This is a genomic window from Halalkalibacter flavus (assembly GCF_036663575.1).
GTDB classification, from domain to species: Bacteria; Bacillota; Bacilli; order Bacillales; family Bacillaceae_D; genus Halalkalibacter; species Halalkalibacter flavus.
Window position 1 is genome coordinate 1 of the sequence record NZ_JAWRVK010000037.1, and the last position, 40784, is coordinate 40784.

46 protein-coding genes, 2 tRNA genes and 3 pseudogenes are annotated in these 40784 nt (G+C 34.6%); 9 read left to right on the forward strand and 42 right to left on the reverse strand.

The genetic code is table 11. From position 1 onward, the window contains the following. Nucleotides 1–279 precede the first annotated feature (279 nt). The 12 genes from SAY88_RS19165 to SAY88_RS19215 all read right to left on the reverse strand — a co-directional run bounded on the left by SAY88_RS19165 (nt 280) and on the right by SAY88_RS19215 (nt 7259). Nucleotides 280–1668 (reverse strand): VanZ family protein, encoded by a 1389-nt coding sequence (locus tag SAY88_RS19165; protein WP_332633762.1) that lies wholly within the window; start codon nt 1666–1668, stop codon nt 280–282. Between the two features lie 267 nt (nt 1669–1935). Then, nucleotides 1936–2262, reverse strand: a complete 327-nt coding sequence (locus SAY88_RS19170) for a hypothetical protein (protein WP_332633763.1) — start codon at nt 2260–2262, stop codon at nt 1936–1938. 119 nt (nt 2263–2381) lie between these two features. Next, a complete protein-coding gene (locus tag SAY88_RS19175; RefSeq protein ID WP_332633764.1) occupies nt 2382–2912 on the reverse strand; it encodes a hypothetical protein in 531 nt (176 codons plus the stop codon). Between the two features lie 240 nt (nt 2913–3152). After that, nucleotides 3153–3392: a DUF3953 domain-containing protein gene (locus SAY88_RS19180; RefSeq protein ID WP_332633765.1), complete on the reverse strand. Its 240-nt coding sequence runs from the start codon at nt 3390–3392 to the stop codon at nt 3153–3155. Nucleotides 3393–3482: 90 nt separating this feature from the next. Further along, nucleotides 3483–3770, reverse strand: a complete 288-nt coding sequence (locus SAY88_RS26285) for a YolC/YozM family protein (protein ID WP_488803302.1) — start codon at nt 3768–3770, stop codon at nt 3483–3485. Between the two features lie 183 nt (nt 3771–3953). Further along, nucleotides 3954–4385: a membrane lipoprotein lipid attachment site-containing protein gene (locus tag SAY88_RS19185; RefSeq protein ID WP_332633766.1), complete on the reverse strand. Its 432-nt coding sequence runs from the start codon at nt 4383–4385 to the stop codon at nt 3954–3956. 116 nt (nt 4386–4501) lie between these two features. Continuing rightward, nucleotides 4502–5086 carry a hypothetical protein gene (locus tag SAY88_RS19190; RefSeq protein ID WP_332633767.1) on the reverse strand — a complete coding sequence of 195 codons (585 nt, stop codon included), beginning with the start codon at nt 5084–5086 and terminating at the stop codon, nt 4502–4504. A gap of 121 nt (nt 5087–5207) precedes the next feature. Beyond that, nucleotides 5208–5328: transfer RNA gene (locus SAY88_RS19195), tRNA-Ala, on the reverse strand. A 58-nt stretch (nt 5329–5386) separates the two neighbouring features. Next, a tRNA-Ile gene (locus SAY88_RS19200) sits at nt 5387–5463 on the reverse strand. A 365-nt stretch (nt 5464–5828) separates the two neighbouring features. Further along, complete coding sequence (locus SAY88_RS19205) at nt 5829–6401, reverse strand: hypothetical protein (RefSeq protein WP_332633768.1); 573 nt, start codon at nt 6399–6401, stop codon at nt 5829–5831. Then, complete coding sequence (locus SAY88_RS19210; protein WP_332633769.1) at nt 6388–6771, reverse strand: hypothetical protein; 384 nt, start codon at nt 6769–6771, stop codon at nt 6388–6390. Before SAY88_RS19210 ends, SAY88_RS19205 begins: the two co-directional genes overlap by 14 nt. A 104-nt stretch (nt 6772–6875) precedes the next feature. Then, nucleotides 6876–7259: a hypothetical protein gene (locus SAY88_RS19215; protein ID WP_332633770.1), complete on the reverse strand. Its 384-nt coding sequence runs from the start codon at nt 7257–7259 to the stop codon at nt 6876–6878. Between the two features lie 211 nt (nt 7260–7470). Here SAY88_RS19215 and SAY88_RS19220 point away from each other — a divergent pair, with 211 nt between their 5' ends. Further along, the gene (locus SAY88_RS19220; RefSeq protein WP_332633771.1) at nt 7471–7701 is read left to right on the forward strand and encodes a helix-turn-helix domain-containing protein; all 231 of its coding nucleotides are present in this window, start codon (nt 7471–7473) and stop codon (nt 7699–7701) included. A gap of 1127 nt (nt 7702–8828) precedes the next feature. Here SAY88_RS19220 and aac(6') read toward each other — a convergent pair. Together aac(6') and SAY88_RS19230 are read right to left on the reverse strand one after the other, a co-directional pair. After that, nucleotides 8829–9263 (reverse strand): aminoglycoside 6'-N-acetyltransferase, encoded by a 435-nt coding sequence (gene aac(6'), locus SAY88_RS19225; protein ID WP_332633772.1) that lies wholly within the window; start codon nt 9261–9263, stop codon nt 8829–8831. A 318-nt stretch (nt 9264–9581) separates the two neighbouring features. Beyond that, complete coding sequence (locus SAY88_RS19230; RefSeq protein WP_332633773.1) at nt 9582–10271, reverse strand: hypothetical protein; 690 nt, start codon at nt 10269–10271, stop codon at nt 9582–9584. 1098 nt (nt 10272–11369) lie between these two features. On the opposite strand from SAY88_RS19230, the gene SAY88_RS19235 reads away from it, so the two are divergent. The 3 genes from SAY88_RS19235 to SAY88_RS19245 all read left to right on the forward strand — a co-directional run bounded on the left by SAY88_RS19235 (nt 11370) and on the right by SAY88_RS19245 (nt 13819). Continuing rightward, entirely contained in the window at nt 11370–12269 is a 900-nt protein-coding gene (locus SAY88_RS19235) for a transporter substrate-binding domain-containing protein (RefSeq protein ID WP_332633774.1), read from the forward strand. A 94-nt stretch (nt 12270–12363) separates the two neighbouring features. Beyond that, nucleotides 12364–13065, forward strand: a complete 702-nt coding sequence (locus tag SAY88_RS19240) for an amino acid ABC transporter permease (RefSeq protein WP_332633775.1) — start codon at nt 12364–12366, stop codon at nt 13063–13065. Between the two features lie 13 nt (nt 13066–13078). Further along, nucleotides 13079–13819 carry an amino acid ABC transporter ATP-binding protein gene (locus tag SAY88_RS19245; RefSeq protein WP_332633776.1) on the forward strand — a complete coding sequence of 247 codons (741 nt, stop codon included), beginning with the start codon at nt 13079–13081 and terminating at the stop codon, nt 13817–13819. 351 nt (nt 13820–14170) lie between these two features. Here the strand turns inward: SAY88_RS19245 and SAY88_RS19250 are convergent, their stop codons facing one another. Then, nucleotides 14171–14671 carry a hypothetical protein gene (locus tag SAY88_RS19250; protein WP_332633777.1) on the reverse strand — a complete coding sequence of 167 codons (501 nt, stop codon included), beginning with the start codon at nt 14669–14671 and terminating at the stop codon, nt 14171–14173. Nucleotides 14672–14820: 149 nt separating this feature from the next. Then, nucleotides 14821–15051 carry a hypothetical protein gene (locus SAY88_RS19255; protein ID WP_332633778.1) on the reverse strand — a complete coding sequence of 77 codons (231 nt, stop codon included), beginning with the start codon at nt 15049–15051 and terminating at the stop codon, nt 14821–14823. Between the two features lie 232 nt (nt 15052–15283). Between SAY88_RS19255 and SAY88_RS19260 the strand changes: the two are divergent. Beyond that, nucleotides 15284–15445, forward strand: a pseudogene (locus tag SAY88_RS19260) (SAV0927 family protein); the annotation flags it as partial. A gap of 32 nt (nt 15446–15477) precedes the next feature. Here the strand turns inward: SAY88_RS19260 and SAY88_RS19265 are convergent. The 6 genes and pseudogenes from SAY88_RS19265 to SAY88_RS19290 all read right to left on the reverse strand — a co-directional run bounded on the left by SAY88_RS19265 (nt 15478) and on the right by SAY88_RS19290 (nt 20528). Further along, nucleotides 15478–16284, reverse strand: a complete 807-nt coding sequence (locus SAY88_RS19265; protein WP_332633804.1) for an ABC transporter permease — start codon at nt 16282–16284, stop codon at nt 15478–15480. A gap of 32 nt (nt 16285–16316) precedes the next feature. Then, the gene (locus tag SAY88_RS19270) at nt 16317–17342 is read right to left on the reverse strand and encodes an ATP-binding cassette domain-containing protein (protein WP_332633779.1); all 1026 of its coding nucleotides are present in this window, start codon (nt 17340–17342) and stop codon (nt 16317–16319) included. A 166-nt stretch (nt 17343–17508) separates the two neighbouring features. Continuing rightward, nucleotides 17509–17736, reverse strand: a pseudogene (locus SAY88_RS19275) (luciferase domain-containing protein); the annotation flags it as partial. A gap of 75 nt (nt 17737–17811) precedes the next feature. Next, entirely contained in the window at nt 17812–18426 is a 615-nt protein-coding gene (locus tag SAY88_RS19280; protein ID WP_332633780.1) for an FMN-dependent NADH-azoreductase, read from the reverse strand. Nucleotides 18427–18476: 50 nt separating this feature from the next. Continuing rightward, complete coding sequence (locus tag SAY88_RS19285) at nt 18477–19853, reverse strand: MFS transporter (protein ID WP_332633781.1); 1377 nt, start codon at nt 19851–19853, stop codon at nt 18477–18479. Nucleotides 19854–19937: 84 nt separating this feature from the next. Continuing rightward, nucleotides 19938–20528 (reverse strand): TetR/AcrR family transcriptional regulator, encoded by a 591-nt coding sequence (locus tag SAY88_RS19290; protein WP_332633782.1) that lies wholly within the window; start codon nt 20526–20528, stop codon nt 19938–19940. A 595-nt stretch (nt 20529–21123) separates the two neighbouring features. Between SAY88_RS19290 and SAY88_RS19295 the strand changes: the two genes are divergently transcribed. Next, nucleotides 21124–22113 carry a hypothetical protein gene (locus tag SAY88_RS19295; RefSeq protein WP_332633783.1) on the forward strand — a complete coding sequence of 330 codons (990 nt, stop codon included), beginning with the start codon at nt 21124–21126 and terminating at the stop codon, nt 22111–22113. A gap of 670 nt (nt 22114–22783) precedes the next feature. On the opposite strand, the gene SAY88_RS19300 is transcribed toward SAY88_RS19295, so the two are convergent. The 10 genes from SAY88_RS19300 to SAY88_RS19345 all read right to left on the reverse strand — a co-directional run bounded on the left by SAY88_RS19300 (nt 22784) and on the right by SAY88_RS19345 (nt 30520). After that, nucleotides 22784–23815 carry a serine hydrolase domain-containing protein gene (locus SAY88_RS19300; protein ID WP_332633784.1) on the reverse strand — a complete coding sequence of 344 codons (1032 nt, stop codon included), beginning with the start codon at nt 23813–23815 and terminating at the stop codon, nt 22784–22786. 166 nt (nt 23816–23981) lie between these two features. Continuing rightward, nucleotides 23982–24656: a cyclase family protein gene (locus SAY88_RS19305; RefSeq protein ID WP_332633785.1), complete on the reverse strand. Its 675-nt coding sequence runs from the start codon at nt 24654–24656 to the stop codon at nt 23982–23984. A 229-nt stretch (nt 24657–24885) separates the two neighbouring features. Continuing rightward, nucleotides 24886–25395, reverse strand: a complete 510-nt coding sequence (locus tag SAY88_RS19310; protein WP_332633786.1) for a DUF6886 family protein — start codon at nt 25393–25395, stop codon at nt 24886–24888. A gap of 200 nt (nt 25396–25595) precedes the next feature. Beyond that, nucleotides 25596–26363 carry a hypothetical protein gene (locus tag SAY88_RS19315; protein ID WP_332633787.1) on the reverse strand — a complete coding sequence of 256 codons (768 nt, stop codon included), beginning with the start codon at nt 26361–26363 and terminating at the stop codon, nt 25596–25598. 296 nt (nt 26364–26659) lie between these two features. Beyond that, on the reverse strand, nt 26660–27460 hold the full coding sequence (locus tag SAY88_RS19320; protein WP_332633788.1) for a nucleotidyltransferase domain-containing protein: 801 nt from the start codon (nt 27458–27460) through the stop codon (nt 26660–26662). 378 nt (nt 27461–27838) lie between these two features. Then, on the reverse strand, nt 27839–28351 hold the full coding sequence (locus tag SAY88_RS19325) for a GNAT family N-acetyltransferase (RefSeq protein ID WP_431308897.1): 513 nt from the start codon (nt 28349–28351) through the stop codon (nt 27839–27841). 339 nt (nt 28352–28690) lie between these two features. After that, complete coding sequence (locus SAY88_RS19330) at nt 28691–28873, reverse strand: hypothetical protein (protein WP_332633789.1); 183 nt, start codon at nt 28871–28873, stop codon at nt 28691–28693. A gap of 21 nt (nt 28874–28894) precedes the next feature. Continuing rightward, nucleotides 28895–29290, reverse strand: coding sequence for an ArsI/CadI family heavy metal resistance metalloenzyme (locus tag SAY88_RS19335; RefSeq protein WP_332633790.1), 396 nt, complete (start codon nt 29288–29290; stop codon nt 28895–28897). A 66-nt stretch (nt 29291–29356) separates the two neighbouring features. Then, nucleotides 29357–29683: an ArsR/SmtB family transcription factor gene (locus tag SAY88_RS19340; RefSeq protein WP_332633791.1), complete on the reverse strand. Its 327-nt coding sequence runs from the start codon at nt 29681–29683 to the stop codon at nt 29357–29359. Between the two features lie 219 nt (nt 29684–29902). Further along, entirely contained in the window at nt 29903–30520 is a 618-nt protein-coding gene (locus tag SAY88_RS19345) for a LysE/ArgO family amino acid transporter (protein ID WP_332633792.1), read from the reverse strand. A 144-nt stretch (nt 30521–30664) separates the two neighbouring features. Here SAY88_RS19345 and pdxR point away from each other — a divergent pair, with 144 nt between their 5' ends. Beyond that, complete coding sequence (gene pdxR / locus SAY88_RS19350) at nt 30665–32113, forward strand: MocR-like pyridoxine biosynthesis transcription factor PdxR (protein WP_332633793.1); 1449 nt, start codon at nt 30665–30667, stop codon at nt 32111–32113. A 495-nt stretch (nt 32114–32608) separates the two neighbouring features. After that, nucleotides 32609–32785, forward strand: a complete 177-nt coding sequence (locus SAY88_RS19355) for a hypothetical protein (protein WP_332633794.1) — start codon at nt 32609–32611, stop codon at nt 32783–32785. Between the two features lie 170 nt (nt 32786–32955). On the opposite strand, the gene SAY88_RS19360 is transcribed toward SAY88_RS19355, so the two are convergent. From SAY88_RS19360 to SAY88_RS19385, 6 genes are all read right to left on the reverse strand, one after another. Further along, nucleotides 32956–33930 (reverse strand): LacI family DNA-binding transcriptional regulator, encoded by a 975-nt coding sequence (locus SAY88_RS19360; RefSeq protein ID WP_332633795.1) that lies wholly within the window; start codon nt 33928–33930, stop codon nt 32956–32958. Next, nucleotides 33927–34559, reverse strand: a complete 633-nt coding sequence (locus SAY88_RS19365) for a YczE/YyaS/YitT family protein (protein ID WP_332633796.1) — start codon at nt 34557–34559, stop codon at nt 33927–33929. Before SAY88_RS19365 ends, SAY88_RS19360 begins: the two co-directional genes overlap by 4 nt. After that, nucleotides 34556–35449 (reverse strand): Cof-type HAD-IIB family hydrolase, encoded by an 894-nt coding sequence (locus SAY88_RS19370; RefSeq protein ID WP_332633797.1) that lies wholly within the window; start codon nt 35447–35449, stop codon nt 34556–34558. Before SAY88_RS19370 ends, SAY88_RS19365 begins: the two co-directional genes overlap by 4 nt. A gap of 392 nt (nt 35450–35841) precedes the next feature. Continuing rightward, the gene (locus SAY88_RS19375) at nt 35842–36375 is read right to left on the reverse strand and encodes an autoinducer (RefSeq protein ID WP_332633798.1); all 534 of its coding nucleotides are present in this window, start codon (nt 36373–36375) and stop codon (nt 35842–35844) included. Nucleotides 36376–36653: 278 nt separating this feature from the next. Then, nucleotides 36654–37331, reverse strand: a complete 678-nt coding sequence (locus SAY88_RS19380) for an HAD family hydrolase (RefSeq protein ID WP_332633799.1) — start codon at nt 37329–37331, stop codon at nt 36654–36656. Nucleotides 37332–37606: 275 nt separating this feature from the next. Continuing rightward, the gene (locus SAY88_RS19385; RefSeq protein ID WP_332633800.1) at nt 37607–38275 is read right to left on the reverse strand and encodes a hypothetical protein; all 669 of its coding nucleotides are present in this window, start codon (nt 38273–38275) and stop codon (nt 37607–37609) included. An 80-nt stretch (nt 38276–38355) separates the two neighbouring features. On the opposite strand from SAY88_RS19385, the gene SAY88_RS19390 reads away from it, so the two are divergent. Next, nucleotides 38356–38541 carry a hypothetical protein gene (locus SAY88_RS19390; RefSeq protein WP_332633801.1) on the forward strand — a complete coding sequence of 62 codons (186 nt, stop codon included), beginning with the start codon at nt 38356–38358 and terminating at the stop codon, nt 38539–38541. A gap of 365 nt (nt 38542–38906) precedes the next feature. On the opposite strand, the gene SAY88_RS19395 is transcribed toward SAY88_RS19390, so the two are convergent. The 4 genes and pseudogenes from SAY88_RS19395 to SAY88_RS19410 form a co-directional block, all read right to left on the reverse strand. Next, entirely contained in the window at nt 38907–39554 is a 648-nt protein-coding gene (locus SAY88_RS19395) for an HAAS domain-containing protein (protein WP_332633802.1), read from the reverse strand. After that, complete coding sequence (locus SAY88_RS19400) at nt 39551–39862, reverse strand: PadR family transcriptional regulator (RefSeq protein ID WP_332633806.1); 312 nt, start codon at nt 39860–39862, stop codon at nt 39551–39553. The genes SAY88_RS19395 and SAY88_RS19400 overlap by 4 nt, the downstream gene beginning before the upstream one ends. A 220-nt stretch (nt 39863–40082) precedes the next feature. After that, nucleotides 40083–40277 carry a hypothetical protein gene (locus SAY88_RS19405; protein ID WP_332633803.1) on the reverse strand — a complete coding sequence of 65 codons (195 nt, stop codon included), beginning with the start codon at nt 40275–40277 and terminating at the stop codon, nt 40083–40085. 271 nt (nt 40278–40548) lie between these two features. Further along, a pseudogene (locus SAY88_RS19410) lies at nt 40549–40784 on the reverse strand (TetR/AcrR family transcriptional regulator); the annotation flags it as partial.

The following is a 40784-nucleotide window of genomic DNA, read 5'->3' on the forward strand; positions in this document are numbered from 1 at the left end:
CTATTCCCTCCTTAAATGATTTTCACATTGTTAAAAATTATATATCAATTCTACCTGCCCCGCTAAAGAGTTCGATGTCATTTCCTTCCACGCTCCAGAATCTGGCCCTTTTCATAAAGAAGACACTTTCCTTATTTCAGAAAAGCGCCCGATTGTGGAAGATTATTGTCAAAGCCTTGTTGAACAAAAGCTTCCTGAAATGAAATTAAAGTGTTGTTGAGTTTTTTAAATTGTATTGCCCTAACTCGTTGGAATTACTATAATCAGCAATAAAGATTTCTAGATTCCCGGAATTAAGATCGTCATCTCCATTCCATCTACTGTACTATGAAAAACATAAACAGGTTGATAATAGCCTTTGGAATCTAAAAGATAGCTCACCTCTACTTTGTGAATATGTAAGGTTTCTATCACTTTGTTTTGAGAGTAATTTCTAAATTTCCCATCTGAAATTTCGTTGTACGCTTCTTGTTCGCTTTTTATTTGAACATCTCTCACCTTGTCATAGGTTATTAGCTGATTGTCAATTACTTTCACTGTATTATCATTGTAATAACTAACCATTAAAACACCATCTATTAGCTGATTTCCTATAACCTTTTTATCTACAATCCACTCATATCTCCCAGTATCAACTTTTTGTAAAAGTGAGTCTTGAGGAATATCTATACCGAATTGTATTACGTTTTCTAGTAAGGTTGCCTCATCTACGTCTTTTGGTTCTATACCTTCATCAAAGCTTGAAAAATCCGTATAACTGTAACTTCCATCTAAGAAACGAAACCACATATTATGAGATCTCTCATCTCCAATCCAATAAATACCTTCATTCTGATAGGAAATAACCTCCATATTCGATGTATCAAGATTCATTTTCCCCAAAAAATCTATGACAAATTCATCAGCAGAAGCCTTTGGATAGCGCGGTCCCATATAGACTGGGACTGTTGTTCTATTATCATCGAGCTGTACATCAATAGTGGTTGTTGCTTTCGTCATATCAGTCCTAAGAGTATATCCGATGGAGAGATTTCCAAACTCCTTCAAATGGTAATAAGTAAACATGCTTCCAAATAGGATAACCACTAGAAATAAAGGTGAAACATACAAAAAAGATTGCTTTAATCCCCTTGCTTTAATTGTGATGAATCCCATGATGATACCATATCCAATAATTGCACCTAGTAGATTGTTAAATAGATCATCAACGACAAAATTACCGTATCCCGTTATTAACTGGATACTTTCAATGGATAGGGTAAATAACAATGCCGCTCCGATTGTCCAAATCGCTCTTTGAAAACGAGAATGCAATAGTGGCAAAAGGATACCGAATGGTACAAACATGAATATATTTAAAATCACAAATTGCCAATGTCTTACACTAAAGCTATTCCAAGCTTCTCGGTATGTACTGAAAAAAGATACATTCACACCCTGAAAATTCGCACCTCTATTCAAAAAGGTCACTCCTATAACCATGATTACATACCCTATAAACAATCCTCCAATAAGCAATTGCTTCTTTGGAAGACTTTTCTTCCCTCCAAAGAGACTTTTATATATAATGAAATACCCTATAAAGAAAATAATCCCTAAAACAATTACTGCTGTTAATGCTAGAAAAAAATATTCTCTTACTATACCAATGATTTCTTGTAATCTCATTTTCTATCTCCCTCATACAAAAGCATGAATTGTATTAACCTTTTCTTATCTAGTACCTTTTACTTCTTTCTAAATCACCTCCTAAATCTGTAGTTAATTGTTAGGTGAAAATAAATTTTTTACTTTTAACGGCGTGAAGCCGCATTCTTCCGTTGAAAAATGCGGAGCTATTTTTAAAAAAGTTCTTTACTTTTCAAACTCATCAGAGGCATTAGTATTTTACCGTTATTCCATAAAAGCGCCCGTTTAGTTACACAAGGAAATCCTTTAATTAAGGTTTTTATTGTAATTCTTAATCAAGACTTTTCTTCTAAAAAACAGGGTTAATGACAGCACCACTAAGCTAGTGATTAATAAGATAATTCCTAATACTAATCCTCCAAAAAACAAGAATTCATTAACTCCCCACACATAGCAAAACCAACCAATTATCGCAATAATCCCTAACAATAAGTTAATGGATGCTGCGGCAATAGACTGTGCTAAGACTAAACCTGTTTTCTTAATCATAAATGAAGCATATTTAAGACTTGCAAAAAAACATATAATTAGAAAAGAAACATAAATCCCAATAGCAATATCAGTTTCTGTCATATAATTCCTCCTTATGGTTTATATACTGCCAAAATACCCCAATGGATTGAAATTGTGAACCTTATTTCAGTAAACTCCCGTTAGCGACATATCGTTCTTTCGTAATCAGGTTTCTGTGATTATCTCCAACTTGCTATTACTTCTCCGTTTTCATCATAAGCAATCACATTATCCATTTCCCCAAAGTATTGATGTATGTCTTGAGTAATAAAAGAAGGGTATTCTGTTATAATGGTATTGTTTTTTGCCGATATCTCTTGTGATTGACCGTTTGTATAGTGAATGACAAAGTTAGTTGCTACATGCTCTTCTGTCACAACAGCTCCATATAAAATGGGTTTTACCCCTTCGAATTGAACAGGTTTTACAAATATGGGATATCCTCTACCCGCAGATGAGCCATGTCCTTCACTTGGTTCATGATTATAGCTGTACCTATTGTTATCAAATTGATACAGCCCTACTACATATTGAAAATCATCTTCATATTTGTCTAAATAAACAACTACCTGATTCTCTTCATCTTGATTAAGAACTTGTATAGGGTAATCCCATTTACTTTGCACTGCTTCTTGAAGCGTGTCATATCCCTTACTACTACAACCGAATAATATAAATACAATGCTCATGAATAGAATTATTGGTCTCATTTAAACCCTTCCAATCTTTTTTTAATTATCCAAGACGCTTCCACTTAGGAACCTTGCTCAAGTAAACTCCCTCTATAAATAAAGTACAATCCTTCACAATCTCTAATTATCTTAACATAAATATCCAATTTAACTGCCAAGTCTTATTCCATTATCTGACCCTTTTCATGAAGAAAGACGCTTTCCTTATTTCAGAAAAGCGCCTGATTGCTGAAGATCGTTATTGAAGAAAAGTTCCCTTTAGCTGAATAAACCATTTATACTGACATACAAAACAAATCCAGAAGAAAGAAAAGAAAAAACCCCTGTTACTTTTCGTTTCTCTTGAATTTCAGTAATTCTTATAACTAAAAGCATTAGCCCTAAGAGTAATAGTGTATAAGGCAATATTATATATTCATCCGTTATTAAACTATACGCTGATAAAGAAATCACAATAATTGCTAAAATTGTTTTTATTATCTTCATCCATAATTTCATCTTCATCCCCTTAAAAATAAAAAGAAACAACCACATCTTTGACTATAATATTATCTTGGACGCAATGCACCGTGCTAAAAGTTTGAGAATTTAGAGTTTCATATCAATGATTAAAGAATAGTGACTTAGTTCACTATTAGCTAATCTTTTATTTAATTCTGCTTCAAAAGCCTCTCTATCAATATCTTCATTTATCATGAAATATACCTCCTTAGTTTCAGGAAGTATCATATATGACTCTATATAAAAGTCCTCCCAAGCCTTCTCTGCAAACTGTAATAGCTTTTTATCTTCAGTTAAATCATTACTGGAACACAAAATTAAAAAAAGAACCAAAAAACTAAGCAGGATTACATTCAATAATCTCCTCAAGAACATCCCTCCTACAACACAGATACACAATCTCTAATTATTTTAACATAAATATCCAATTTAACTACCAAGTCTTATTCCATTATCTGGATCTTTTCATGAAGAAAGACGCTTTCCTTATTTCAGAAAAGCGCCCGATTGTGGAAGTTCGTTATTGAAGAAAAGCTCTCCGTTAATTCAATAAGAAAATTAGTTATTTCCTGATATTGTCCCAAAAGATGTCTCATTACCATTATTTAAAAGTTTAACTTCCTCATAGTATTTATCTAAGTTCACTTTATAGAAAAGCTCGTGTTCTAATGATGAATTTGAATAATCAGATGTTTCCTCACTCTTATATAATAAGTTTAATGTGTCATTTTCGCTTTCAATATCAAAGCTAGTAAAGTAGACAGCTTTTTCATCTTGAATAACATTTGACCCATTAAAGTATACAAATACAGCGTTATTCTTCTTATCAAGGTAAAGATGGACTCCATTTTCTTCTTTAACACCTTGAAAAAATAATTGAATATCTTTGCTGATACTCTCTTGACTTACTTCTGCAAAGGACAAAGAAGAGTTTGCATTACATCCAGATAATGTAACAATACTCAACAGTATTAACAATATTTTTTTCAATATTATCCCCCTTTATATTACTGCCTCGTTAGTGCAACAAGAAAAAGAGTTGCCGTAGCAACCTTTGTTAAACAAAAGCTCCCTTTAGTTTAAGTGTAATATTTCACAAAATGATTTTATGAACTCTTTTTATACTTGTTCATAGTGGTTTGTTCACTTAATAATTTTTTGGATTTCTTATGATAAAAATAAACAATTAGAAAATATAAAATGGCAATGAAAATAGTGCTAATACGGAATTCCCACAATTTGTACGTTGAATATTCTTCAATATAGAAGCTCGCCTCAATAATTGAGGTAAACAATAAACCTCCAAAAATGAAAAGACCTAGTACGTACAACACCATTTCCATATTAGATTTTTTCGGTCCATTGTCGGTTGCTACTTTGTGATACATATAATCTTGGTTCGTGGCAGCGACTAGATTTTTTACGTTTTCGGTCTCGTAATCAACTACGTTGTAAGAAGAAGAATATTTATTTGCAATATAGACAACCCCAAAAAGTAACCAAAGAAAAATAAGACCACTGACTATTGCTAATGGAACGTCATCTCCAATTCCCTCAACTGTTTTCAAATCCAAAAAAAATGTTCCACCTATTAAACCGCCAAATCCGTTGAAGTAAAATAATGCAGCTATAAAGCCGTAGAAAGATGTTAAATAAGTTAAAAGTAATACACCTTTTTTATAAGAACCCATATACCCTCCTTAAAATAACTTAATTATCTTAATTTTAACACGAATTGTAAAATATTAGGATTATTTAACCCGATATCATTCTAAATTGTCAGTTAGTTCTAATTAGCCTTACTCCAGAATCTGGCCCTTTAACGGAACAACCCTATGTCACTCAACAGTTTTATACTCCACCTTTCTATTCCTTGATCGAACCGCTGACCTCCTGCGTGCAAGGCAGGCGCTCTCCCAGCTGATCTAAGGCCCCGAGCGTTTTTAAACAAACGATCAATTAAAACAATCGTTTGATTAGTTGTTATATTATGGTGGTCCTGAGTGGACTCGAACCACCGACCTCACGCTTATCAGGCGTGCGCTCTAACCAGCTGAGCTACAGGCCCCCACCATGTATGTGAGAAATAGATCTCATATTAGATAGAGAGTTTTGAGAGAACTCAAAACTGAACAAATAGCACAAGCGACAAACAACCAAAGTTGTTTGTCGACTAGAGTTAAACTCCATAGAAAGAAGGTGATCCAGCCGCACCTTCCGATACTTACGATATAGGCTTGATAGAGTTTATGCCCCCTCAAGCCCGTAATAAAGTTTATCAAACGTATAGTGATCACGTCGTAAAAGAAACGAAAGATTTCATTTCATTTGATCCATATATGAAGTGTAAAGTTAAATACAGGAACCTAACTAAAAACAATATGTTAACGATTCCTTTTGTGGAATGAGTTAGTTAACCTACTCCTTTTTATTTTATTTTTCATCATCGAGAAATTCTTTCACAATTTTTTGCGCTTCACCCTTGCTATACTTAACAATAAAATCAATCAGAAGTATTTCTAATACCCTCTCTAGCGTAAAGTGGTGATTAGGGAATACCTGCGCTATATCTGAAAGCATCACTTCTCCTCTTAGTGCATCCTTCCTTTTCATTTTAGAATAGAAGACCTCGACTTCTTCTTCTACTGGAGATTTTCTTACTGGATAAAGAGGCACTTCTTCTATGTTCTTTTCATCATATTTTTTCAATCTTACATTAGGCGTTCCTTGGTCGTATTCAAGAAGAAGTTGATAGGTTGCTTTTATGTCTTGTTTTCTCCTCACGTAATCAAGGAAGTCTTCCCATAACATCTCAACAAGGTTCCCTAATTTAAACCGATTTTCTGTTAGTTCATACACATCTTCACACAACACCTGAGCTCTAAAATAAATATCTCTTGGTACCATTAACCGTAACTCTGTGTTCGTGGGGATAAAAAACCGAGTCATAAAACTTGATGGCTTTAACTCTTGGCCAATAAGGTTTTTCTCACTATATGCCCTCAAAAATAATTTCCCCTCTCTCCAGTCGTAATGATTGCATGAAAATCCGATGTGTCACCTTCCGAATACTACGACACCCCCACAATGCTGCATAATAAGCAATTTGTTCTTCTAGAAAAGCATTGACCTTTACATGAACTGTATCTTTGTGGTTAACATACTCCACTTCCTCAAATTCTGTATTTCTTGATAAAGACGACTTCAAAAGTTGAGTACAATAATCCGTTTCTGATTCTTTTCTCTCGACCGCTGCTCTGATAATAAATAATTTTTCTTCTTTGGTAACAGGGATTTTTATATCCCGTTTTTTATCAGAACGAGGTCTCCTAAAGACGTCTTTCTTCTGTTTGTTTAACATAGGATTTAACCGCACCTTACTCCCCACCTTCATTTTTTTATAAAATCCCTCCCTTAGCCTTGGGTAACTCGGTATCCAGGTAACGTGGTAAGAATTTTCCCAGATAGAGAAGAGGGACGTCACCTATTACTTCCTCCAAACGTAATGGACACCCCACCACCGGGACTAAACACTTTTGGACTTGCTATTGGCTGTTCCTCCACTCTTCTTTCTTCGAATCTAACCGGTTTCGTTTGAACGGCCTTAGTCACTTGTTGAACCTCCATAGGTTCAACTACTTTTTGGTTTAACCAAAGTTCTTCATCCTCTTCGTTCCATAACGGAGACGGCAAAGACATCCCCCTTCTTATATAAGGTTCTATTATTCTAGAAAACTGTTCTGTGTGCCCAGCAATAAATAGTGCTGCTCTTATAATTTGACTGCGATCTAGATGGGTAGCATGAAAAACATTCTCCACATACTCTTTGTACACATCCTCATATCTCACCGTCGGTCTATACATATAAACCCCTCCTGACGTCTTGTTGACGTGTATTGACTCCCATTGATACAACTAGCATCACCATTCCACTTTATTGGCGGGACGCTCTCTTACGTCTTTGGTAAAGGATATTAAGCACTGCTTGTCCACTATTCCTACGAATTGGAGAAAGTTTTAAATATTGGAATATTGGACATAATGGCTACTAATAAACAAAGGGAAGGAGATTTATATGAGTTGGTTTGGTTTAGGAAAAAAACGTTCAAAGTTCGGTAAATACCTTGATAAAAATTCTATTACACAGCAGGAAATAGCAAAGGAAAGTGGAGTTAGCAAAAGTACTATTAGTCGTCTATGTGATCCAGAAGAGTTTGAACCGAGCATAAAAAATGCAAAGAAAATTATTAAAGCGTTAAGAAGACATGATTCTAACATTGATTACACAGACTTTTGGGATATGTAAAAAGCCCACCTTTTTGATGAGGTGGGCTTTTACTACCAAGTTAAGTAGAGATTATCAGATTTTTTTGTTTCATTTTTTGTTTCATTTTTTGTTTAGTAGTTCCTATCTGAAGCAATTAGATGACCAACTCTATACAAAAGAAAAGTTAATTGCTTCAGAGAACGTTTCTCAAATAATTGTAGCGTTGTATGGGTGTACCAGCGAAGCCTACCGCAATGAGTAATGAGGGCTTTCTCCATTTGATGAAAGAATATACGTTCGTATATAATGTATTTAAAAAGGTGATTTTTTGAATCATATAGAACGTAAAGTTAAACAAATTATACAAAACATACAAATGACAAAAGGTAGGAATCCCACTATAGAAGAATTAGTACAATGGACAGGAAGAGATAAGAATGATTTACTTGCGATTCTGAGTAGACTTAACAAAATTTAAGTAGAGTATGCGGTATTCAACGTCCGTTAATTTGCGTTTTAGACGGTTTTCAAAGCTTTTAACAACTTCTGCAAAGTTCGTTTTCACGGAGCAACACTCCTTTCACCTTTTAGAATATCCATTTTTTCACAATTCCCAATAAGATATAATGTATTATCTGACATGAATTTTCATTCCATTTTCCTTTAAATCATTCAATTACACGCAACCTCAATGAGTAAATCAAATAACCATGTAAAGAAGCCCTCACATCTGTGAAGGCTTCTTTTGCATGTAGTTTATAAATTAGGACTACCTAGGGGAAAGAAAGGTAGTCATTTTATCAAAGTACAGCATGAAAAGAAAGGAGGTGAGTATGCTATATGTTTCATAACTATATATACTATATATTTTTTAAAAGTGTGTTAGTAAATTAACCTACAAAATAGCTATTTAATATAAATATCCAATTTTTATTCGTAAGTTAATTTCATTAAATGGCCCTTATATGTAATATGCGCACTTTTCCTTATTACGAAAAAGCGCCCGATTGCGGAAGATCGATATATGTTATGTTGGTGGTATTGATCTTCAACTCTTGCCCCCTTTTCTTGAATAAACAATAAATAGCGAGATTGTTACACTATTCTGGATATAAGTAAAATAAAGTGTTTAATTTGATTGATGAATCCTCAATTTACGTCCGATCTTATAACATCTTTTTAAAACAAATAATACGATTTGCTTCACTAAATCCCAATTTAAGATGCATTGCTAAGCTTTCTTCATTTTCTAATTCACAGTCACTAGCAAACTCGTGACAACCTTTTTTCTTAGCCCAATTCTCACAAGCATTAACTAAATTTTTAGCAAAGCCTTGTTTACGAAAAGCCTCTTTTACGTAAAGTCCCTCTAAATATCCTACCGGACTTGAACTTGTCCCTTCAACATAATCATATCGCAGTTGGCATTGTGCAAAACCAATTGTTTCGCTGTCATGATAAGCTAAAATAACTATTGCGTCAGGCTGAGCAATAAAATACGTCATTTCTTGTTTAACTTCCTCTAAAGTGTGACCTGGCCAAAGTAGTAAAGCTAGGTGAGCAGCTTCTTTTGCTTCCGGTAATGTCGCCTCTTTTAGCATATAAAACCTCCAAATTAATTCTGCCCTTTACTTAAATATTCGATTGGCGAATATTCCTTTATTCCATTTTAAACGTTATGAACAAACAATACTGAATGTTAGTCCTGTTTTTTGAAACAACTTTATTGTCACTTAACTGGGGAACTACATAAAACATTTGAGTTTTATCCAACCCCTTATTCAATATAATAGCCCTTTTCATGAAGAAAGACGCTTTCATTATTTCAGAAAAGCGCCCTTTAGCTTAAGTATATTTATTCACAATCTTTAGTAATAAAGTAAGTTATCCATTTCCTAGTCCAAATTTGTAACTGTTGACTAACTTTCGGAGCCGAAAGTAGTAGACTGTATTTGTTGTTCAATATTATGGTTACTTTGCCTCCACAAGCCTACCGCTATCCATATACAACCTATGGCGATCAGAATTCCGTGGGCTATTCGTAGCGGCTGCCCACCGAAAAATTGCGGAATATATAATCCCATTCCGATAGCGAAAGGAATACCACTCCATTTCGGATACCTGCCAGACCTCCAAATTGCGATAGCCAGTATAATCGCTGCAATGGAAAGTAGTAGGAGTCCTACAAGGAACATTACGAGACCTGCGCCAGAACGGACGACAGTTGATAAACTAACAAGGGTGGCGGTCTGCTGCCTTATAGCTTCTTGCCCTATAGCATGTAGACCGAACGTTTCCCCTCCGTAAAACGGTAAGGTTAGACCTATTCCTATCAAACACAGCACAACCGCCCAATACATAAGAGAGTTTACGGCTTTCTCTTGTAAAGAGTTGTGAAGCCCAAGTAAACCTAGTGGTAGTAGTGTAAAAGCAACAATGGCTAGTATATGTGCCACTAGCCAATCGATGGAGGCGAAAGCTGCGGTACCTTGCAAGGATGTTTCATCTGAAAAGGGTCGTATCGTTGGATAAAGTACAAACAAGATTCCAGAGATCACAAAAGATGATGCACTAAGGCGCATTCGTAGCATATGTATTGGTCCTCGCATAGGATCTTCCTCCTTGATTTTGAAATTAGAATATTTCCTAGTTTTATATTAATTTTAAAATTTAAATAATTGAGTGGTTTTATGTAAAAGTTTAATTAAGTTTTTCCTTTGATAGATTAATTCGGAATCGGTAATTTCTATTGTCATATTATTTCACTATTCTTCGTTAGTTTAAGTGTAATCCTTCACAATTTCGATTACATTATTTATAAATATGTGTTTACTCTCCTCAACAATATGGCCCTTTTCATGAAAAAAGACACTTTCCTTATTTCAGAAAAGCGCCCGATTGCTGAAGATCGTTATAAAAGGAAAGTACCTGTTAGAATTACAAATGATAAAAAAATAAGAATTAAAATACTACGTACTCCCCCTTTATCCTTCATGATACGTGCATGCTCTTGTTTAAATGATTCTTTATTTTTTGCTTGGAGTCCAATGAATTCTTCCAGTCCCATCTCCAAAATTTTCCCGCATTTGTATAAAAAGGCTGTCAAAACGTCATTATGACCTTTTAACAGCCTCCTATTTTATAAAGCTCAGTTTCTTAATTAGATAGACAAGACTTTAATATGGATTGCTATATTCCCATATCATCAGTAGTAGTTATACTAGGCAAGAATATAGATGTCATTTTAAAAATTATTTTTTATAACGAGCTTTCCTCCACATTAAGTATATACTGGGGAGTTGTTTTGTAATAATGGTAAAAATGAAGTTCATTTTTATCAACCCACTTTAATTTCCCTAAATATTGGTTATACATATGTTCAAGTGGTAGTTCTCTAGCAATTTTTTTACTTTTTAATATTTCTCCATTTAACCGGTCTCTAATATTTAGATAGATATCTGACCCTTAATCCTTCAGAGTTGTATTGATATTTTGCTAGCGAGCGTTCATTTCTAGTATGCTTTTTGCATTTATATTTCTTTAAATGAGATGTTGCGACTATTTTTATTGGTTTACACTTTTATTAATCGAAATATCAGAAAAAAAAGAAAATAACAAATAAGATTGACATATTTCTAATCAATTATATAATTCATTATATAATTCCGATTGTACAACTCGGGAATTAAAAGAGGGAGATGAAGTAAATGAAAAATATCGGGTCAATTCTTGTTGCTTTAGTGTTAATGTTTATACTAGCAGCATGTGGATCAGCTGAAGATGCACCAGCTGAAAATACAGATACAGAAGCTGAAACTGGAGAAACTGCTAAAGAAGAAGGAGAAACAGCAGATACAGCTTGGGCTGATGTTGAAGCAGCAGGGAAACTGGTTGTTGGTACATCAGGAACTTATTCACCTATTACATATTACGATGAGAATAATGAGTTAACAGGCTTTGATGTAGAACTCATTCGTGAAATCGGAGAACGTTTAGGACTTGAAGTAGAATTTAGTACGATGGACTTTGATGGAATTTTACCTGCTTTACGCAATGGTCAAATTGACATTGCAGCAAACGATTTTGCTATTACAGAAGAACGCAAAGAAACATTTGACTTTGTTATTCCACATAAGTATTCATATGGATCTATCATTATACGTGCAGAAGACGTTGATAAATTTGAATCTGCTTATGATTTAGAAGGCGTAAAAGTAGCACTAGGCTCATTAACCAGTAACTATGCAATTTTTGCAGATAATATTGGAGCTGACGGAGTAGCTTATGACGGAGGAGTGGAAGCGATCCTGCGTGACATCATTAACGGAAATAGTGATGGGTATTTAAATGATCGTCTCGTTCTTCACCGTACATTAGAAGGATTTGCTGATGATCGTTTAGCGGTTGCAGAACAGGTAAAATATCATACAACCGAAAGTGCAATCATTATGTTAAAAGGAAACACTTCATTAAAAGAGCGGTTAGATGAAGTGATGCAAGAATTGTTAGAAGACGGAACAGTCGCTCGCCTTTCTGAACAATTTCTAGGTGAAGACGTTTCCCAGCCAGTGAACAGTTCAGAAGTCGTTGGGTTAGACGGGAAATAAGCTGAGGTGCCAGGCACCTTTCCATTTGAGGGTGGCTTAAGTCTGTTGAGTCAGCCTCTTTCTTTTTCAATTTCTTTTTAAAGAAGGTGTCAGCATGTTTGAATGGTTTACTGAAATTAAGTGGGAACATTTATATAATCCACAACTTGCAATCGATTCATTACCTTTTTTACTTGAGGGCTTAAAAATCACAATGATTATTGCCCTATTTAGTATGTTTTTTGCCTTGGTTCTTGGTACATTACTAGGAATTACAAGGATGTCAAAATTCTGGTTTTTACGCTGGCCAGCTCGGCTCTATATTTCATTTATGCGAGGAACACCTTTACTCGTTTTTATTTTTATTCTTTATTATGGTGTCCCGGTATTAGGTGTTCAATTTAGTAGTGCAATTGTTGCTGGTATTGTTGGGATTAGCTTGAATTTTGCAGCTTATATTGCTGAAGTCGTCCGTTCAGCAATTATGTCAGTACCTCGCGGACAATGGGAAGCGGCAGCTTCGTTACAAATGGGTTATGTACAAACGCTTCGCCGCATCATAATCCCACAAGCCACACGTATTGCGCTCCCACCAACATTTAATATTTTCATGGATGTTGTTAAAGGGACGTCGCTTGCATCAATCATTACAGTACAGGAATTATTATATAGTTCGCGACTCGTTGCTGGTCGAACATTTGATAGTATGACAATGTATATAACAGCAGCCCTTATCTATTGGGTTGTTTGTATCGTTATTGGTCATTTCCAAGAGAGATTAGAAAAACGGTATAATCGATATTTGAGCCGACGATAAATGAGGTGAATCAATGATTAATGTTAAAAACCTTATGAAGAAATTTGACAATGTTACGGTACTAGAGTCGATTGATTTTTCAGTAAAAAAAGGGGAAGTAGTGTGTTTGATTGGACCATCAGGATCAGGAAAGACAACATTGCTTCGTTGTTTAAATTTACTCGAAACCCCTAATGGTGGATCTATTATGATCGGCAATAAAAAGTTACAGTTTGTTGGAAAGCCGCCAAGTAAAAAAGATACGATTAAACTGCGAAGCTATTCTGGGATGGTATTTCAAGGGTTTCACCTTTTTCCACACAAGACAGTTATGGAAAACATTATTGAGGCGCCATTAATGGTTAAAAAAAGAAATAAAACGGAGGTCATTAAAGAAGGAGAGGTATTACTACAAAAAGTGGGGATGTTTGAACATCGTAATAAGTACCCAGACTCACTTTCAGGTGGACAACAACAACGAGCAGCTATTGCTCGTGCTCTTATGATGAAACCAGAAGTGATGCTGTTTGATGAGCCGACGTCTGCACTCGATCCCCAGCTTGTTGGCGAAGTGCTTCGAGTCATTGAAGATCTTGCGAAGGAAGGTCAAACGATGGTCATTGTTACACATGAAATGAATTTTGCTCGCCGAGTGGCAGACAAAGTACTATTCATGGACGGCGGTTATATTATTGAAGAAGGCCCTCCTGCTCAAGTACTTGAAAATCCCCAAGAAGATCGAACAAAACAATTTCTACGAATGATAGACGAATAACTTTATAATGTTTTTGCGGTCGTATAAAAAGCCCTTTACGGTGTGCCTGTTCAGCTCAATTACGCTGCAATGGTTTACTAAGCAATTGCGATGTATCATTCTAAACGGATGACAGTGTAGGAAATTTAGAAGGCTACAAGGGGTTCGGCAGCAACCTTATTTCGATCACTAAAAGAAGAGCAAATCCAGTAAAGGGGTTGCTCTTTTTATTCCTCTAAAGAGCCCGATTGTGGCAGATCATTGTAATCCTCTACCAGTGTTGATAAAAGAGCTACTAGCGGTTTTAGATAGAAATTGTTCTAAATCAAAGCTTCTACCAGTATCCCAGATCATTCTCATTGTTAGCCCTTCTTAAATTATTTCACCTTCACTATTGTAAGCAATATATTCAGCATCATATATTCCATCATTTTCTGTTCTAAACAATCCAAATCTCTCACCTGAACCCTTAGTAAGAAGTTTGAAATTATGAATAATATCCTCACCTTTGACAATTTGCACGCTATCTATTTCTTTATCAAATACCCTAAGCAAAATAGCGTTATACTCTTCTTCATTACTATAAGGGGAATCGAAAAATGAAAGATGGATAGGTTCATTTATCCCTTCTGGAATAAAGAAATAATCTCTTTTTTTGTTCCAAGAAAACAATGATTTTTCGAGATACATTTCCATCTCAGTACCATCAACCGTTTTAAAAAAGGCAACTGATTTATTGTCATTTATTACTTCAATGTGATGTATGTTTGTAACATTCCAATGGTTTTTAATTTCACTTGCTATTTGTTTCTTATCATCTCCTCCTGCGAAAAGCCAGATTAAAACAAGAACAATAGCAATAATAACCCACATAAAGACTTGTTTATTTTTTAAAAATATCTAAATCTCCCCCTTTTGGTTAAAACCTTCTTCCACTTTTCTGCTCGTTAGTGCAACAAGAAAAAGAGTTGCCGTAGCAACCTTTGTTAAACAAAAACTATCCGTTACTTAAAGAAGCAAAATCATTTAGCAGGCATTGAAAAAGTTATTATACTACTATTGCCTTGTTCTATTTTCGAATAAATTTCTTTAACTATTTCTTTCGCTCTGTCATTTGTGTCATATTTCCCTAATACTTTACTCCAATAGACGAAAAAGCTTCTGCTAACAACTCCTTCAATAAAATTGCCTTTTACGGTTACTTCTTTAACATTTACCAAGACCTTTGTATCTTGAGTTATAATCCATAACATAAAAGTAATCTCCCCCTTGTATTTTATCTTTCTTCTTGTGCTTTCCTGCCTCGTTACTTTAAGTACAATCCTTCACAATCTCTAATTATCTTAACATAAATATCCAATTTAACTGCCAAGTCTTATTCCATTATCTGGCCCTTTTCATGAAGAAAGACGCTTTCCTTATTTCAGAAAAGCGCCCGATCGTTGAATAGCATGACTGGCGTTTTTTAAACAACTTTATTGTTACTTAACAATACAAGGGAATCGCTTTGCTATTATTGGCCATGATGATTTAGATGAACCAGGATATATCGAGCATGCTTTCCAGCTAAATGAGGAAGACGCGAACGAATTACTTTTAATACTAAATCGAAAAAACCTAGCGAACCTCGCTAGGTTTTTTCGGTAATACCAGTCATATTTACCAATTACTCGAACACTTTATTTTTTATTTTTATATAAATACATCGTAATAGGTGCAAATATCGCCATAATGATTACGGATGCTATAATTACCCATCCAATTTGTTCAAATGTGGCCGTACCGTGCATCAAACCTCGTGATGCTGTTACAAGCAGTGAGATTGGGTTTACATCAACGAAAGCCTGTAACCAGGAAGGTAGTGTCCGTGGATCGACAAAAACGTTGCTAATGAAAGTTAATGGGAACATGACTAACATACTTACACCCATGAGGGATTTCTCTGAGCGTAAAATTAACCCAAGTGTCGTCCAAATCCAAGACAAGCTAAATGAAAATAAGATGAGAAGCGCCACTGTAGCAACTACACCAAGTGCTCCTCCTTCTGGCCGAAAGCCCATGATAAGACCGAGGGAAATCATAACCGCAGATGCTAACGTATAGCGGACAGAATCCACAAGGAGCATCCCGACTAAAATAGAAGGACGCCAAATAGGCAAGGAACGGAAACGATCGAAAATCCCTTTTGAAATATCATTGTTTAATTCCACCCCCGTGTACATCGTAATCTGTACAACGGTCATTACTAGAATACCCGGAAGAAGAAACTGCAAATATTCACTTGTCGAGCCAGCTATAGCACCGCCGAATAAGTAGGTGAACATTAACAGGAACATGATTGGAAACGCGGTAACATCTAAAAGCTGTTCAGGGACGTATTTTATTTTAAGAAGAGCACGCCAGCCTATTGTCATAGAAGAGCTTAAACCATTAGGTCTTTGCGGACGTGTACGTACTGATAATACTTTTTGGATTTTATCCGTCATCGATTGGTCTACTGTCGTTTGATTGGATGTTTTCACTGTACTGCCTCCTTGACTTTTTTATTTTTATCCGTTTTACTCTCCTTATCAGCTTCTTCTTCTAAAGGAGGTCGTCCTGTCAATGTAAGAAATACTTCATCAAGGCTAGGTTGACCAAGTGAAAAATCAGTAACCGTAATATTAGAACGAATCAATTCTCCTAATGCGTCTGTTGCCTGCTCCGTGTCCGAAACTTGTGCTGAAAGTGCAGTCGGATCAGAGGCAAAAAGAATAGGCACATTTAGCTTTTGAGCAAGTATTTTTTCTGCCTTTTGTCTTTCTTTTGGGTCTAGTAAACGAACATGTAGCGTACTTGAACCGACAGATGATTTAAGCTCCCCACTCGTTCCTTCCGCAATAATTTTACCTTGATCAATGACAGCAATCCTGTCAGCAAGTTGATCTGCTTCTTCTAAATATTGCGTAGTCAATAATACAGTAGTTCCTGAGTTAACTAATGCTCGAACGATATCCCACACTTGATTTCGGCTGCGTGGATCCAGCCCTGTCGTTGGCTCATCAAGGAATAACAATTCCGGTGTAACGACAATACTTGCCGCGATATCTAATCTGCGCCGCATACCACCAGAATATTTCTTCACTTGGCGATTTGCAGCCTCCTCCAACCCGAAGGCATTCAACAATTCCATCGCTCTCTCCTTCGCTTGCCTTCTTGAAAAACCTAAGAGCCGACCAATTAAGATAAGGTTTTCTAACCCAGTTAAAACCTCATCTACTGAAGCATATTGTCCCGTCAAGCTTACCCGACTGCGAATTTCATCTGCTTCTTTTACAAGATCATAACCAAGTATACTTGCACTGCCGCCATCTGGCGGAAGTAGTGTAGCAAGCATTCTGACTGTAGTTGTTTTACCAGCACCGTTCGGCCCTAAGAAACCATATACAGTCCCTTTAGGTATCGTTAAGTTTACACCATCTACGGCACGATTTTTGCCAAATTCTTTGACAAGACTCTTTACTTCAATTGCTAATTCTTGTGACTTGTTAAATGTTTTGTTCAAGCTTTTCACTCCTTCTTAAATTCCATTCTTTTTTAATCTTGGTTGTTTTTCTGTTCAATCACAACCTATATATTCATATCGAGCATAACCTAGTCATCAACATTTTCTAATTCCTTTTCTGGAGTAGCACCTTCTTTAAGCCAGACTACATACGATCCATCCTTTGAAAACTTACCCAGCCTGAATTGGGAAGAATATGATGTGGGTCCGCTAGTCTTGCTTGAATGAGTTCATCTCTAACCAATTTAGGAAAAGGAAAGTCAGCAAGGTTTTCGCCATGCAAATGACCTAATTCTTTATTTTTATAGCGAAATTCCACTCCTCCAAACCGATGTGGATGCTCGCTAACACCATCCCAGCTAAGAAGCTCCTGTCTTAATGATTCAAGTATCATTCGCCTCACCCTTTCTTAAATATGTTTATAAACAATTAGTTTTGTATTGATATGCGTACTGAAATAAAACAAATGTCAAAATGTTTTCGCAGCTTGAGTAGCTTCCTGAAGACCTTCCTCAATAATAGCTTTACTTTGGTCAGGAAATTGATTATGCCCTTCAATGACAACCGTTGTAATGTTTGTAATACCAAAAACGTTCAAATGATTCTTAACAAAACTTACAGCCATTTCAGAAGAATCCCCTTCTTCGTATACCCCTCCTCTTGCGTTCAATAAAGCCACTTTCTTATTAGGTAATAGACCTACTAAGCCTTCAGCTGTATACTTAAATGTTTTACGCGGGTAATGCATGTAATCCAGATAGGAGTGTAGAGCGGCTGGAACAGTTAAGTTCCAAAGTGGAAAAGCAATGACCAATTTATCAGCTGCGATAAACTGTTCTAGATGCTTAATAACAATATCATGTACCTCCTTTTCTTGTGGTGTAAGTTCCATTCCCTGAGATGCTTTAAAATTTCCACTAATCATAACATCACCTAAATAAGGCAATGTTTCTTTATATAAATCGAGTTCAATCACCGAATCATTTAGATGGGATGCTCTATAGCTTTCCAAAAATGCATCATATAATTTCCCCGTAACAGATCCTTGACGATTGTTCGCTTTAACAAATAAAGTTGTTGTCATTTTAATCTCCTCCAAATATGAGTAATAGTGAAACTTAATCTAAACTAACTTCAGCCTTCTAACTGGATGCTTTTTCTCTTTGCTCTGCCAAACTGAAAATAGTAAAACATCAGAATGCCTACATGCAAAGCAGCAAGAACGAGAAATATATTGCTGTAAATAATACCTGTTGGATAGATATTTGCCGGGTTCCAATGGTCATTGGAGCCAAGGTCCACCACCTTACCGTAAACCCCTGAAGCCATTCCCCCAGCAATGAAATTTAGCATTGATAAAAGTCCCATTCCCACTCCAGCCTGTTCCTTTGGCAACGTCATTGAGACTGAATTGGACATCGCAATCATCATAAAGGTTTGCCCCACATTACCGAAAATCAAAAAGATAGAAATGAATACGGGAGATATTCCAGTGAAGGTTGAAAGCAAAATAAAACAGGTCAATAACAATCCAGATGCAACAAAGTAGAGATACGAATTCCCTTTCAAGTCTGCTAGTTTACCACCCTTTCTCCCAAGTATTGCTGAGGCTAGTGCAGCAGGAACCATCGCAAAACCGATCCAGCTAGGTGATAGATGATGTACATGGGCCAAAAGCAATGGGCTTAGAAAATAAAGAGAAAAACCAATTCCGCTAATTAGAAAAGTTATTGTAAGTCTGAGAGTATAGTTCTTATTTGTAAAAAGCTTGGGTTGAATAAACGGATCGGAAACGGAACGAATTCGCACTATGAACAGCGCTAAAGCGAGTAAACCGCCAATAGTAAACCACCATGTTCCACTCGTAACACCTAAAAGCAGCAAGGTTAAAGCAGTAGCCAGAAAACTACCACCAACCCAATCAAGTTTTCCGGGATCCCCTTGCTCATCCCCTAAATTTTTCCGGTAAAAGGGCAATGTAATTAAAATGAAGGGAGGGATACAGAATAACCAGCGCCAATGCGCAACACTTACAATTAATGCAGAAATAACCGGACCAAGAGCGCTACCAAGAGCCAAGCCTATGAACGCTGTACCCATAGCTGAACCTCTCTTCTCAGGAGGAAAGTAGCGTAATGGAATAATCATAGCTGTTGCTGGGATAGCAGCAGCTCCTACTGCCTGTAAGCACCTTCCGACAAGTAACATCCAGTAAGTTTGGGATACAAGGCCAATCAGTGAACCGAAAGCAAAAAATAACAATCCAAACGTTAGCAAATTTTTGAGTTTATATCGGTCTGCCAGCTTCCCGTAAATGACTGTTCCTATCCCGTAAATCAAAGCATACGATGAAGTGACCCAGCTTACTTGAGCAGTAGTAAGATCAAAAGATTTACTAATTTCGGGAAGTACGAAGTTGAACATCAATACGCTCATTGCTGAAAGGACAAGTGTGAACATCACAATACGCATTAATTTCTTTCCTGTTTGTTGAGATACCTCCTTTTCCATTTTCCATAGCCACCCTTCAATTAAATCTTGTTTAACAAAGATAAATGTCTGTCTGTACTGACTGTCATATTGTTGGTGAAAAAACTAGGGAGTTAAAGCCCTAGTGAATGTTTGCACACTCTCCATAATAAATGTTTCTAGAGACACAGATGGAAAGTTATCATTGGAATCCAGGTTGTTCATAAAAGCGCCGAAATTCAACATCATGAACGACAACGCCTGTAGCTCTGGGTCTGTTCGAATCAGCTTTCCTTTTTCGTACATAGCCATAAAATAATTGGTCAAAATATCCAGTAACTGCCGAGGGTGTATTTGTGTTCTTTCTCTAAACCCGGGTAAATTACCTTCCTCCTTGATGCTAATCATAATCATTTTCCGGTTACGATTCATGATTTTATGATATGTCCGACTGATTAGGAGCAAATCTATTTGCAGTTCCCATACGAGTTTCTCGTTAAAAAGTTTTGTCATTTCTTCGGCATAATGAAAACGGTCAAATGCCTTTTCGAGAAGATTTTGTTTGCTTCCAAATCGGCGAAACAGCGTTTTTTCACTCAAACCTGCCACAGTAGCAATTTCTTGGGTAGATACACCATTGTAGCCTTTCTCCGCTATTAGATCAATCGCTGCCAACAGTAGCTTATCATCGTTGCTTAAATTATTACCGCTGCTCATACTTTCATCCTTCCTAATTGACTGTCAGTACTCACTGTCATCTGATTACATTGTATTTATCTGTTTTAACTTTGTCAAGATAAATTTCATTTTTGTTTACATAATCCTATGATCGTTTTTCCCAAATCAAATAACAATAAAGTCGTTAAAAACCTAAGTAATCTTCCACAAATGCACCCGGTTGAAGGATCTTAAGTATTATGTCTTGTTGAACTCCTTCTTAGTAGTCAATAAATCTATAAATTTAGATTACGACTATTTTTAATACTGTTCCCCGTAATAATTTCTAATATAAATCTAATTATTTATTTACAACACTTTTTGCATTTGGCAAACTTTTTTAAATGAAGGAAACATTTAAACCTATAAGGTATATGATTTATGAAGGCAAATATAAACAAAAAGTCTAACTTGAATAAATAATCATTAGTAAATTAATAAGCTTTGATGTAATTGGGAAGGACCACAGCGAACTGATGGTCATTTGTCCAGATACCATTTAAATGTAATTGACAAATACAAATAATTATTGCGACAATCGTTATCATTACGATTTAAGACAAGGAATTATAACTATCAACTGGCAGGAGGTAAAATGAGACATATTATTATATCTTTATTAATCGTTTATATTGTTATACCATTTCCAGCAACTGCGCATGTGAAATGGTTCACATCAGAAGGGCCTATTAAAGCTCCTCTTGAGGAAATCCTTTCGCCATTGTTTATCGCACTTAGTTTAATCATAGCAGTTTTTTTAGGGACACTTCCACAACTTTCAGCAAAATTAATGAGTTTCAGTTTAGTAAAAATTACCGATCAACGATTAGCATCTTTAAGACCGTTCACATCTATATTGTTAAGACTGGGAGTTGCTTTTTCTTTAATGCTTCAACTACTTTCTGGAAGTATTTTAGCGCCAGAGATCCCTTTAACACAAATGACCCTGTGGATTGCCATTTTAACAATCAGCTTGCTTCTCATACCGAATAAAATGACAACAAACTTGGGAGCCATTGGATTATTTATTTTATTTGTTTTCGAGACTCAAACTGTTGGTATTTTCCATATGATGGATTATAGCTTTTATCCAGCTATTGTTTTTGCTTTGCTTATTCAGGAAACTAGATACCACCATGTTGGAACACCTATTCTTTATTTCGGAACAGGATTGTCCCTTTGTTGGGCTGCTATGGAAAAATGGGTGTTTCCGGAGCTTGGTATAAACATCATTGAACAATTTAATATCCCAACATTCGGTATAGAAGCATTCATCTTCATTGTTTTAAGTGCTTTTATTGAGTTTGTATTAGGTTATTTATTATTAATTGGAATCTTTAACCGCCTGTTAGCATTGTTCATCACTGTTCTTTTTTTCATGACAACAACAGCTTTTGGCAGTACCGAAATGATTGGTCATTTTATCTTACACATTATCTTAATCATTTTTATCATTGAAGGAAAAGGGTTTTATCCCACTCCAATTGAAATTCACCGATGTTTACGTCATCAAACGGTTTTTATTGTATCTAACTTTTTATTCATAAATTTAGCCCTTCTACTTCTTTATTATCGTTTTACTTAGTTGGGGTCTGTGTAGCAATGGAGAAATATTACGCAATAAGCTAAGCATTAGCGGACATGAAAAACAACCCAGAATGTATTTTTTGACTCTAAAAAAATGCTTTTTACTGAAATTAGAGTAAACTTATAGGTTAAATTATTAGGCCTAAAACCAGCAACTGACTACTGTATTTCGAGAAATTCCTAGTCTTTTTGAAACTGTCTCTGAGACAGACCTTCAACCTCTTTTAAGAATTTGATCATGGAATTGAGCTATATCGATCATCCTTTTAATCCTCTCTTTATGTAGATTGTTTGGTCACTTTCTATCATAAAGAGAGGTTAGTATAATTGGAAATCATGTGGCTCATTTTTTATGTGATCAAATTCCTTAAAAGTGGCTCAATTTTAGATTATCAAATACATACGTTTCACTTCTTGACTATATTACCTCTTAAAATATGTAAGAACTAGTTTCCAACACTACGTCGTTACTTAGTACAATCCTTCACAACACCTAATCATTTTAACATAAATATCCAATTTAACTACCAAGTGTTGTTCCTTTATATGGCCCAATTCATGAAGAAGAGCACATTTCTTATTCCAGAAATGCGCCCGATTGTGGAAGATCGTTGAAAGCCTTATTGAACAAAAGCACCAGTTTAAGTACATTATTTCACATCAGATGATTATTGTTTTTGTTTTAATATTTCTTCCTCAATTTCTTTCATAATGTCATATGCTCCTTCCGTCTTATTCGAACATATAACAGTTTTTATTGAGGTCTCAGGATAAAAAGCAGAATGGAAACTAACTCCGGGGTCATACCCCATTATGTGATATTTCAAAATCTCATTATCATTTTTCTCAATCCATACTCCATAACCATAAAAGCTATTTTTATCATTAGTTTTAATATATGGAGTAAGTAACTTGCAAGTGTATTCTTCACTTAATAATTGATTATTTATAAGTGTATCCCATAAATTTGCCACCTCATTCACGGTAACGAATGCCCCACCATCTGAACCACCTTTTACGGGCAATGAGTAAATGTTCGTCTTCCAAGTACCATTAGGGAAGTCAATATAACCAAGTGCCGTTCTTTGGGGTATAGAATCAAATTCAAAATAACCCGAGTCAGCCATACCAGCTTTTTTAAAAATATTTTCCTCAATGTAATCAGCGAATTTAAACTGACTGGCTTGCTCTATAATTAGACCAAGTAAAATGTATCCCGCATTATTATAATGAAATCTTTCACCTACTTTTAATTTCATTGGTTGATTCTGAAATAATGGTAAGAAATCTTCCAAAGTTCTTATAAGATACATCGGTTTCTTAACCCACAACTCTTCAAAGTCATCCATAACTTCCTCATCAAAGTAATCAGGTATGCCAGCCGTATGTGTTAAAAGATGATGAATGGTTATATCATTATCAAAATTAGGAAAAGAAACATTAAGACAATCTTCTAACTTTGTTTCAAAAGAAAGTATTCCATCCTCCACAAGCTGGCAAATTGCTATTGATGTAAATAGTTTACAACCCGATGCTATTCCAAATCGTGTATCGAAGCTATTCTTAATTTGCTCAGAACGATTAGCGTAACCATAACTTTTCTCTGCCAAAATTTTAATGTCATTTTTGACAAGAACTGTTCCTGAAAAGGTATTTTTACCCATAACATCGGTAATGCGATTTATAATATTGGTTTCCATTGAATCCCTCCCATACTATTTCTTCTTTCACTAAATGTACCTTTAGTTGAACAAAAAAAGAGCTGGAATCAGCACCATTGATCTTCAACTCTTGCGCCCGATTGTAGAAATAAGAAAATATTTTATGTTTAAATTTATTTTCTACAACACTATTACATACCTAACATTATTTAGTTAATATTTCTGCAAAAGCCCGAACCGGAAAAGTTCCAAATCCTTTAATTTTGGGAGATACGGCATAAAACAAGAAGTCCTTATTTGAGAGTCCCTTTAAATTACACATGTGTTCAACAATTAGTATTTCTTGTCCCAGTAAAATGGTATGTATGGGGCGAGCTCTTCCTGACGTGTCGTCTATATTTACAGAATCAATCCCGACTAATGCAGCTTGCTTATTTACTAAATATTTTGCTGCTCTCTCGGTTAAATAGGGATGGTTTTCAAAATACTGATCTGTATTCCAATGTTTATCCCAACCTGTATGAATTAAAACAGCTTTTCCTTCAATATCAAAGTCATAAAATAATTCTTCATCAATTTCTTTGTTGTTTTCATCAACATGAACAATAATTCCTTCTAAGCCAGCCATTTTATCAATGGTCGTTTCTGAAAGGTCTTTCCCATCAGGATATCTATGGAATGGAACATCAACATAAGTTCCCGTATTAGAGACCATTTCTATTTTTCCAATTTGAAATTCTGTGCCTTTTTCATAATGTTTTCGAGATTCTTCGCGACTTAGATAATCACAGATTATTGGAGCAGGAAGTCCTTTGTAAGTTATAAGACCATCTTCAATAGTATGACTTAAATCAATAAAAGCTTTATTCTTCATGTTCATTTCCACTCTCCCTTTACACTATTATTAATAAATGGCACAAGAAAATTTTAACATATTCCTAAAAAGCAAGGCTTTAAGTAAACTCTTATTCAATTAAATGGCCCTTTTCATGAAGAAAGACGGTTTCCTTATTTCAGAAAAGCACCCGTTTGCTGAAGATCGTATAATTATATGCAAGCAGCACTGAAAAGCCCCCGTTACTTTCCCGATTACTTAATAACAATTAATATTAGATTGATGCATTCCTCATTCGAATGATAGAAAAGCTTACTGATGAATTTATGATCTCATCACGAAGCTTCCAGAGGGATGGTGTAATTCGTAATTCTATGTTTGTTTGCACAAGTCTTTCTAATAAATCTCCAACAGGTTCAACAGAAAGGGGGGTAACAGCTGTTCGAGAAGCATAGTAACCAGCATTTGCATCATGGCACTCAAAAGTTTCAGATGGTAACTTGTAAGCATATAGTTGTGTTTCCCGAATTCTTTTAAGCCAAGATGTTTCTATTGCGATAATTCGATTAACAGAAGTATGGCCAAAGAAACGATTTAAGTCGTCATCTGTAGTTTCTGAAGATGACCAGAAAGCCACACGCGGGCATTCACGAGGAAAATAATAATGTGGTGCGTGTCCTTCATCAATTGCCCATACAAATGGCTGTTCCTTAGAATTGGTTTTGGGAACATGTGTTTCGAAGTAAGTAATATTAGGATCTTCACTAAAATGGAAAAGTTTCATTAAAAAATCCCCCAATGAAAAATATGTGACAATCATATTATTTAATCTGTTAAGAAAATCCTATATTTTAATATACGGCCTCTTATTCATACAGAATATGACCTTATACAAAAAGAATGAGCGCAATTCTTATTATAGAAATGCGCCCGTTTGTTGAAGATTGAAAAATGTGAAAGTGCTGCAAAAATGACTCCTCAGTTTTATTTCTTAAAAAAGGTTTCCATGTTATTAAAGCCATAGAGACTGTTACTAGCAAAGGTAATTGTTTGTCCATTAGTGTTTGATAAAAAACTTTCATTCCAATAATCAATCATAGAAGTGGACAATTCAGCTAATTCTTTATTTGCAAAATACCCTAAAGAGACATGAGGTCCATAGGAAGGTCGGCATGTTTGTAACCCAAAATATTCCTTGTATTTTTCAGTGAGACTTTTTCTCTCTTTTTCAATCATATGTAGGATGTCCTGAGATTGCGAGTTTGCCGGTTTTAGATTTGCTGCAAGACCAGCATTTCCCCACTTAATTAGTTTATCAAACTGAAATTCAATAGGTTCTTCCATGCTGATAGCTAATGGTTGTTCATCGATAGAGAAAAATTTCTTTTCTTTAAGAAAAGAATTAGGTAAATCCTCAAGTAAGTCCTCAGCATCAAATCTATACTTACGTGATACATTCTGAACATTGGCATCATTAATCCCGTCCCAAAGTGTCACATGATAAGAATGAAAGGGTAGAGGACAAAACAAATATGTACTTGGCATTTCTGGGAATAGTGTAAGCGTTTGATACAACCTTTTATACAATTCTAATTCCTCAGACGTTATATCACAGCTTAACAATTTTAAATCTCTATTTTCGTCCAAAGGTAACAAGCGGTCTCCCGGATTATCAAACAGAATAGAAAAACCTTTAAATTGAGACCATTGAGGTATAAATCCAGCAATTTTAGGGTTAGTAATTAAAAACATATACAACCTCCATTTAATAACCATATTTGTCGTGATGTGTAATTACACAACAACCAAGTACAAATTTTTATATAAACTGTTTTAAGTACACTGTTACTATTTCTTAACCTATAATCGAAATTCCTTGTTTAACTAAGTCTTTAGTAAAAAATATAACAGGAGCTGTCGTAGTGACAACTCCTGTTTTCAATTACTAGAGCTTAATAAGCTTTATTTCATTAAATGGCCCAATTCATTAAGAAAAGCGCATTTTTTCCTCTAGAAATGCGCCCGATTGTTGAAGATACTATAAGTTATCATAATACCTCGTTAAAAATTTCATCAACCCACTCGGGCATCTCTTCAATATTGAGTTTTTTAGACAAGGCTTTATGCACCCTTTTAAATTCTGGAATCATTAATTTATAAGCATTTACAATACTTTGCTGGTTTCGATTACAATCCCAGCTTTCAAGAAGACTTAATTGCCATTCTTCTAATTTAGAACGCTCTCCTTCATATTTAGACCAACTACCAGGTTCATTTGGAAGGTAACCTTTTTCAAGGTACCAACCTGTAACAATTGACCAACGCATCCAATCGACACTTTGAAGAGCATAATAGGTCTCATTACGCATGACTCTTCTATATGCTTCATGTAAATAACCGAAAAATTTTCCTCTCCAAGTATCAAATTCATCAAAGGTTAATTCGTATATTTTTTCTTGTGATTTTTCTTTCGCTTCTTTTACTAATCCATACGGGTCATAATCAATATCAGCTTCTTCCTTTAAATAAATTGAAGCTTGTAAATCTTGAGGTTTATAATAAAAAGTGTCCACTTTAACAAAATTCTTAAAATGTGCAATAGAATAAGGAACAAAAGGACCTCTATCTTCAAAGAAAAGAACATCTCCCCAATTTTTAGCACGTTCTTTCTTTCTAGTAATGTGTTTGCTATGAGAATCTTCCGTTACAACTACACGGAGGTCTAAATCAGAATACAAATCATCATTTCCTCTTGCAATAGATCCACCATAGAAAATAGCTAAAACTTCTTCATCTTTTGATAAATCATTTTTAATAGCAGTTCTTAATTTTAGCCTTTCCTCTTGCAATTTCCCATCTCTTTCTTTGTGTCTAGTTACAAATCCCACACAACATTACAAAACACACTCCTTTTTTATATTAAACATAGCATTTATAATATTAAATTCACCCTTTAACCTATTATTCCTTCTTATCTATTTGTCCCTTTACTTGAATAAGAAAAAGCGATCCTCTTATTGAAGAATCGCGCCCGATCGTTATTGAAGTAATGCACCCTTTAGCTTAATAAGACTTTTCCGTTTTAACTAAATGCACCCTTTACTCGAATAAGAAAAAGGGTACCTACTTAATTGAAAATGGAACCCGTTCAAGCTGTAAGATGATGATAATAAGTGATTGCTAATTTGATATGCTCTTCTTTATATCAGAAATAACCTATGCTTAAATTAAAAAGATTTATAATAAAGAACGGTAGAATGTAATTCTCCATTTGCCGATTTAGCATAATAAGGGATTTTACCAGCATGAATATAACCAATTGAAGAATAAAGAAGATTTGAAGGGTCTCCTTCTCTTGTATCAAGAACTAATAATGACCTGCCCTCCTGTTTGGCTCGTTCTTCAGCTTTCTTCATAAGTGAACTACCAATACCATTACGTCGATAATTAGGATGTGTCATTAGTTTTTCAATTTCAGCTCTATGACCACCATTCTGCTTAGTACATAGCTGTAATTGTACGGTTCCAACTATCTGATTGTTTATTTTAGCGACAAATAGAAGCACTTCTGGATTTAAGACATTCATCCAATATTTATTAGCATCCGAAAATTGCAGTGGTGGTAAAAAGCCAATCGATGCGTCATCTTCTACTACCTGTATCAGAAGTTCGGAAAGTTCATCAACGTGTTCTTCAATAATTTTCACTTGTTCAATTTTCACATTATTAACCAACAACATCACCTCAATAAATATATTACTTCCTTTTAATAGAAACCTATGTATTCGATTAGCGAACTAATTCGACAAAATACCTAACAATACCTATTCTTATTAAACAATCCTGCCAATTACTTTAAGTACGATCTTTCACAACCTCTAATTATTTTAACATAAATATCCAATTTAACTACCAAGTGTTATTCCATTATCTGGCCCTTTGGGGATTCATGAAGAAAAACGCTTTCCTTATTTCAGAAAAGCGCCCGATTGTTGAAGATTGTTATATAAGGAGCCTAGAGCTAAAAATGCGAATTTTGTACACTAAGCTATTTTTATAGGTTTTCGGCTTTTTTTAGGTTAACTATTGCAACAAGGTACACATTGTTGCTTTCGAAACCACTTTCTTGTAAATAATGACTTTAGTGATTTAATTGAAAAAGGTACTTGATATCGATATAAAGACTCGTATTTCCATGCTTCACGATTGATCATGTTTTGTTTGCGTTTATGTTCTTCGATGATAAATTGGTAATCATTCATAAGTGAACTCTCCCTTTCGTATTAACCGCAACAAGTGTTGATGGTGTCTACTTCCGTGTCTTCTTTGGTAAAAAAGAATTCCCATTCGTGACCATCTGGGTCAGTAATCCAAAATTTGTCTTGTCTTGCATAGCAACATGTTGTATCGTTCTCATCACGTGAGAAGAATCCTTCCTTATCTAATCTATCCTTGTTCTTTATTAATTCTTCTATACTGGCGACTTGGAAACCGAAATGATTGATATGGTTCCCTTCCACACGTTGAACGGGGCGCAGCGTGAAATTTAACCCAGGGTCTTCCAACAAAAACTTCGCATAATTCGGTTTCACCTTTACAGGTTCGGTCCCAAATAACTTCGAATAAAAGGAAATAGACGCATCTAAGTTTGTTACATTTAAACCAACATGGATATTCATACTTGTTATTCCTCCTAATGGATTATTTATATCAATTTTTTTTGATGCATTGATCAAAAAAATTTGTTAACAACACGTAGGGCGAAACAGGCAACATAATTCAGGAGACAATAAGTGATTAACCTGGCTTTGATTCAGTTCATAGTAGTTCCATGTTCCTTTCTTTTCCTTCTTAATCAGATCGGAATCCATTAAGATTTTCAGGTGATAAGAAAGTTTCGATTGGGGCATCTCCATAATCTCACAAAGGTCGCATACACATACTTGACCTCGAGTGCATAATTCATTCATTAACTTTAAACGCTTTGGATCAGCCAACGCTTTAAACGCTTTTGCATAATGTTCAAATGTTTCTTCATTTGCAGGGGTAGGTATAATTTGGTTCTGTTCCATTTTTATCTCATTCCTCTATACATCAAAAATATTTGATTTATTTATAATATATACTACGCTCGTTGATTTCGCAACTGAAATATCAAAAAAAATCGATATAAAAAGAAGAATCCAGAGGTTCCCTTACTCTTCCTATTTCCTCAACAATCTGGCCCGATTGTGGAAGATCAAGGCAAAGACTGTTGAAGCCGATTTTAGTCCTTCTTTGATTAACTTAGCTTAATTATTAAATAAAGATAATCCAAGGTAAACTGCTGCCCCCCACATTACTAAGGCTGATATTTTATTCAATACCAACATGAAGCTTCCGGATTTATCGAGTTTTCCACTCATTCTGCCAATTAGTGCAAGTCCTAAAAACCAACTCCACGAAACCAAGATACATGAAACAGCAAATATTACTTTTTCTTCCCCCTCGTATCTTAACGAACTTGGTCCAATTACACCCATCGTGTCCATTATTGCATGAGGGTTAAGTAAGGAAACAGATACCGCAAACAACACTTGTTTCTTTAAAGAAAATTTCTTCGCAATTTCTTTTCTTTCATTATTCGCTTTACTATTCCATGTGGTCCATCCCATATAAATTAAAAAGATAAAACCTCCCCCAATAAGTATAGTTTTAATCCAAAGTGAACCTAGTATAAGTAATGAAACACCTAAAACAGACACCAAAATCAAAAGCGTATCACACAAAGAGACTGTAATCACAACTGGTAATGCTTTAATAAAACGTGGTTGTAGTGCTCCTTGATTAAAAACAAAAATATTTTGGACACCAAGAGGTAGAATCAATCCTAGTGCAAGAATAAATCCATGAATAAATGGTTCTAACATCCAAAGTTCTCCCTTTCTTACATTGTATTAAACTAGTCTTAGTTTAGTTGGAGACATTAACCATGTCTCCAACCAATTGGATGGATTATAAACCAACCAAATAATATAATAGATAATAAAATAAATAAAAAGGAGAACGATTTGATGTTTTCAATCGATTGGAAGCCAAATAAGTCTTCACCTGTACCATTACATAAACAAATAACTGATTTTATTAAAGAAAAAATATCGAATGGTGAATGGACTATAGGATATAAGCTCCCTCCTCAACGCACGTTAGCAAAAGCTTTGGAAGTAAATCGAAGTACAGTTGTTACTGCTTATGATGAATTAACAGCGGAAGGACTAATTGAAGGAAAAACCGGCAGTGGAACAAGAGTGGTTAATAATACATGGAACCTTTTAGCAACAGCCCCTCCCCCGGATTGGAGTTCCTACGTAAATTCTGGAATTCACGAACCCAACTTGCCAACGATTCAAGAAATAAATCAAGCTGAATTTATTCCTAACATAGTCCGTTTAGGAACCGGAGAATTATCGCCAGACCTCATGCCTGGCGCTTCAATGAAACAAGTTTTCGAAAAATTGTCTACTAGAGTAATTTCTTATGGCTATGAAGAACCAAAGGGCTTACTACAACTCAGGGAGCAAATAAGCAGTTATTTGAAAACAATGGGAATTCAAGCGTCCCCCTCTTCCATTTTAATCGTTTCAGGTGCTTTACAAGCCTTACATCTTATTAGTATTGGGTTATTACATAAAGGCTCTACTGTATTTACAGAAAAGCCTTCTTATCTTAATTCACTACATGTCTTCCAGTCAGCAGGTATGCAATTAGTTGGCATCCCTTTGGATAAAGAAGGAATTAAAGCAATTGATATTCCACAGTATAAAAAACAACATAAAGCTGCTTTACTTTATACAATTCCTTCCTTTCACAACCCTACTGGAACGTTAATGACTATTGAAAGACGTAATCAATTGTTAAACATCTGTCAACAAGAACAATTACCTTTAATTGAGGATGATGTTTACCGAGAATTATGGTTCGATGAGAAACCACCAAAACCGCTTAAGGCTTTTGACAAAAGTGGACTTGACCTATATTTGGGAAGTCTATCTAAAACTTTAAGTCCAGGTCTTCGAATTGGTTGGATAGTTGGTCCAGAACCAGTCATTGAGCGCTTAGCAGATATTAAAATGCAAACCGATTATGGTTCTAGTTCTTTATCACAGTGGGCAGCAGTAGAATGGTTTTCCAGTGGACTTTATTATCAACATCTTAATGAAATAAGAAAACAACTTAAAATACGAAGAGATTTTACATTGAAAACTTTGAATAAGTATTTTTCTAATATTGCAACATGGGAAAAACCAAGTGGAGGATTTTATGTTTGGGTACGCTTATTACCGTCAATCTCTATAAGAAAACTATTTGAAACTGCACTTGCAGAGGGCATATTACTAAACCCTGGAACCGTCTATGATGAACAGGCTGACCAATATCTACGTCTTTCCTACTCTTTTGCATCTCTTTCAAATTTAGAAGATAGTCTACGCCGTTTATCCATAATAATAAGAAAACTAGTCTAAAAGGAGTACAGGCAGGAAAATACGATTACAACAATAATAATTTCCCAATTTTAAAAGCCCAATTTCTTAGCATTATATAAGAGAAATTGGGCTTTTCTTGAACTCTATAATTGAAGATAGAAGGCTGTTGAAAACATTTCACTCATATTGAACATTAGCGCCTTTAAAAGGAAAGAGCACTACCCTTATTCAATGAAGCGCCCGATCGTTGAAGATCACTAAAGTTTTCTATTAGCTGGTTTAATTAAATAGAAAATCAACGGAAAAATCCTGATTAAATGAATGCGATAGTTCATTTCGTTAGCTTGGTAGGCATGTGGCGGAATCACTAATCATACAAAAATATTCTTTATTACTATTGACATGAAACTACTCCCACAAAATAAACTCAAGAAGAACACTAGGTGGCGTAACACGAATAAAGGTTTATAAGCATAGTGGCGTTACAACTAGTGTTCTTAGTTAATAAATATTTAAAAGTAGGATATTTAGGAAATGATGAGTGAACTACAAATATTCGAATGGTTAAAAAAACATAATGCTCCTTTTGCATTGAAATTAAAAGTGATGGAACTTTTCCAAGTCAATACATTACTTGTAGAAATGGATAAAGAATTAATAGAAAAAGAAAGGCAAGTCACGATTCTGCGTAAATATGTTTTAGGTAATTAGCTGAAAAGAGCGTTAATAATATAAGATAATAATCAAGATATTGACATGATACGCGTTCTATATTTTAGAATGATCATGTACTCTCGATAAAAAGAACACATTTTAAGGCTTCTATGCCAGAAATGGTCTTAGCTTAAGTATAAAGAAAACCACATTAATGTGGTCTTTTCTTATGTTGATTTTCTTTTAATCAACTCTAGTTCTAATGTTTTAATGGTTGGGACGACTTTGTTATTGATTAAACTATATAATATACTTACTGCTGTCTGGCCCAACTCTAGAATGGGCTGATGTATTGTTGTAAGCTCTACTACTTTCGAAATTGGCTGATTATCAAATCCTATTACTGCTAAATCCTCAGGGATCCGTATTCCTTGGTTCTTTGCTTCATAAATCATTCCAGCAGCTACATAATCACTTCCTACAACCATGGCTGTAGGACGCACCGTTTGTTCTAGAAGTGTTTTTGCTACTGTAATTCCATCCTCAATCGTATACTGTTCAGCAAAGTACCAATTATCTCTCCACTGTAAGCCATATTCCTTTTGGTAGTAAAAAAATGACTTCTTTCTGCTCATTCCCACGCCACTTTTAGGATTTCCTATACAGAGGCCAATAGCTTGGTGTCCTTGATCTCTTAAATGATCAATAGCCATTTGGATTCCAGACTTGTGATTAATAAATACGCTTGTAATTTGTTTACTTTCAGACGCTTCGCAGGAAACAATTTTTCCAAAATCAGATACTTCATCGAGTATGTGGCAAGGACTTACACATGAACCTAAAATAAGACCATCAATGAGCTTGTATTTTAACCTGTTAAAAAACTCTAGTTCTTGTTTAGGATCATTATTAGATTGATGTACAAACAAGCTATAATTGTGCTTGTTACACTCTTCGCCAATTCCCTCAATTAAGTTACTAAAAAACGGATGGTTAATCTTAGGAACAATAACTCCTAATACGTTTGTCTTGCCTCTAGATAAATTTACAGCATTTAAGTTTGGAACATAATTAAGTTCTTTTATTGCCTGTAAAACTGCTTCTCGTTTTTCTGGTTTGACATAAGGATGATTATTGAGAACTCTCGATACCGTTGATCGAGAAACATTTGCTCTTTTAGATATCTCTGTAATATTACTCATTGTGACAACTCCTTGCTATAAGCAGATCGTGTCATCCCCATTTTATGCAAGAGCTGATCGAATACTCCTACTAATAATCCTAAACATAGTACCACAATAACAGATCCTATTCCAATAGGTCCTTTCAATAGTAATGCAAGTATAAAGGCTGCAGCTTCTCCAATTGTATTGGTTACATTAATTTTCCACCCGGTACGAGCTGTGATAGCCAACATGAGTTCATCATTTGGAACAGATGGAAAAGATGCGCGTAGATAAATAGCAATACCCAAAGCTAGTACTGATAATCCTCCAAAAAATAAAATCCACGGGGGAACATAAACATGTATTTTCATAAAGTGAAGTATCTTTAGATTTAGAAGATCTACAAATGATCCAATGATTAAGATAGGAATAAACCCTCCGAGATTAGGGGTACTTCTTTTAATGAAACTGTTTACGAAGATGAGAACACCTCCGACAAGAAAAACCCAAGATCCAATGGTTAAACCAATTCGTTGGGATAGTGCTACATTTAGAGCATCCCATGGCGCTATCCCAACATTGGATTTAATCATTAATACAACTCCTAAAGACAAAACGAACAGCCCTGTAAAATAAATAAGACATCTATGGAAGAAGTGATTCATACTAGCTTCTCTTCCTCTACATCTTGATCTTCTACTTTATTTGCTTTTATATATTTTTCAAATGCATATGCGACACCACATTCCTGGTTAGATAGCGTTTGATACGTAGAAACCCGAACTAATTCCTTATCCGCATTTCCCATAGCAATTCCTGTTGCGGCAACTTGAAACATCGGCATATCATTTAAGTTGTCCCCGATAGCAACAGCATTCTCTACAGATGTCTCGTAATAGTTACAAAGCTTGCGTAAAGTTATCCCTTTATCTACGCCCGTACTCATAATTTCTAAATTAAACGTTCCAGAACTAGATATTTCACACCCAGTTATTTGTTGAAAATGAGCTTTTACTTCTTTGAGTAAATGAACGTTCGGAGAGACGACCATAATTTTAATAATAGAATGATAGTCTGTCGGCAAAATGGTACCTGTTTTTTCTTCTAAACCATATTGATAAATCTGAGCTTTAATTCCTTTCCAAAACTCGTCTAAATTAAAATCAGAGTTTTGTTCCATTACGTCATGTAGTTGCTTTTCTAAATAATTTATCCCTAAGTTGGATACAACAATTTTGTCAGACAGATAGGCTTGATAGTACATTTCCCTCTCGTTTAACCAGGGAATAATAGCTTGCACTATGGACTGTTTTATAAATTGTTCATCTATTTTCTTATAGTCTACATAAATCTGAGCTCCATTTGATGCAATGATGGGACAATCTAAGTCATGCTTTTTTGCAATATGCTGTGCATCGAATAACGCTCTACCTGTTGCAATCGCAACAATATAATCTTGTTTCTGTGCTTCCTTTATAGCACAGACATCTTTCTCATGAATAGATAAATTCTCGGATAAAAGAGTACCATCTAAATCAATTGCAATTACTTTCATGATGCTTCCCTCATTTCTGTAAGTTGAAATATATAGACAGTATAAAATGTGGGACGCGTTTCAGAGCAAATAGTTTTTTTATAAAATATTAAATACATTGACTTGTTCAGTGCAAATAAAATTGTTTACTTTCGACAGCACAACAGCCACATTTTCCCGTTTGAGAAATGCGGCTGTTAAAAAAATAATTGTTTACTTTTAATCAATCAGTCATGATTTATCGAAAAATACGTGACAAAAAAGTTCGTTACTAAGTTCATTACTAAACAATTGCGCCCGATTGCGGAAGATCGTTGCTGATTTTTTATTGAAGGAAAGCACCCGTTTCGTTGAATAAGAAAATGAAGCTGTTGTTACAGCTTCATTTTCATCTTCATCCGTTATTTAATTGTTTATTTTATGGACTCTGCAATTTCAATGAAAGTATCCAAATCAATTTCGTCTGGATCCGCACCAAAATGATACCCTAATTCATTTTTTGTAAAAGCCAAAGAGTGAAAATACTCGTGATGTTGTCTGTAATAAGCTTTTTCTCCATTTTTCAGTGTATAAACTTTATCGTTTGCATTATTAAACGTATCTAAGTTTGTTTCAGGCATTACATAAAAGCCAAAATCAAGAGTTGGGTATTCATCAATTTTGCCAAGTCTCATAAAATGCAGTTTCAAACGTCCTTCTTCATCAATGTTTCCGAACCGATGTGATGGTTCAAAAGGCAACTTTTTTGGAAGGCTTACCTTTTTATCATACATTTGTTCAAATTGTGCAATAGCTTTTTCTGCGGGAATATAGTTATTTCCTTTAATAAATTCCTCTAGTTGCTTTTCTTCATGAGATTTCCCTTGTACATCATTAGTGTTAAAAGCCATCATAGTAAAACTTAAAATAACCGCTATAATCATAAAACTTAACTTGCATACTTTCATAAAGTCCCTCCATTTAAACGATTAGGTTTAATATGTGTATGCAGACCCCAAATATACCCAAAAGGATTTTAATATTGTGCTAAACTGCCCCTATAGTACATTTCTTCACAATCTCATACCAATATTAACATAAACATCCAGTTTAGTTTGGAAGTCTTATTCAATTAAATGTCCCTTTACCTGAAAAAAGACACTTTCCTTGTTACAGAAAAGCGCCCGATTGTGGAAGATCCAAAGTTGTTAAAGTTGGCTCGCACTTATTGAACTTTTGCACCCGTTTAACAAGATTCAATACTACTTACTCTTTCTATAATTAAAGGTAATTCTGCCAAATCATCGATTATAAAATCCGTTTTAACATTGCCCCATTGTAAGTCTTTTTTCCAAATCCCTTTCATTCCTACTTTTTGAGCAGCTTTTACATCGTTTTCTGGATGATCTCCAACGTACATACTTTCATTCGGTGAAACATTTAATCGCTCTAAAGCTTTTTTGAAAATTTGAGGATCAGGTTTTTTTAAACCTTCCCATTCAGAAACAATTATAGTTTCAAAATACTTTTCAATCCCTAATGCCTTTATATTATCCATTTGGAACTGCCCTTTTCCATTAGTTATTATTCCTAATTTAATGGACTTACTTTTTAATCCTTTTAACATACTGTTGAGATTAGGAAAAGGGACACAACTATTTTTAAATTGTTCTAAGTAATCTTGAAGTAAACTTTCCCAAGTGATCCCAGTAATGTTAAATTCATTGACCAATTGTTGATACACTTTATCTTTCCAAACATGCCCTCGGCAATCTAACTCTATAAACCTTGAAGTATATTTTCCTTTTGGTATATGACCTACCCATTTATTTATTCGGTCGTACTGGTTGTCTATAAACTTCTGTACTGAAGCATCTCGATATAACAAAGTTCCATCTAAATCAAATATGACTGCCTTAATCATTTTACACTCTCTCCCAAGAAACATAATTCTAATTTATTTCTTTATCTTAACCTAAATACCTTCTTCAATCTGGACCTTAAATACAATTAGAGCGCAATCCTTCTTACAGGAAAGCGCCCTATAATGGAATAATTGAATAGTTTCTTTTAGCTGTATAAGTATTTTGACCCGCTAACTTTAAAGCTTAAATCTCCTCAGTTTCTTCATTTTTAGTACAAAAAAAGTACCTTCTGTATATAGATCCAGAAGGTACTAAAGTGCAGCAGGATATAGCGTTAATTAAAACAAGCACCATAAATTGCGGTAATTCCAAATAATGCACCTAATTCTGTTTTAATTTGACTGCCATATGCAGCAGTTGCTCTATCAAAAGCTTCATCATATGATCTAGAGCGACTCCACCCTTTATTTCTATTAAAGTTATAATGAGAGATTAAGTTTTTAACAAACTTAGATGTACCACCTACAGCCTTTAAAGCGTTTTTAATTTTTGTGATTTTTGCAATAGGCAATACCCCTGTAACCAAAGCAGCTCCAATTGCTCCTATACAAGCAGCAACACCCATAGTTTGGAATTCAGAACCGGAATTTTGACCTTCAGACATTTCCATTAGTAAAAGAGCATCTTTGGACGTAGTATCTATCAACAAATTTTCCCCATCTGTTGTAAATTGATAATCATCACCTGCATTTTTTTGAAACCATTCAACAATCGCTTCTGGATTATCTAGAATATCATCTGGCATGTTTTCAATAGCATAAATAAAAGAGTTTTCAATTAAGTACTCTTCTAAATTGTCATAATCAGCACCAAGAGTTAAAGAACTTTGATCTCTACTAATTTTATTTTCTTCAGCTAGTGCTCTAGTAAAATCAAAAAATGTAAATCCAAACAAAATTGTCACAGTCAATAAGTAACATGTTATTCTTTTAATTACAGTCAACCAAATTCCCCCTTATATGTTATAGATTATTATAATATACTATATATGTAAAAAGCTAATATTTTTTAAAGGAGGTCCCTATGATTAGCAATAATATTAGTACATCTATGTTCATAGTAGCTTTTTTTCTTTTTGTTGTCGGAATTTTAACTGTCTTTGACGCTATAGGTAATGCGTTAAGTACTATTTTATTTATTGTTTTATTTGTAATCTCAATAATTATTAAAATCCTAGAATCATTAAAGAAAAACAAAAAAGATAACTAGATTTTACTAATTGGCTTTAGACGGTAAAGTTACATTCATTATTAGTCGAACTCCCAATTAGCGCTTGGGGGTTTCTTTGTATTTTCACTATTCACTCAGGGAAAACTATACCGCCTCTTCATTAAGATAAAATATTATTGTTTTAGAGGTCCAGAAGTCATTTGAAATCCACATTATATCCCTTATTCCGTAGTTACCTTTGAACCGTTTGAATATCCACTTTAACTACCAAGTGTTATTCAATTATATGGCCCTTTTCATGAAGAAAGACACTTTCCTTATTTCAGAAAAGCGCCCGATTGTTGAAGATCGTTATTAAAGGAAAGCTCCCATTAGTGAAATATAAAAATTGTTTAGAAAAGTTTCTATAAAAAATAGTTATTCATAAAAAAGTGAAATAGTAAAAGAGCTATAGCGCTTATAAAACCAAACCAACCTAATAATCTCTGGATTAACAGTAGAAAAACAGAAACAAAAACACCAGTAACAACAATACTTCCCATTGAACTTAACTCAATAAAAGGATCACCTATTCTACTATTCAATAAAAATATTGTAATCATCGATAGCATGCCTAGCGCTATGCTAATTAACAAAATAATATTTTGATGATTTTTGCTTTTGAAAGAAGAAATACGCACTCCAAACCCAACAAATAGCAAGAATAGTATATAAACAATGGGGTATCCAATTATCTCAACCAACGTGAAACTTAATGTATCTGTTAATCCCATTCTTGATACTTGATAGCTAATAATAATGAGAACAATTTGACTAATGATAGCTAATTGTCTTCTAAGTGAAGAACCCATTGCCACAATAAGGTCATTTGCATATTCTTTTGGATTACAACCAAAGATTTGATGAACATCTTTTCCATCTTGCTCACCTTCTATTAAATGCCCTTTTGCTTCCTCAATAAATTCATCTAAAACTTCATTTTTTACGCCCTTAGTAAAAAGATAACTTCTTAAATCTTGTAAATATTTTTCACTTTCTAACGATAATTTCATTGTTCTTCCTCCTTCAATAATTTATCAACCCCGCATTTTAATATGTTCCAATTTATAATAAATTGACTCAACTCTTTTTGACCTTTTTCAGTGAGACGATAATACTTTCTGTTCGGTCCAGCAGTAGATTTTTTCAGTGTTCCTTCTATTAGCTTTTCTTTGTTCATTCTTATAAGTAAAGGATATATAGAACCTTCGCTAACTGTAGAAAATCCACTTTCATGAAGTTTAGTAGCAAGTTCATAACCATATACTTCTTTCTCAGATATAACCTTTAAAATACAACCTTCCAGTATTCCTTTTAACATTTGAGTTTGTGACACCTAAATTCACCTCCAATATAATAACTTGTATTACAAGGTATTGCGACATAGAAAATGCACTAACTTGCATTACAAGTCAATATTACCAAACGCTATCTTGCTTTGCAATATAGTATTTATATTTTTTTCTTAAAATAGGTAAAAAAAAGAGTGGTAGCAACCTATTTCAAGTTGTACAACCCTCGCTCCCATTAGTTCAACAATCTCATTTTTCTTCATCCTCATTTTTTAGCCATTCTTCTTCTGACTGGTATCTATTTAGAGTTTCTGTAATAGCATCTTTAACTACCCTTGAATAATCGTTTTGTAATTCCTGTTCCAACTCTTTAATATCAACTCTTAATAATTCTAACGCTCTAACTTTTTCCTCTTTAGACATATATTCATAAATTTTCCTCATAAAATAAACCTCTCTTTTGCGCAAAACTTCTTTTACTATTCTGCTTCATTACTTTAAGTACAATCCTTCACAATCTCTAATTATCTTAACATAAATATCCAATTTAACTGCCAAGTCTAATTCCATTATCTGGCCCTTTACATTAATAAAAGGCACTTTTCCTTGTTACAGAAAAGCGCCCTATAATGGAATAACTAAAATATGTTCTTAGTCCTATAATCACTTGCTATTTGGTCATTGATATACATATGAGTAAATCTGTCCAATTAGCTTATTCCTTTATTAAAAATGCTGTCACTATTTGGGGACTTGGCGTAATATATCGTTCACTCATTGTAAGTTTTATCATCGTTAATCCTTGTATCGAAGCAAAGTAGTAAAATGCCATTTCCGTAGCACTTCCATCTTTAAACTGACCAAGTTCCTGGCTTTTTTCGATTAAATGGGTTGTTTGTTTAAGCATCAATTCACTTTGTTTATTAAGGTTTTGAACCTGAGGGGAAGGCT

Bases quoted from the DNA above. Each gene is read 5' to 3' on its own strand.
- SAY88_RS19165 (WP_332633762.1), bottom strand. From the start codon at position 1,668: ATGAGATTACAAGAAATCATTGGTATAGTAAGAGAATATTTTTTTCTA.
- SAY88_RS19170 (WP_332633763.1), bottom strand. From the start codon at position 2,262: ATGACAGAAACTGATATTGCTATTGGGATTTATGTTTCTTTTCTAATT.
- SAY88_RS19175 (WP_332633764.1), bottom strand. From the start codon at position 2,912: ATGAGACCAATAATTCTATTCATGAGCATTGTATTTATATTATTCGGT.
- SAY88_RS19180 (WP_332633765.1), bottom strand. From the start codon at position 3,392: ATGAAATTATGGATGAAGATAATAAAAACAATTTTAGCAATTATTGTG.
- SAY88_RS26285 (WP_488803302.1), bottom strand. From the start codon at position 3,770: ATGTTCTTGAGGAGATTATTGAATGTAATCCTGCTTAGTTTTTTGGTT.
- SAY88_RS19190 (WP_332633767.1), bottom strand. From the start codon at position 5,086: ATGGGTTCTTATAAAAAAGGTGTATTACTTTTAACTTATTTAACATCT.
- SAY88_RS19215 (WP_332633770.1), bottom strand. From the start codon at position 7,259: ATGTATAGACCGACGGTGAGATATGAGGATGTGTACAAAGAGTATGTG.
- SAY88_RS19220 (WP_332633771.1), top strand. From the start codon at position 7,471: ATGAGTTGGTTTGGTTTAGGAAAAAAACGTTCAAAGTTCGGTAAATAC.
- SAY88_RS19230 (WP_332633773.1), bottom strand. From the start codon at position 10,271: ATGCGAGGACCAATACATATGCTACGAATGCGCCTTAGTGCATCATCT.
- SAY88_RS19235 (WP_332633774.1), top strand. From the start codon at position 11,370: ATGAAAAATATCGGGTCAATTCTTGTTGCTTTAGTGTTAATGTTTATA.
- SAY88_RS19240 (WP_332633775.1), top strand. From the start codon at position 12,364: ATGTTTGAATGGTTTACTGAAATTAAGTGGGAACATTTATATAATCCA.
- SAY88_RS19245 (WP_332633776.1), top strand. From the start codon at position 13,079: ATGATTAATGTTAAAAACCTTATGAAGAAATTTGACAATGTTACGGTA.
- SAY88_RS19250 (WP_332633777.1), bottom strand. From the start codon at position 14,671: ATGTGGGTTATTATTGCTATTGTTCTTGTTTTAATCTGGCTTTTCGCA.
- SAY88_RS19255 (WP_332633778.1), bottom strand. From the start codon at position 15,051: ATGTTATGGATTATAACTCAAGATACAAAGGTCTTGGTAAATGTTAAA.
- SAY88_RS19265 (WP_332633804.1), bottom strand. From the start codon at position 16,284: ATGACGGATAAAATCCAAAAAGTATTATCAGTACGTACACGTCCGCAA.
- SAY88_RS19280 (WP_332633780.1), bottom strand. From the start codon at position 18,426: ATGACAACAACTTTATTTGTTAAAGCGAACAATCGTCAAGGATCTGTT.
- SAY88_RS19285 (WP_332633781.1), bottom strand. From the start codon at position 19,853: ATGGAAAAGGAGGTATCTCAACAAACAGGAAAGAAATTAATGCGTATT.
- SAY88_RS19290 (WP_332633782.1), bottom strand. From the start codon at position 20,528: ATGAGCAGCGGTAATAATTTAAGCAACGATGATAAGCTACTGTTGGCA.
- SAY88_RS19295 (WP_332633783.1), top strand. From the start codon at position 21,124: ATGAGACATATTATTATATCTTTATTAATCGTTTATATTGTTATACCA.
- SAY88_RS19300 (WP_332633784.1), bottom strand. From the start codon at position 23,815: ATGGAAACCAATATTATAAATCGCATTACCGATGTTATGGGTAAAAAT.
- SAY88_RS19305 (WP_332633785.1), bottom strand. From the start codon at position 24,656: ATGAACATGAAGAATAAAGCTTTTATTGATTTAAGTCATACTATTGAA.
- SAY88_RS19310 (WP_332633786.1), bottom strand. From the start codon at position 25,395: ATGAAACTTTTCCATTTTAGTGAAGATCCTAATATTACTTACTTCGAA.
- SAY88_RS19315 (WP_332633787.1), bottom strand. From the start codon at position 26,363: ATGTTTTTAATTACTAACCCTAAAATTGCTGGATTTATACCTCAATGG.
- SAY88_RS19325 (WP_431308897.1), bottom strand. From the start codon at position 28,351: ATGTTGTTGGTTAATAATGTGAAAATTGAACAAGTGAAAATTATTGAA.
- SAY88_RS19330 (WP_332633789.1), bottom strand. From the start codon at position 28,873: ATGAATGATTACCAATTTATCATCGAAGAACATAAACGCAAACAAAAC.
- SAY88_RS19335 (WP_332633790.1), bottom strand. From the start codon at position 29,290: ATGAATATCCATGTTGGTTTAAATGTAACAAACTTAGATGCGTCTATT.
- SAY88_RS19340 (WP_332633791.1), bottom strand. From the start codon at position 29,683: ATGGAACAGAACCAAATTATACCTACCCCTGCAAATGAAGAAACATTT.
- SAY88_RS19345 (WP_332633792.1), bottom strand. From the start codon at position 30,520: ATGTTAGAACCATTTATTCATGGATTTATTCTTGCACTAGGATTGATT.
- pdxR (WP_332633793.1), top strand. From the start codon at position 30,665: ATGTTTTCAATCGATTGGAAGCCAAATAAGTCTTCACCTGTACCATTA.
- SAY88_RS19355 (WP_332633794.1), top strand. From the start codon at position 32,609: ATGATGAGTGAACTACAAATATTCGAATGGTTAAAAAAACATAATGCT.
- SAY88_RS19360 (WP_332633795.1), bottom strand. From the start codon at position 33,930: ATGAGTAATATTACAGAGATATCTAAAAGAGCAAATGTTTCTCGATCA.
- SAY88_RS19365 (WP_332633796.1), bottom strand. From the start codon at position 34,559: ATGAATCACTTCTTCCATAGATGTCTTATTTATTTTACAGGGCTGTTC.
- SAY88_RS19370 (WP_332633797.1), bottom strand. From the start codon at position 35,449: ATGAAAGTAATTGCAATTGATTTAGATGGTACTCTTTTATCCGAGAAT.
- SAY88_RS19375 (WP_332633798.1), bottom strand. From the start codon at position 36,375: ATGAAAGTATGCAAGTTAAGTTTTATGATTATAGCGGTTATTTTAAGT.
- SAY88_RS19380 (WP_332633799.1), bottom strand. From the start codon at position 37,331: ATGATTAAGGCAGTCATATTTGATTTAGATGGAACTTTGTTATATCGA.
- SAY88_RS19390 (WP_332633801.1), top strand. From the start codon at position 38,356: ATGATTAGCAATAATATTAGTACATCTATGTTCATAGTAGCTTTTTTT.
- SAY88_RS19395 (WP_332633802.1), bottom strand. From the start codon at position 39,554: ATGAAATTATCGTTAGAAAGTGAAAAATATTTACAAGATTTAAGAAGT.
- SAY88_RS19400 (WP_332633806.1), bottom strand. From the start codon at position 39,862: ATGTTAAAAGGAATACTGGAAGGTTGTATTTTAAAGGTTATATCTGAG.
- SAY88_RS19405 (WP_332633803.1), bottom strand. From the start codon at position 40,277: ATGAGGAAAATTTATGAATATATGTCTAAAGAGGAAAAAGTTAGAGCG.